Below are 57,671 nucleotides of genomic sequence, written 5' to 3' on the forward strand. Positions count from 1 at the left end.
TATCGAACTTTAAATACTTTTGAAGTAAAGTCGGTCGCCTTTAGGTTCAACGTATCTATATTTTCAATGGAACTACGATGTTGTTGTATATAGACTGTGTCCTCAACGATTTTATTCACTTTAAAATAGCTCATTTTCGTAGCTCCCGTATTATCGAACAAGTGCACCTCCACCTTTAATTTATCATTTACTTCTGCTTCGGCATATTCTTCTTGGATACCCAATAAATCATCAGGGTCTATATACTTAAAATACACATACACACCAGAAAAAAGTAGTAGCAAAGGTATCATAAGAATCGCCAAAATTCTGAATGCCTTTTTGTTCCATCTTCTACCTGTAGGTAGCAGTTTCTGCTTTGTTTTTTCTGTTTCAAAATAATCCACTATTCTATCGGACCATTGTACGGGAGGTATTTCGGTATCGGTGTGATGACAGTACAAAACGCCCGATACCTTCTTGGTCATATTGATAATATAGCCCGAATTGACTTCTTTTTGATAAAAAAACAATTCGAGCACTTCAGAGTTACCGCAAGATGGACATTTCGCAGGAATTCGCTTTTGCCCAATCTGTTCAAACTTTTCAACTCGTCCGTAATAAATCATAGTTGGTATTTATAATACGAAATTCGGCATATTCAATAGGAACTTATACCCTGTTTTCGGTGAAATTTAAAAACATGCTTTCGTAGTATGTGTATTTTGACATTGAATGCATATTGATGCTTACCTTCAAATCATTCAACTAAAACGCAAAATTTATTGCAATCGTATAGTATGGGATACTACGATTGTATATGGAAGAATTATATTTAATCAAAATATCTCCCGATGGCTCTGCCTGAGGGTTTCCGGATTCACCTCCCCTAAGGGGAGGTCGGAATTGGCTTTTGCAATTTCGGGCGGGGCAAAATATAAAATTTCGGTTTTTGGTCCTGAGATCAAAATGAAATTTGCGATACCTGCCGGCCGCAGGCAGATAGCCTTACGACTTGCCTCGGGGATAGTCGGTTTCAAGAAATTTTATATTTCTAAACAGGTTGGGTATTTTCCGGTCTAAGGTATTTTTCTTCCACATAAAATGTAGCGAAAGGAAGAAGGGAGGCTATCCCAAAAATGATAAATCTTTTAATACCCCATTTTTTTTGAAAGCAAACAATTAAGGCCAGTACAATAAAAGCAATGAAAAGCCCGCCATGTGCATAACCAACAGGTTTGTTAGGTTCTGGTATTTCTGCCCAATATTTTAAGGGCATCGTTATGCCGAACAGTGCTATATATGATATTCCTTCCAGTATGGCAACTATTCTAAAGAGTGCTAACATAAACTATTGCTTTATTGGAAGTATCAGAAGCATCGAATACAACTTCTTAAATTTCTGCTTAAAGGTGTATGACTTCATCATAGGCATCGGCAACCGCTTCCATCACGGCTTCGCTCATAGTTGGATGTGGATGCACTGCTTTAAGGACTTCATGTCCCGTAGTTTCCAGTTTTCTTCCTAATACGGCTTCCGCAATCATATCCGTAACACCGGCACCGATCATATGGCAACCCAACCATTCTCCGTACTTGGCATCGAAAATCACTTTTACAAATCCATCGGAAGCCCCGGAGGCTTTTGCCTTACCGCTTGCCGAGAACGGAAATTTACCCACTTTGATGTCCAATCCTTGTTCTTTGGCTTGCTTCTCGGTTAAACCAACAGAAGCGATTTCCGGTGAGCAATAGGTACAACCGGGAATATTTCCGTAATCCAAAGGTTCTACATGCATCCCGGCGATTTTCTCCACACAAAGGATACCTTCGGCAGAAGCTACATGGGCCAATGCAGGTCCTTGAGTAACATCACCAATAGCATAATATCCTGGAATATTGGTTTGGTAATAATCGTTTACCAAAATTTTATCCCTATCCGTAGCAATGCCAACATCCTCTAAGCCGATGTTTTCTATATTGGTTTTGATTCCAACCGCGGATAAGACCACGTCCGCTTCCAGAATTTGTTCGCCCTTAGCGGTTTTTACCGTTGCTTTAACGCCATCACCTGAAGTATCTACGGAAATGACTTCCGCTGAGGTCATTATCTTGATGCCTGATTTTTTGAAGCTTCGTTCCAGTTGTTTGGAAACATCTTCATCTTCTACCGGAACGATATTGGGCAAGTATTCCACTACGGTAACTTCCGTACCCATTGCATTATAGAAATAAGCAAATTCGATACCTATAGCGCCACTGCCCACTACTATTAACTTTTTAGGTTGTTCCTCTAAGGTCATCGCTTTGCGATAACCGATGATTTTTTTACCGTCTTGCGGTAAACTGGGCAATTCTCTACTTCGTGCTCCAGTAGCTATAATAATATGGTCACCGTTATATTCTGTTTCAGAACCATCTTCCGCTTTTACGGAAACCTTTTTTCCGGATTTTAAAGTCCCGTAACCGTTGATGACTTCAATCTTGTTCTTTTTCATCAAGAATTGAACTCCCTTGCTCATACCATCCGCAACCGTTCTACTTCTTTTTACGACTGCATTAAAATCCTTGTCTATCCCATCTGCTTTTAAACCATAGTCCCCTGCATGTTGTAAATATTCAAAAACCTGAGCTGATTTCAATAATGCTTTCGTTGGAATACAGCCCCAGTTCAGGCAAACGCCACCAAGACTTTCTTTTTCGATAATTGCCGTTTTCAAGCCCAATTGTGATGCTCTAATGGCGGTTACATATCCTCCAGGTCCACTACCTAAAACAATAACATCAAAATTGCCCATATTTTCAGTTTTTTGAATTTGATTAAGAGTTGTTCAAAAGCGGTGCAAAAGTACAAAACGGCTAAACAAATACCATATGCGAAGGGAGAATTTAAAGCACGAAAAGAAAACTGTTTGTTATTTTAAAGATTTTCCGAACATCTTATCGTTAAATGCTTTTGAACCTCCCTTGGGAACGGAAAGGGAAATCCATTTCTCTCCACGAATCATTTTCCCCAACAATACTATTTGTCCGGCGTGATTGGCGTAATGCGCTAATTGGCGATTTATAGCTTCGATTATAGTATGTGGCTCATTTCTGATGTGGATTTTCTTCTCGAAATTTGTATCGTCTATTTGTGATAAGGCATCAAAAAGGCAATCCCAATCTTTCTCCCAAAGCAATAACAAAGCTTCTTTTGCTTCAGGCGGATTTACAAATTCCTCCTCCCGGTTTCGCCATGATTTCTCACCATCCTCGTTTAAGAAATTTGTCCATCTACTGAGCATATTTCCGGCCATATGCTTTACAATGAGAGCAATACTATTATCGGCATCATTATACTGCCAGTATAAATCTTCTTCTTGTAGTTGTGCGAAAGTGTTGTTCCCAAGTGCCTTGTATCGCTTAAATTCAAAAATTGCGCTTTCCAAATAATTTTTACGGTCCATGCAGTAAAAGTATATCCCTAAAAATACAAAACCGGATACCTATTATGAAAAATAGATATCCGGTTATCAAATTCGTATTGAACTTCAATTCTTATTTGGACGCAGGTACAAAGTTTAGGGCCACTCCATTGATACAATGCCTTTTTCCGGTAGGAGCAGGGCCATCATTAAAAACATGTCCCAGATGCCCTCCGCAAGTAGCGCAATGTTCCTCGGTACGGGCGTAGCCTATTTTATAATCTACATCATAGCCTACGTTGCCTTCTATTTCTTCATAAAAGCTTGGCCAACCGGTTCCGGAATCAAATTTGGTTTCACTCTTGAAAAGAGGTGTAGCGCATGCTGCGCAAACATAAGTACCTTCTTTTTTGTTATCCAAAAGCTCACTTGTGAAAGCATTTTCCGTTGCCGCTTTCCGCAATACATAAAACTCGGCATCCGTTAATTGTTCTTTCCATTCCTGTTCCGTTTTTTGAACCGGAAATTCGGCCTTTGTTTTGGTTTCTTCTTTTACCGCCATGTCCTTTTGTTGGGAAGTGCCTTTGCAACTAGCGAACAAAACAAGTATTCCTATTAAAAATTTAAACTTCATGATTTTCTTCTTTTTCTTCTTTGACGCATTTTTTTTGAAATACTTTCAAAGGTAATATACATCTCTAAGTTCCCTTGTTAAGAATTATGTAATCCCACAATTAATAACCCCAAGGCCTGAAGCATTGGGGTTTCCAAAAATACGGGTTTATCATATATTATTCCAATCTCATTTTCAAGACATCAGCTTCTGAAATACCATATTTGCCCATAACGGCATTTATGTTAGATGTATCGAATTTTCCTGTAGTATCAAATTGTCCTGGAACGATAACAATTCTAAAAATTTGTTCTTGAGTGAAATCTGTATTCAAATCAATCAAATCAAAATTGCCATCTATGAACATATCCATATCTACAAAATTATGGGCAAAAGTGTATTGAATGGTTCCTTGATCGAGGAAAAAATTCTGAGGTAAAGGACTCCAATTATCAGCTGGACCATCCGTTAAATCTACAGTGCCATCAAATCTATAGACAAGAATTGCATCTGATTGTCTAATTTCTAAATTTGAGAGGTCTCCAAAAGTTATTCTTGTAGTGTACCAGTTATTTGCGTCTTCATAGGAGAAATTTACATTTTCAACCTCAATAACGGTCGCTTCACGACCATCTCTGCCGTCTTCTCCATCAAATCCATCAAACCCCGGAGGTCCTTCCGGTCCTTCACAAGAAATAAATAATACGGTCAAGAATGAGCCAAAAAGTATTTTTAATTTTTTCATAATGATAAGATTTATGCTATTTGTACATTGAATTTAATCTTTCTTTTCAAAAAGCGTTCCACTTTTACGGATTCCAAAATTTAAATTTAGAAATAGCTTCAATTTAAAAGTAAAATTTGCGATGTATAGGAGTTCATGGAAAGTTAGTTAGATTTGTGATTCAATAATTTCAAGATTTATGGCTCAAGTAACCGTTCATTCTTTATTTACCGATTTTGACATTAACTTATTCAAAGGTGGGAAACACTTTAGACTTTATGATAAATTAGGTTCCCACCCTATAACGCTAGATGGCAAAAAAGGAACCTACTTTGCTGTATGGGCCCCCTCCTCCAAATCCGTTTCCGTAGTGGGAGACTTTAATTTTTGGAACGAGCAGGAGCATCAATTAAATGTTCGTTGGGATTCCAGCGGTATTTGGGAAGGCTTTATCCCGAACATTGGCCATGGGGAAAAATACAAGTACAAAATTCAATCTAACAATAATGATATTTGGACGGAAAAGGCCGATCCGTTCGGTCGCCTTTGTGAGCATCCGCCCAAAACGGCCTCTATCGTTTGGTCTGAGGAATATGAATGGAAGGACAAGGATTGGATGGGTTACCGAAAAGATAAAAACGGACTGGACAGGCCTTATTCCGTATATGAAGTGCATTTGGGTTCGTGGAAGCGAGGCAAAGACAATAGTTTCCTAAGCTACAAACAACTTGCAAAGGATTTGGTGTCCTACGTGAAGGAAATGGGCTATACCCACGTGGAGTTTATGCCTATCATGGAATATCCGTATGATCCTTCTTGGGGCTATCAGTTAACGGGGTATTTTGCGCCCACTTCTAGGTTTGGAACACCGGAAGAGTTTAAAATGTTGGTGGATGCGTTTCACCAAAATGACATTGGCGTTATTCTGGATTGGGTGCCCTCCCATTTTCCGGAAGATGCCCATGGTCTTGGATTTTTTGATGGTTCACATCTGTATGAGCATCCGGATAGGAGAAAAGGCTATCATCCAGATTGGAAGAGTCTCATTTTTAATTATGGCAGAAACGAGGTGCGCGCGTTTTTGATCAGTAATGCCTTGTTTTGGTTGGACCAATTTCATGTTGATGGGCTTCGTGTAGATGCTGTAGCGTCTATGTTATACTTGGATTATTCACGTGAAGAAGGGGAGTGGGAACCTAATATGTACGGGAACAATGAAAACTTGGAGGCCATGTCGTTTATCCGAGAGTTAAATCAAGAGATATATGCCAGTTTTGACGGAGTACAGGTAATTGCCGAAGAATCTACTGCTTTTTCCGGTGTATCCAAACCGGTAAATTTTGGTGGACTCGGTTTTGGTATGAAATGGATGATGGGCTGGATGCACGACACGCTGGAATATTTTAAAAAAGAACCAATATATAGAAAGCACCATCAGAACGACCTCACTTTTAGCATGACCTATGCCTTTACGGAAAATTTCATGCTGCCTTTTTCACATGATGAAGTAGTTTACGGCAAACAATCCCTGGTGTATAGAATGCCAGGGGATGAGTGGCAGCGTTTTGCGAATCTGAGATTGCTTTTCGGCTATATGTTCACACATCCCGGGACCAATTTAATGTTTATGGGAGGCGAGTTTGGACAGACATCCGAGTGGAACTTCCAACAAAGCTTGGATTGGCATTTATTGGAGTATGATGTGCATTCCGGAGTACAGGAATTTGTGAAAGACTTGAACAAATTATACAAAGGTGCCCCGGCGCTTTATGAAAAGCAATTTAGTTCGGAAGGCTTCCAATGGATAGACTATGGTGACCATGAAAATTCGGTTTTGACCTATATTAGAAAAGGACATAACGAAAAAGATGACTTAATCGTTGCCTGTAATTTTACACCTATCCTTAGAGAGAATTATAGGGTTGGAATTCCTAAGAAAGATAAGATTACTGAGGTGCTGAACAGTGATGACAAAAAATATGGAGGTGGCGGAAACCTCAATACTACCGTAAAATCTTCTACAAAGGAATGGCACGGATATAAAAAATCAATAGAAATAACCATTCCTCCCTTGGGAATTGTCATTTTTAAGTAGCTTTTAGTGTTGAAATCGTTATAGTTGTTTATTGCATTGAATATATTTCTTTTATTCATGTTTATATATTTCTTTTGCTAGGTCCTTAAAAAAGAAAGAAGATGATTACCAACACGGAATTAGAATATAAAGGAAACCTTTACCCAAATCATATAGTAGAATTTAAACAGGATACGGATAAAATCTATTTTACTACAGAAAACGGCGTTGTGTTACAAATTACCATTCTTAGAGGTAGTTTGATTCGCTTTAAATATGCCACCGAATATAATTTTGAACCCGATTTTTCCTATGCCATAGATGATGAGGCCACTTTGGGATATAGCACTTTGGAGGTTGATGAGCGCGATACGGAATATGTTATCAAAACGGCCAAAGTCCATATTCTGGTAGATAAAAAAACCTTACGGATACAGATTTCTGATTTAGAGGGAAATATCATCAATGAAGATGAACTAGGTTTCCATTGGGAGGAAAACTATCAATATGGGGGCAACACCGTCAAAATGAGTAAAATCACACAAACCGGTGAGAGTTTTTATGGTATGGGCGATAAGGCCACACATAGTAACCTTAAGGGAAAAAGGGTACACAATTGGGTAACGGACCAATATGCCTATGGCAAGGACCAAGATCCTTTATACAAGGCGATTCCCTTTTTTATAGGTTTGACAAAAGGTGTTGCGTACGGTATTTTCTTTGATAATAGTTTCAAAACCCATTTTGACTTTGCCCATGAACGCAGAAATACGACCAGCTTTTGGGCGGATGGCGGCGAGATGAACTATTATTTTTTCTACGGTCCAGAAATGTCAAAAGTGGTATCTGCCTACTCCAATTTAACCGGAACACCGGAATTACCACCTTTATGGGCACTGGGATACCATCAATCCAAATGGAGTTATTATCCGGAAAAAAATGTAAAGGATATTGCCAAGCAGTTCAGGGATTTAAAAATTCCATGTGATGCCATTTATTTGGACATTGACTATATGGATGGGTTTCGCTGTTTTACTTGGGACAAAAATCATTTTCCCGACCCTAAACGAATGATCGGTGAGTTAGAGGAAGATGGTTTCAAGACGGTGGTCATGATAGACCCGGGAATTAAGATTGACCGTGATTATTGGATATATAAGGAAGCGGTTGAAAATGATTACTTCTGTAAACGTGGTGATGGACCGCTTATGCATGGAAAGGTTTGGCCCGGGGAATGTAATTTCCCGGATTTTACGAATCCGGAAGTACGTGAATGGTGGGCGGAATTGTATAAGGAATTCATGACGGATTTAGGAGTACATGCCGTTTGGAACGATATGAACGAACCGGCCGTAATGGAAGTTCCTACAAAGACAGCTCCATTGGATACCAGACACAATTATGACGGAAATCCTTGTACCCATAGAAAGGCCCATAATGTTTATGGAATGCAGATGGTGAGGGCTACCTACGAAGGTGTTAAAAAATATGTGTATCCTAAAAGACCTTTTGTGATTACTAGGGCGGCCTATTCCGGAACGCAGCGTTACGCGTCTACTTGGACAGGCGATAATGTGGCCACTTGGGAACATTTATGGATTGCAAATGTACAGATGCAGCGTATGTGTATGAGCGGATATTCCTTTGTTGGTTCCGATATTGGAGGGTTTGCAGAGCAACCCAATGGCGAGTTGTTCGCCAGATGGATTCAACTCGGAATATTCCATCCTTTTTGTAGGGTACATTCCAGCGGTGATCATGGCAGTCAAGAACCATGGTCTTTTGGCTCTGAGATTACGGATATCGTCCGAAAGTTTATAGAGATAAGGTACCAGTTGTTGCCCTACCTATACACGATGTTCTATAAGTATAGTAAAGAGCAGAGACCCATGCTACAATCCTTGGTTTATTTTGATCAAGAAGATGAGCAAACGCATTTTAGAACGGACGAATTTATATTCGGAGAGCAAATATTGGTATGTCCCGTCCAGGAACCAAATGCGCAGGGCAGAAGAATGTATATACCAAAAGGGAAGTGGTATGACTATTGGACGGAAGAACTTACCGAGGGTGGAAAAGAAAAATGGGTAGCAGCCGAGTTGGACAAGATTCCGCTTTTCGTAAAAGAAGGTGCTATCATACCCAAGTACCCCGTGCAACAGTATGTGGGCGAAGTGGAAATCCAAGAACTCATATTAGATGTATATTTTAAGGAAGGAACGGAATCTTCAGAAGTGTATGAAGATGCCCTAGACGGCTATGACTATAAAAAGGGAAGGTATTCACTGCGCAATTTTAAGCTTACCGGAAAAGAAAAGTCCCTGACCATTCAACAATTTAAGGATGGCAGCTTTATCACGGAATATGAAACCTTAAAGTTCAGTTTCCATGGATTGCCTTTTACTATAGATACCATTCAGGTAGATAATGAGGAAGTTAGCTTGGAATCTTTAAGACCAGTTGGTGAAAAGAGTTTGTTTATAGACAAAAACTTTACTGTTTTGCACATTATTGGAAAATAATATTTTCGTATTTTACTGGGCATTAAACACTACATAAAATGAAGAAATTAGCAACAATAATGGTACTGTTTTTAGCGGTATCAGCATGTAAAGTAAATCCGTTTACAGGTCAAAAGACCTTGAATTTTTATCCCAATAGCCAAATATTCCCGATGGCTTTTGCGCAATACGACCAGTTTTTGGAAGAGAATAAAGTCATTACCGGTACTTCGGAAGCCAATATGATCAGGAAAGTTGGTCAACGTATTTCGGCAGCAGCGGAAAGATGGTTGTCCGCAAACGGTCACCCGGGCTATTTAAAGGATTATAAGTGGGAGTACAACTTGGTCAACGATGAAACGGTAAATGCTTGGTGTATGCCCGGAGGTAAAATTGTTTTTTATACGGGTATCCTCCCCATCACGCAAACGGAAACAGGAGTCGCCGTGGTAATGGGACATGAGGTGGCCCATGCCTTGGCTGATCATGGTGCGCAGCGCATGAGTGCCGGTACGTTACAACAAATAGGTGCAGTAGCGGGAAATGTGGCTATCAAAGATCCTCAAAAAAGAAATATGTTCAACCAGGCATATGGTATCGGCTCTCAATTGGGTGCCATGCTTCCTTTTAGCAGAAGTCATGAAACCGAGGCGGATCGTATAGGTCTACAGATTATGGCCATTGCAGGTTATAATCCTGATGAGGCCGCGAATCTATGGAGGCGTATGAAAGCGAATAGCGGAGGCCAGGCACCACCCGAATTCATGAGTACGCACCCGTCCAATGATACTAGAATCAATAATCTTACGGCTTGGGCGCCTTTGGCAAAAGAAGAGGCCGCTAAATTTGGAGTGACCAGTTATAAATAAACGTAAATCTTTTTATTGTATATTGAAAGTCGTTCTACATAGAGCGACTTTTTTTTGACCAACATTCAAACGACAACATGACCAGAACCATTGCTTCAAAAGGCAGTAAGAAATTATTGAATGCCTGGGCATTTTATGATTGGGCAAACTCGGTTTACACCTTGACCATTGCATCTTCTATTTTCCCCATTTTTTATGCGAGTCTATTCGTTTCCAGTGATGAACCGGTTTCGGCTTTCGGGTTCGAAATGAAACAAACGGTTTTGATAACGGCAGTAACGGCATTTACCTTCATGGTAGTCGCTGTTATGTCTCCCATTTTATCGGGTATTGCAGATTATGTAGGGAACAAGAAAACCTTCATGAAATTCTTTTGTTATGTAGGCAGTTTGGGCTGCGTGGGGCTCTATTGGTTCAGTTTGGATAACATTCATTTAAGTCTTCTATTTTATTTTATGGGTCTTATAGGCTACTGGGGCAGTTTGGTATTTTACAATTCTTATTTACCGGATATTGCCTTTGAAGAACAACAGGACCGTATCAGTGCCAAAGGCTTTTCCTTGGGATACATTGGTAGTGTCTTGTTATTGGTTTTCAATTTGGTAATGGTGATGTTTCCTGAATTTTTTGGTTTTGATATTGGTGTAACGGAAGAACAAAAAAATAGGGCCGCCGTTGAAGCAATGAAAGTTTCCTTCGTTACTGTCGGTATTTGGTGGGCGCTTTTCAGTCAATATACATTTGCCATCCTGCCGGCAGGAATCTCAACCGGACATAAGGTAACAAAGGATATTGTTTTTAATGGTTTTAAGGAATTGAAAGGAGTGTGGGTAGAACTCAATAAAAGCATAAAGTTGAGAAGATATTTATGGGCCTTTTTTGTTTTTAGTATGGCAGTGCAGACTATTATGTTGGTCGCCGTTTATTTTGGAGAAAAAGAAATAGCATGGGTAGATAAAGACGAGAAAACCCTGGGGCTGATCGTAAGTATTTTGATTATACAATTAGTGGCCGTGGTGGGTGCGGTACTTACTTCAAGGGCTTCTGAAAAGTTTGGTAATATAAAAACGCTCATCGTTATTAATGCTATTTGGATGTGTCTTTGCTTTTACGCATTTTTTATGGTTTCCCCCATGCAGTTTTACATCGCTGCCGGCTTGGTGGGATTGGTGATGGGAGGCGTTCAATCATTGGCCAGGTCTACGTATTCCAAACTTTTACCGGAAACGGAGGATACAACGTCCTATTTTAGTTTCTATGACGTTTCCGAAAAAATAGGCATTGTCATCGGTATGGCGCTATTCGCCATTATTGATCAAGTGAGTACGATGCGTAATGCCATTCTTTTTCTATTTATCTTCTTTTTGGTCGGAATCATATTATTATTCAGGGTTGAAAAGGTAAAAACGGCCCAATAGTCAAAGTATAGTTATGATTTAGGTATTTCTATTATCGCGTAGCTAATCCATTATTTCGTTCATCTTAACGAAATTCGCTTTATATGGCCCAGGCGATTGCAATTTTAGCAAAATACCCTCGTTTTTATTATGATATTTATAGCCCCAAACCATGAAAGAAACCTACAAATGGTATAAAACCGGTAAAGCACGCTATGGCTTCTATGGCTTTCTATTTGGATGTTGTTTTCCCATATTGGCAATAAGCATAGATTTGTTCAGGATGAACCTTGATTTTTCGTTGTATAACATCAAACATATCCATCAAATTTTCCCAATACATTACATTATAGAAACCGCTCCTTTGGTTTTGTCCTTTATGGCTTTCAATTGTGGGAGGTCCTTTGATAAAATTCAAGAAAAAAACCGTCAAATAATTGAGGCTTCAAAGTTCAAGGATAATTTTTTGGCCAGTATGAGCCATGAAATCAGAACACCTATGGCCGGAATTATCGGGGTTTTGGATTTGTTGAACCAAAGCAAAAATATTAGGGAAAATGAAAGAGAGTATGTAGATATCATCAGAATGTCTTCTAATGATTTAATGGACATTATAAACGATATTTTGGACCTATCCAAGTTAGAAGCGGGTAAACTAGCTATATACCCTGCCAAAACAAATGTTAGGGAAATCTGTTCAAATATCAATAACCTATTCATGGCAGTAAGTAGATCAAGGAACATTGACCTTGTTCTTGAGGTTGCCAGTGATATCCCTGAATACCTTATGCTAGACGGGATAAGAATTAAGCAAGTACTTTCTAACCTGATAGGAAATGCGATAAAGTTTTCAGAAGAAGGTACCGTTAAATTAAAGGTAAGTGTTGATAGCTTTAGGTCACAAACGCCTCAAATAAAATTTGAAGTCATAGATCATGGCGTTGGAATTAAGGAAGAAAAATTACAGGTATTGTTCTCGGCATATGAACAAGTCAAGGATTATAGCAAGGAGCATATAAATGGCACCGGTTTAGGTCTACTGATCTCAAAGCAATTAGTAGAATTAATGAACGGCAGTCTAAAAGTACGCAGTGAATATAAAAAAGGCAGTAATTTTTGGTTCAATTTGGATTTAATCGAAGTATCAAATAATGAAACCTCTAAAGAAGGTAAAGGAAAGACGCAAATCAGGGCTTCTAAAAATTTAGACTTGCACATTCTTATTGCAGAAGACAACAAAACGTTATGCAAGGTTTATGAAAGAATGTTACGAACCTTTGGATGTCAAACGGTGATTGTTGAAAATGGATTGGAGGTCACCGAAGTTTTTAAAGAGGATGTATACAATCTTATTTTAATGGATATAAATATGCCCAATATGGGCGGTGTACAGTGTATGGAATATTTACGGGAAAACTATAAAACTGTGCCGCCAATCATTGCGGCCAGTGCCAGTGCTTTAAAAGGTGATATTGAAAAATATATGGCACTTGGTTTTGATGATTACATTACCAAACCTTTTACCATGAAAAAGTTAAGGTCAAAAATCATGGATTGGAATCATATGCTTCAAAATAAAAAAACATCCAAGATTTCGGCAAACCTTTTTGAAAGTATAGAGCCGGAGATATTGGATGCAGAAACAAAATAAGGTTCTACATAAAAAAGCCTCTTTTAAAAGAGGCTTTTACAGTTGTTGATTGTTCGTGATTTGATTATTTATCCTTTAGAAATATCTCCGGAACCAGATGTTTTGGTATCTACTTTTTCAGGATTTCCTTTGTAGGTGATATCTCCTGAGCCAGATACTCTAGCTTTTAGCATTTTGTTGGCGGTAACCTTTATATCGGCAGATCCAGATACGGTAGCATCTACATTATCGGCATCTAGATCAAAAGCTTTGATATCACCACTGCCGGAGATGGTAGCTTCAAAATGAGTAGTATTTCCACTTAAAGTTATATCGCCAGATCCGGACATAGAAGCATCTACCTTCTCGGCATCCAGCTTAAGGGTAATATCCCCAGAGCCGGACATGACTGTTTTAAGCGAATTGGTTTTGATAATAGTTTTGCCTACAATATCTCCGGAACCGGATAGTGAAATAGCATCTACACTTTCAACAGGCACTGTGATACGAATACCGCTGTTCCAATTGGAAGGCTTCAGATTAATTCCTTTTTCGGTTTTAATGATCAGTTTTCCGTCTTTGACCTCGGTTTTGATATATTCCAATAAATTGGATTCTCCTTCCAAGGTCAATTCCCCTTCGTTGCCATCGACTAAATCTACATCAAACCAACCAGAAACCGCTATGGCATCATAGTCCGGAGTTGAGCGTTCAATAGTGGTTTCATTGCCGTTTCCTTTAATCTTTTTGCCCCATTGGGCCGTACATGAAACGGTGAATAATAGTACAAGTGTTAGTGCTGCTAAATTTTTCATTGTCGTTTGTTTTTTGATGTTGATTGAAATTATTTTTTTGTGAAGCTAATACCTCCGTATTCGCTATTCAAGGTAATCATATTTCCACTTCCTTTGCTGCCATAATATCCTTCATAATGTTTGGAGGTAGATTTTACATTGCTAATATTTATGGTAAAATCATCTTTTCCGCTCACTCCGGCATAATCCGTTGAAATATCAAAGTCAAAATGATAATTGCTATTGTAGCCTAGCTTGATACCGGTATAATCTGTTCTCATAGCAACATTCCCCGCATCTTCGGCAAGTTCGTCAATACGGATAGAGCCATAATCTGCGGTAATATTCACATTACCATGTATGGTTCCCATTTTTACGGCGATGTAATCTCCGTTGCCATCAACATTGTTTGCTTCTAGTACTTCCATGTTGCCATAATCACTTCTGTACTTTAGGTTTTCCATTTTTTTTACCAAAACATTGGTATAATCGGCATTGATGTCCAAGTTGCCCGCTTTTTCAATGGTGAAACCGGAATAATCTGCCCTGATTTCTCCGCTATTTATGTAGTCTATGGTAGACTTTGAGGTATAATCAAAATTTAGTTGATTGTTTCTGCCCCTTAATTCGCCCAGTTCCAAACGACCGTAGTCACAGCTTATCTTGGCATGGCCATCCACTCTGTCCAAAATAATATTACCGTAATCGTTGTCCAGGTTTACACTGTTCTTTACGGGCATTTTTATCGTGTAATTAATTTGCATATTTACGTTGTTGCTTTTGCCCCAGTTCCAGCCCCAGCTGCTTTCTTTTTCGCCATAGGTGGTCTTAGCGTACACCATGCTATTGCTGGATTCAAAATTTACTGAAATATTATCCAGTTTACGTTGTACCTTTTCTTCATCGTTTCCATTTGTTTTAATGTTAACCTCAATGACCACTCTGTTTTCGTTCCATGAAGTAATATTGATGTTACCATAGTTATTGTTCACCTTGAGCAACGCATCTGTATTAACGTTGAATTCTTTTTTAATGGTTTTTTCCTTGGTATACTTACCGCCAAGTTTTCCATGGTTGGCCATAATAAGTCCAGGACTCATTACGATTAGTAAAACTGTATATTTAAATAGTAAAGTTCGCATCATTAGAATTTTTTAAATTTTTAATTGTTTCAATTTTGTTGAGCACATCGTTCAATAAATCTATTCTTGTCTGAAAATTAGTAATCATAGCACTCAAAATCATTTTAGAGTTACCTCCTTTTATAAGTTCCCGTTCAAGTCCTGAATAATCGGCCTCTAGATTTTTTAATTGTTTCAAGGTGTCCGAAATAATTTTTTCCGTTTCGGGAGTGCTTTCGGACTCCAATTGTTTTACCTGTTCCTCTATTAGGTTGGCAAAATAAAATTGTGAATTGCTTACTTCTGGAGAAATTTCCGCTACTTTTTCGTCAATACTTTGATTGTTTTCCAACTGGGTCAAAAATATCCCACATACTACAGCAACTGATGCCGCTATGGATAATGGTTTCCACCAGTTTGTCTTTTTCTTGGTCAAAGTTACCGCCCCGTGGGACGCATTAAGCTTTTCCATGAACCGCTGTTGATGTCCTTCTGCGGGATTTTCCGTATCCAAAGTGCCTCTTAGGCCCTCAAATAAATTATCTAAATTGTCCTTTTCCATTAATTCGCAATTACGAGTTGTTTTCTCAGGCTATCCTTTGCCCTGGAAATTGTTGTTCTACAATTGGCATAACTGATATTCATTATTTGGCTAATTTCCTCATAATCATATCCTTCTATTAAGTATAAGGTCAAAGAAAGTCTGTAATTATCTTTTAAGCGTTTCATGGTTTCCATTACTTTTTGAGCCTTTAGTTCTGTAAACACATGATCCGAAGTAATTCCGTCATTATCTTCGACCTTGTACATTATATCATCCAGCGCAACCTCATTGTTTTTTTGTTGCTTTCTGTAATGATAAATACTGTTGTTTACTACAATCCGCTTCAACCAGGCTCCAAAAGCAACTTCCCCTTTGAAAGAATGCAGTTTCGTAAACGCGTTTAAAAACGATTCTTGCATTACATCCTCGGCCTCTGCGCTATCTTTTACAATTCTAAAGGCCGTATTGTACATGGCCTTGTAATAGCGATTGTAAACTTCTAGCTGTGCACTTTGTTTTCCTTCCATGCACGATTGCAATAGCACATCAATATGTTCTTTCGTTTGGCTCAAAAAGTGATTGATTTGTAATAGAGATAAACCAATTTACAGATTGTTACAGTTGTGCTGAAATTTTTTTAAAATCGATGCGACGTTTAATTAACATCGTTGTTTTATGAAGTTGGCACAAGAATTGAATTAAAGGAGTAGAAAAAGAAAAGAAATTTGCGAGCACCCATTGAATAGGGTTATAGCGCAATATTGGTTAAGATTAAAAAACTTAGGCCGGTGTCAATTTAATGACATAATGACCGAAATATACATATGGGAGATTCCAAATTTTCAAATTTTGACAATATGTCCTTGCAAGGAATTGATGAGGATTCTGAATTAATACCCTTATTGACCGCTGAGGACGAGGAGCAGATGAACAGTGAGTTGTTGCCCGAAACATTGCCCATTTTGCCGTTGCGCAATACCGTTTTGTTTCCTGGTGTCGTCATACCCATTACGGCAGGTAGGGATAAATCCATCAAACTCATTAAAGATGCGAACAACGGTTCAAAAGTAATTGGGGTGGTATCCCAAAAAAACGAGGAAACCGAAAATCCGGATGTAAAGGATATCAATACTTTGGGAACCGTGGCTAGAATTTTACGAGTTCTTCAGATGCCCGATGGGAATACTACGGTTATCATCCAAGGAAAAAAACGCTTTGAGGTAGCCGAGATTCTTACGAAAAAGCCTTACATGACTGCAACAGTAAGGGAAACGGAAGAAATGCGACCTGGAAAGGACAGCAAAGAGTTTTTGGCAATTATTGAGTCGATCAAGGATTTGGCATTGAATATCATTAAGAATAATCCCAATATTCCGAGTGAGGCTTCTTTTGCTATTAAAAACATACAGAGCAACTCGTTTCTTATCAATTTTGTTTCCTCTAACTTGAATTTGGATGTCAAGGCGAAGCAGGAATTATTGGAAATAGGTGATTTACAGGAACGCGCATTGGCCACACTGAAATATATGAACGTGGAGATGCAAAAACTGGAGTTGAAAAACGATATCCAATCCAAAGTTAGGAGCGATTTGGACCAACAACAGCGAGAATATTTTCTGCATCAGCAGATGAAGACCATTCAAGAGGAACTGGGTGGTGTTTCCTATGACGATGAGTTGGAGGAAATGCGGGCCAAGGCCAAAAAGAAAAAGTGGGGAAAAAAGGTAAAGGAGCATTTTACCAAGGAACTTTCCAAAATGCAGCGTATGAACCCGCAAGTGGCGGAATATTCCATTCAGCGCAACTATTTGGATTTGTTCTTGGATTTACCATGGAATGAATTTTCTACGGATAAATTCGATTTAAAGCGGGCACAACGTATTCTAGATCGGGATCATTACGGTTTGGAAGATGTAAAACGAAGAATAATTGAATATTTGGCGGTCTTAAAACTGCGTAACGATATGAAATCCCCCATTCTTTGTCTGTACGGACCACCGGGAGTGGGTAAGACTTCTCTGGGAAAATCCGTCGCTGAGGCATTGGGTAGGGAATATGTTCGTATGTCGTTAGGTGGATTGCGAGACGAGGCAGAGATAAGGGGACATCGAAAAACCTATATCGGTGCCATGCCCGGCCGAATTATTCAAAGCCTTAAAAAAGCAGGAACTTCCAATCCGGTGTTTATTTTGGACGAAATAGATAAGCTTTCCAATAGCCATCAGGGAGACCCATCCTCTGCCATGCTAGAGGTATTAGATCCAGAGCAAAATGCCGAGTTCCATGATAATTTCCTGGAAATGGGTTATGACCTTTCCAAAGTCATGTTTATCGCAACGGCCAATAATTTGGGTACTATACAACCTGCGCTGCGAGATCGTATGGAAATCATAAATGTAACGGGTTACACCATTGAAGAAAAAGTGGAGATTGCCAAAAAGCATTTGTTGCCCAAACAGTTAACGGAACATGGTTTAAGTTCCGAACATTTAAAAATCGCAAAACCACAGTTGGAAAAAATCGTTGAGGGATATACGAGAGAATCTGGAGTGCGTTCTTTGGAAAAGCAGATTGCCAAGATGGTTCGTTATGCGGCAAAATCCATTGCCATAGAAGAGGAGTATAACGTGAAAGTGACAAACGAGGATGTTATTGAAGTTCTTGGAGCACCAAGAATGGAGCGCGACAAATATGAAAACAATCAAGTAGCTGGTGTTGTGACCGGTTTGGCATGGACCAGTGTTGGGGGTGATATTTTGTTTATAGAATCTATCTTGTCCAAAGGGAAAGGTACATTGAGTATCACTGGAAATTTGGGGAAAGTAATGAAGGAATCGGCCACAATAGCCATGGAATACATAAAATCGAATGCCGACCGCTTTGACTTGAATCCGGAAATATTCGATAAGTACAATGTGCATATTCATGTGCCGGAAGGTGCTACCCCCAAAGACGGACCCAGTGCAGGTATCACCATGTTAACCTCCTTAGTGTCTTTGTTTACCCAACGAAAGGTAAAGAAGAGTTTGGCCATGACCGGTGAGATTACCTTAAGAGGAAAAGTATTGCCCGTAGGCGGTATCAAAGAGAAGATATTGGCGGCTAAAAGGGCAAAAATCAAGGAGATTATTCTTTGTGCCGATAATGAAAGAGATATAAAGGAAATAAAGGAGTCTTATTTAAAGGGACTTACTTTTCATTACGTAAAGGATATGCATGAGGTTGTAGATTTGGCCCTGACCTCACAAAAGGTCAAAAACGCCAAGAAGCTATAATTTCAAATTGCTGTTAGTTAGAGTGCAGTTGAGCATTATTTCTTCCTATATTTAGTATTAATGAAAAAAATAACCATAGCTGTAGATGGTTTTTCCTCTACCGGAAAAAGCACGTTGGCCAAGCAATTGGCCAAGGCTTTGGGCTATGTTTATGTGGACACTGGAGCTATGTACAGGGCTATCACCCTTTTTGCCATGCAGGAGGGCTTTATAAGCGAAAAATCCGAGGATATTCGGTCACTTGTTGAAACATTGTCAACAATCGATTTAAAATTCAAATACAATGAGGCGCTTGGGTTTTCGGAGATGTATTTAAATGGAAAAAACGTTGAGAAAGAAATTAGGTCTTTGGAAGTTTCTAAGAATGTGAGTCGCATTGCTGAATTGGAAGAAGTTCGAAAAAAATTGGTCAATCTTCAAAAAGTTATGGGAAAGGAAAAAGGTATAGTCATGGACGGTCGTGATATCGGTACTGTTGTTTTTCCGGATGCGGAGCTTAAAATTTTTATGACGGCATCTCCTGAAAAAAGGGCCTATAGACGCTACAAAGAACTGTTGGACCGCGGGGACAAGGTGGTTTACGAGGATATTCTTGAAAATGTCCAAAAACGGGATTATATAGATTCTCACCGTGAGTTTTCGCCTCTAAAAAAAGCGGATGATGCTATCGAATTTGATAATAGCGATATGGGACTGAAAGAACAATTTGAACGTATACACAATTATGCGTTACGGGTGATTGAGAAGGAGTAGGGTAATTTACTATAGAGTATTAGATTAGGGCTTTTTATGGGAGGTATTGTTGTATACCATTTTTATTTTAGTCAAAGTTTATTCTTTTGCTAATATCATCTATATTTTTTTGGTGTTGTTCTCTCTCAATTCTCTCTCTTTCCGCTATTTGTTTTTTCTCAAATTTATTTCTGCTATTTGTTTATTAGCAACTTCAACTGTTAATTTTAAAGTATCCTTATGGTATTTTTCTACTTCTTCAATTGTAGTTCCATCAAGTATGACTTGATTTCCATATGCTGAAGCAATTCCGGGTCTATGCATTGACGAGAATCGTGGCGGACGATTCCAAGCATTTACAAACAAATCTCTCCATTCATAACTTGGTGTTCGGTTTAGTTCAAATGGTATTTTATATAACGCACTGCCAGCAGTTCCGTCATTTTTAGGTTGTGTAATTTCATCAATTACAATTCCTTTAATCTTTATTGGTTCATCCTCCGATACAGGTTTGAAAACTTCTTTGGAAACCGAAGAATTAGCTTTCCTAGTTTTTATCCCAAGTTTAGGTGCTGTTTCTCTTGCCTTGAACAATGTTGTTGTTAAATCAGCGTAGTTGTTGTCGTAGTGAGTTTGATTGGATAAGTCAACGTAATATTTTCCTTGAAGCCAAGATGGTATAGAAGTTTCTTTTGTTCCAGATTTAAGGATTGGAATAAATTTTCTGTGATTTGAAGTTTGAAGTACTTCTGCTGTCATTATATCTCCTTCGTATCCGACACCTCCAATTCTTTTCTCTGATTTTGATTTGTATTTAGGTGTACAGATAATTAATACATAATCATTTTCACGAACGGAATTTTCCATAAAATGCGGCATTTGATCTCCAGGAACTACTTCCCATTGGTCAAGTTTTGCGTCAATTCCGTCATTTCGTAATTCAGTCGCAAGTCTTTTAACCCATTCTTTTACTTCGTCACTTTCCCAAGCATAGGATATAAATGCTTTTGGTATTTCCATATCTTATATTATTTCATTTTGTTCTTCCAATAATTGATTGTGTATGCAATCAAAGTGATTACAAGTGATAGAGAGGTAATACAGCTTAAGATTAATCCAAACCAATATAGAGTGCACAATTCATAATATTCGGATGCACCAAGGGTCAAAAGGGCTAAAAATAAGCCCCATAAATTTTGATTTAGATTTATCTTAAAATTTTCAGCACCCATTTTTTATTTTTTTGAATTCCAAATGACATACAACGCCGCGCTATGTGCAGTCCGGCTAATTTTAAGGAAATATAGCGAAATCCTGTAAAACCATAACGAGAGAAAGGTTCCTCCGCTTAGTCTTTCGTTATGGTTCCCGGCCAGGCCTGCTTGGCAGGCCGTGAAGCCTTGGGATTTTGCGGTATTGGGATTAAAATTAGCCGAACCGGATTGCATATAGCGATTGATATGTCGAGTAATGGAGCCGTTGCGGCGATATTGGCAAAAGGGACCCTTGTCCTACGGATTTTGGCGATCCGGCATAGCGCGGCGATGATGTCGACCCGCTTTTGGTGCGGTAGCTGCGTTAGCAGTGCAACAAAAGTACGCCGCAGGCGTATTCGACATCATCGGTCTGGCTATGGCAAGTAGGGCGGGCAAGGAAACTTTTTGTTTCCGTCTGCGCTCGTAGCCAAAGCCTTTTGTTTTGTATTTATCTTTTTTGTTTTAAATGCCAAATCCAAAGGATTTGGCGGACTCAGTAAATAAACCCAAGCCATTAAATTTAGCACTTTATGCCCTATTTGCTATAGGTATTGTTGGCAATAGCTATTTAATCCAAATACTCATAGGTTTCCTCATATTTCAACTGCTCCGTACCATTATACTTATCTACTACTTTACGAGATTTTGGACGATTATTTTCGTCGTATTCGAATGAAATATATTGGTCTTCAGATTTATAATCAAATCTCATTCTTGTATAATTGTTTACTGAATACTTTAAATTCAATATTAATCGATAGATGTATTCCTGAGAATTAATTACCCCTATATCATCAGTATAGATAACAACACTTGGTTTATCGTCATAGTCAAAATACTCTAATCCATCATTAAAAGAAAAATCATTACTTATGCCTTTGATATTTTCATTTTCATAAAGAATATCAGTGTTTTCTTTTCTAATAATTAAGTTATTTGGATTTACTAAATATGTTGTTCCAGTTATCCAACCAATAAATTTTCCATTGTTATCAAGCTCATTCTGACTAATTGTCAATTGCTCAGTTCCATTATTATTTTTATTACGCTCAAAAACAACTTCAACATAATTTTCAGGTAATATTCCAAAATTCCAACCACAATCGCTTTCCGAACAATCTAAAACACATCTGGAAATTTCGTTATTATCATCTAATTCTATTGTGTATTTGGCATATGAAGTTCCAGAGATGGCGTCCTCTTGATTGACTTCTAGGGTTTTCAATTTTAAATTTCTATCGTATTCCATAGAATAAATAGTGACTCTATTGTCTAGATTTTCTCCTTGCCGAATAATTACTTTTTTTAGCAGACTACTTTTAGTAGTGTTATCAACATCGATGGAATTTTCTTTTGAACATGAATAAAAATTTGTTAGTAGTAATAATAGAATAGATATTTTTTTCATAGATTAAATTAAAGATGTTTATTTTTCTTGTGCGGTCATAATTATTGCCAACAATTCGATAAGCGCACTCTTACGCTTATAAATTTATAACGTTAATATAAAAATATTAAAACAAAAAAATACCGTTCCAAAAAGCAACGGTATTTTTAATTTTATCTAACGTCTAACGTCTAACGTCTAACGTCTAACGTCTAACGTCTAACGTCTAACGTCTAACGTCTAACGTCTAACGTCTTAAGGATTCGGAATCACCAAAACTTGGTCTGGATGAATTACATCCGGATTGCTTAGGATATTGGTATTTGCGGAGAAAATTTGCTTGTATTTCATAGCGTCTCCGTAGTAATGCTTTGCAATCTTGCTCAAAGATTCTCCACTGGCAACGGTATGCCTGTGATACACAGAATCATCGGCGACGGTAATATTTGCTTTTATATCAGAAGCGTTTTCACCACCTAGAGCCTTGATTTTATCCCATATTAAGTCCTTTTCATAAGGCGTATTTGCTTGACCTTTTATTTTAAGTACGCCACCTTCCTCGGTTACGTTTCCATCTTTGATTCCTAATTGCTCGCCAAGGTCCAAAACCCCTTGATACTTCGCTTTTACACTCATTGTTTAATTTTTAACGGTTAATATTCGTAATGGGAAGATAAGAATATTTTAAGGTTTTACGGATAAAAAAAGTATCGAATCCCTTTGTATTTTAACTACTTCGTTGCAATACTTTGTTATTGATGAAATTAATAGTATTTTTGCACACCTTTTTTACGGCAGTATCAAGAGCAAAAAAGGAGAAAACAAATTAAAATAACAACTTCTGTGTTAGTCGTTTAACTCTTGTAAAAACACGGGATACAAATTTATGATCAGCAAATGGCTGAAGAAAAAAAAGAAGCTGAAGCAGTAGAAACTGTTGAGGCCACTCCAGAAACTGCGGAAGCAGTGCAAGAAACCAAAGAACAGGCTCCTGTTCAAGATCCAAAAGAATTTTTAGAAAACTTTAATTGGGAAAAATACGAACAAGGTATCGAACGTGTTGAAGATTCCAAATTAGAGGAGTTTGAAAAATTAGTAGCTGAAAACTTTGTTGACACGGCCGATGAGGAAGTAGTAACAGGTACAGTGGTTTATCTTACGGATAGGGAAGCTATCATTGACATCAACGCAAAGTCTGAAGGGGTTATCTCCTTGAACGAATTTCGTTATAATCCTGATTTAAAGGTTGGTGATAAAGTAGAAGTATTGATTGACATCCGCGAGGATAAAAGTGGTCAGTTGGTATTGTCCCATAGAAAGGCAAGGACTATCATGGCATGGGACCGTGTAAATGCGGCTCACGATAAAGAAGAAATTGTCAGTGGTTTCGTAAAATGCAGAACTAAAGGAGGAATGATCGTTGACGTATTCGGTATCGAGGCATTCTTGCCAGGTTCTCAGATAGATGTGAAGCCCATCCGTGATTACGATCAGTACGTGAACAAAACGATGGAGTTCAAGGTGGTTAAGATCAATCACGAATTCAAGAACGTAGTGGTATCGCACAAAGCATTGATCGAAGCGGATATCGAAGAGCAGAAAAAAGAGATCATCAGCCAGTTGGAAAAAGGACAGGTATTGGAAGGTGTTGTCAAGAACATTACTTCTTACGGTGTCTTTATTGACCTTGGTGGTGTTGATGGTCTTGTACATATCACGGACCTTTCTTGGTCAAGAATCAACCACCCGAACGAGGTTGTTGAGTTAGACCAGAAATTAAATGTGGTAATCCTTGATTTTGATGAAAATAAATCAAGAATCCAACTAGGTCTTAAGCAATTGGAGAAGCATCCTTGGGAAGCACTTAGTGATGAAATCAAGGTAGGTGACAAAGTAAAAGGTAAAGTAGTCGTTATCGCAGATTACGGTGCTTTTATAGAAGTTGTTGAAGGTGTGGAAGGATTGATTCACGTTTCTGAAATGTCATGGTCTACGCACTTACGTTCCGCTCAGGATTTCGTAAAAGTAGGGGATGAGGTAGAAGCTGTAGTATTGACCCTAGATCGTGAAGATCGTAAAATGTCTCTAGGTATTAAGCAATTAACGCCAGACCCATGGACAGATATTACATCTAAGTACCCTGTTGGTTCCAAGCACAAAGGTATTGTACGTAATTTCACCAACTTTGGTGTATTCGTAGAGTTGGAAGAAGGTATAGACGGATTAATCTATATATCCGACCTTTCTTGGACTAAGAAAATCAAGCACCCATCTGAGTTCACCAATGTTGGTGATACGTTGGAGGTCGAGGTATTGGAATTGGATGTTGAGGGCCGTAAATTAAGTTTGGGCCACAAACAGACTACAGAAAACCCTTGGGACAAGTACGAAGCTGAGTTCGCGCTGGGTACTACACACAAATCAGCAATTACGGAGATTGTTGATAAAGGTGCAACCATTGACTTCAATGAGGACATTACGGCATTTGTGCCACAGCGTCACTTGGAGAAAGAAGATGGTTCCAAGCTTAAAAAGGGTGAGGAAGCGGAATTCAAGATCATTGAGTTCAACAAGGACTTTAAACGTGTTGTAGCAAGTCATACCGCAATCTTTAGAGAGGAAGAACAACGCAACGTAAAAGCTGCCGTCAAAAGACAAGCGGCCGCTGCAGATGAGGCGAAACCAACTTTAGGGGATGCCAATGATGCTTTACAAGCGTTGAAGGATAAAATGGAAGCTGATTCTAAAAAGAAGAAGTAGACCACTTTTGATATTTTCCCCTTCGGGGTAAGGTGATAATCCTCGACGACTTTTTAAAGTTGTTGGGGATTTTTTTTGAATGCTCTTTTTTTAAATGAACAGTAGTTATTGCTCATCGTTAGTGTACACTATTTTTCAAGGGATTCAAAACTATTTTTATTTCACTATGGTCGATTAGAAATAACGTTGTTCTTTTTGTTTTAGTTTGCAAATCAAAATCTGCACTATGATTAAAAATTTCGGGTTAATACTCTTCTTACCCTTTTTATGTTCTACTAATGCTCAAATGGAAGCTACGATAATCGACTCCATTACTGGTGAATCAGTTTCTCAGGTAAATATCTGGTTAACAGACAAAGGCCAAGGAACCTTTTCAGATGAAAAGGGCTTTTTTAGTTTTAAAAAAACTTTTGGTGCAGAAAAAGTGATTTTTTCAGCTGTTGGGTATAAGACTAAAGAAGTACCCATAAATCAAATCCACGAAAAAATCTTGCTTTCCCCACAAACTACAGTCTTAAACGAAGCAGTGGTACAAGCCCGTAAATCGAAAAGACGCTTAACCAAAAGGGTCAATAGAATTAATAGACTAAGAATTAAAAGTATTTTACCAGGTTTTGAAAATCCGCAAATACTAGCCAAATACTTTCCCTATAAAAAAGAGTACCGTAAAACACGTTTTCTTAAGGAGATAAGATTATTTACTCAAAGTAGTTATGAACATGCATCATTCAATATTCGATTATTTTCGGTCGGAAAAGATAGCTTTCCAGATGGTTATATTTATTCCAAAAATATTAGAGTTTTAACTAGAAAAGGAAAGAAAATAACCAGAATAGATCTCAATGATGAAAATATCGTTTTTCCTGAAGATGGTTTTTTCTTGGGTGTTGAATGGGTGAGAGTAAAAGAAAATTTGAGTATTTGGAACAGTTTTGAACCTTATATCGGTTTTGAAATTCATGATAACAATGAAGGAAGCTGGTTTTACCGTAGAGGCGTATGGAAGCCTATGTGGGAGCTGTCTAACGAAGGTGTTCCTAGAGGTGAGTATCGGCACTTGGCCGCTGAACTCATATTGAGCGAATGAGAATTAGTTGATTTCAACAGCTTTTAAGCCTTGAGTTTTAAAGTCAAAGTAAATTGCCAATTTAGTTTTGATATATGTCATTTTACTTAAGATGATTTTAAATTATGAGTAATTTCTTTAATAGATTAAGTATCGAACCACCTATTCTCATCACTTTTCTATTATTATATGGTGTATGTAATGCGCAAACAAATGCAGTAGTAATTGATTCCCTTTCTAACAAACCAATACCACAAGTTAATATCTGGTTAACATGCAAGGGCCAAGGAACCTTTTCAGATGAAAAGGGCTTTTTTAGTTTTAAAAAAACTTTTGGTGCAGAAAAAGTGATATTATCGGCGGTAGGCTATGAAACTAAGCGTATAAGCTAAAAAAAATAAAGGATACAATCTACTTAGAGCAACAAATTATTGAATTAAATGAGGCTATTGTTCAAGCTAGAAAAACAAGACGCAGGCTACGCAGAAAAATAGGTCATTTAAGAAGAGCCGATACAGAAATCTTTATACCTGGATTCGGTAAACCTATAATTTACGCGAAATACTTTCCGTTTAAAAAAGAGTATAATACAACTCCTTTTTTGAAGGAAATAAGGCTGTTAATTAAAAACGATCGCACTGAGGCTCCTTTTAACGTTCGACTTTTCGCAGTAGGAGAAAACAGTGCTCCTGAAAATTATATTTATGCAAAGAACATTAAAGTGATACCGAAAAAAAGGGAAACATATCTGTAAAATTGATATTGATAAGGAGTCTATTTTTTTTCCAGAAGAAGGCTTTTTTGTAGCTGTAGAGTGGCAGAGAACCAAAAATAATGTAGCTGTTTGGAGCAGTTTTCAACCGTATATCGGCTTTGAACAACTCAAAACCAGCGATGGAAGTTGGCTTTATGAACAAGGCCATTGGAAAAAAACCGCGGGCTTTACAAGATTATGAAAAGTTTCGAGGAAAATTTAATCATTTAGCAGTTGAAATTATATTAAGCGAATAACGAATATATTCAGCTGACGCTTGAGTTATCTTCTCGTTAGTCTAGAGTCTCCCCCTTCACCCACTCCGTAATCACCTCCAAAGCCACAGGCGAAATCGTCTGCTCTATAATCGCGTATTCCGTTGGTGAGCCGTATTGACTTTCTTGAAAAAGGTGATTTAAATTGGCTTAGCTTTGCGTGGTAACGTCATTGTTACCGCCCGCATTAATACTCTTTTTAATAGCCGCCAAATTTTCTTGAGCGGGTACTTGCAAATCTTTATCTCCATTAATTGCTAAAACAGGGCAGTCAACTTGCATCAAAGTTTCAGTGGGGTCGTATTTTATAAAATATTGCATCCAAGGAGAGGTGAGTAATTCTACCTGCTGCGCAATAAAATTCTTATCTTTTGAAACGCCAACGGGTAATTCGTTATCGGGAATATCGGCAAGTAAGCCTTCAATTTGCGCTTGTAGTTTTGGTTTGAGTCCTGTTACATCCTCTGAATTCTTAATGGTTTGCATCACCGCAGTATTAATTTCTGCGGCTTTGATCAAATCTTCTTCACTCATACCATACACTTTACCAATAAGGCGTTGTTGTTTGATGAGCAATTCTTGTCCTGTGATACCTATACCTGCCATCAGAACAATAAACGCAACATCTTTATTTTCAGCCGCTACCATAAGCGCAATAATGCCGCCTTCACTGTGACCTATGAGTCCGATTTGCTTTGGACATCACGAGGCGTTTTTATTCAAAGAGTTTGAATTGACATCTACATTTAAAGCTGATTACCTTTTAATCGGAAAGGTATCTGGAGATTGCAACTTTGTTTTTGTTGAATTGGAAAATCCTAATGGTCAGAAACTTTCCAAAAGAATTTTTAACATTGGACAAGTCAAGGTTAATCTATGCCGTATTCGCGGTACGCAGAACAGATTTTAAGGAAAAAATATATGAGTTAAAGAGAAAGTATTTAAAAAGAAATAATATAATGATTCTGCATTATGACAATTTATTGGATTTGTTTGAATTATTAAAGTCAAGTAAAAACTATTAAATAAATCATAATTGGTAATGTGCGTCTTCATTTTTCTGAATAGAATGGAAGTTCCGACATGTATGTTGGGGCTTTTTTATGCCCTAGGACTGAGTTCAGCATCAATATTTGGAAGAATTACCTATTTTTGCCTTGCTATACCTGTGGATAGACCAATATGAGTCAAAAAGTACTACTCTCCTCAAAAGAAATAAACATCATTCTACATCGTTTGGCTTGTCAACTCCTTGAGAATCATCTTGATTTTAAGAATACCGTTCTGATAGGAATTCAACCTAGAGGAATTTTCGTGGCAGAAAGGCTTTGTAAAATTTTGAAAGAGGAGTACGGAGTAAAAGAAATTGACCTTGGCGTATTGGATATTACATTTTACCGGGACGATTTTAGAAGGGGCGACAAAACACTGGAAGCCACAAAGACAAAAATCAATTTTTTGATAGAGGATAAAAAAGTGGTCTTGATCGATGACGTTCTTTATACAGGACGAAGTATCAATGCGGCGCTTACGGCCTTACAGTCTTTTGGAAGACCTCTAGAGGTAGAGCTACTTACCCTTATTGATAGACGTTTTAGCAGACATCTACCCATACAGCCCAATTATAGGGGGAGACAGGTTGATGCTATTGATAATGAAAAAGTGCAGGTCATGTGGAAAGAGAACGATGGTGAAGATAAAATATACTTGATTAATAGATAAGGATGAGCGAACTGAGTGTAAATCACTTATTGGGCATAAAATATCTGAAAGAATCGGATATTCAACTCATTTTTGAAACCGCAGATCATTTCAAGGAAGTCATCAACAGATCTATTAAAAAAGTTCCTTCCTTACGTGATATTACCATTGCCAATATTTTTTTTGAAAACAGTACCAGAACTAAACTATCTTTTGAACTTGCGGAAAAGCGACTTTCTGCGGACGTGCTTAATTTTTCTGCGAGCCAATCTTCCGTTAAAAAAGGCGAAACTTTAATTGATACGGTCAATAACATTCTTTCCATGAAAGTGGACATGGTGGTCATGCGACATCCCAATCCGGGAGCGGCCATATTCTTGTCCAAACACGTAAAAGCATCGATCATAAACGCCGGTGACGGAGCACATGAACACCCTACCCAAGCACTTTTAGATTCCTATTCCATTCGGGAAAAACTTGGAGATGTAACGGGTAAAAATGTAGTCATTGTTGGGGATATTTTACATTCAAGGGTAGCCTTGTCCAATATATTCGCTTTAAAATTGCAAGGGGCTAACGTGAAAGTATGCGGACCTAAAACATTGCTTCCAAAGTATATAACGTCTTTAGGCGTTGATGTAGAGACGAATCTAAAAAAGGCACTGGAATGGTGCGATGTGGCCAATATGCTTCGCATTCAAAATGAAAGATTGGACATTAGCTATTTTCCGACCACTCGGGAATACACACAGCAATTCGGGGTGAATAGAAAACTATTGAATAGCTTGAACAAGGAAATTGTCATCATGCATCCTGGCCCCATCAATAGAGGGGTGGAAATTACAAGTGATGTGGCCGATTCCAAGCAATCCATCATCTTGAATCAGGTCGAAAATGGTGTGGCCATAAGAATGGCGGTCATTTATCTTTTAGCCTCTAAAATTAAACAGTAAAATTATGATTTTTGATAAGGAAGGTACCATAATTACAGTGTATCAGGAGAAAACATCGTTACCTGTTTTTTTGAAAAATTTAGATGAGGCATACCCAAAACTTAAAAATGACAATTTGATCTTAAACCTGTTTACGTTCAAAAAACTGACATCGGATGATGTGCTGGAATTCTTGGATATTTCAAACAAACATAGGGATGGAGGTAAATCTTTTGTCATCGTAACGGATAAAGTGACCTATGACGAAGTTCCTGAAGAAATTATAGTAACACCCACCCTTCAGGAAGCCAAAGACATTATTGAAATGGAGGAAATAGAGAGAGATTTAGGAATTTAATCGAAAATTTCAGATTGAAAAGGGAAAATGTTATAACAGACAAAGTTTTCAATTTACGTTAGAAGTTATCTTTTATATAAATCATAAAATTACTGGCTTCAATACTGAAATCTTCAAAAAATAATAATTGAAATAAAATATATGTCTTTCCTTCCATTTTCCATTCTCAATTTTTAATTAGCATGCGCCTCACGATTCTAGGTTGTTATGCCGCCACTCCCAGAACAATGACCAACCCTACTTCACAGGTTTTGGAGTTCAAAAATCACATGTTTTTGATAGATTGTGGGGAAGGAACACAGGTACAACTTCGTAAGCACAAAATTCGGTTTTCGAGAATCAATCATATTTTTATCTCCCATTTGCATGGTGATCATTTTTTTGGATTACCGGGGTTGATCTCTACATTTAGGTTGTTGGGCAGGGATAAAGAGATGCATATTTATGGTCCAAAAGGAATCAAAGAAGCTATAACGCTTTTATTAAAACTAGGCGATTCCTGGACCAATTATCATCTAATTTTTCACGAACTAACTTCAAAGAAACCGGAACTTATTTTTGAAGATGAAAAAGTGACGGTGGAAACCATCCCTTTGAATCATAGGGTGTACACGAACGGATTTCTTTTTAGGGAAAAACTGGGGGAGCGAAAGTTAAATGTAGAAGCTGTTGCAAAATATAAGATCGACCAAGCTTATTTTCGAAACATAAAGAAAGGAAAAGAGGTGGTTCAGGATGATGGTACCATTGTTTCCAATACGTTATTGACATTTGATCCGGAACCTCCTAAATCGTATGCTTTTTGTAGTGATACGGCTTTTAAACCGGATATTGTTCCTCAAATCAGCAAGGTAGATGTGCTATACCATGAGGCCACCTTTTTGGAGACCGAAGCTAAATTGGCTCCTAAAACGAAACATGCAACGGCAAAAGAAGCCGCAACCATTGCAGAAATGGCAAGTGCAGGCACACTGATTTTAGGGCATTATTCCACACGATACAAATCCATTGAACTTTTTAAAAAAGAAGCTGTTACTATTTTCTCAAATACACTTTTGGCGGATGATGGTAAATCTTTCGATTTTTAAGTTTTAAATGTCAAGATTTTAGAACGATTAAATTACCAATAAAGCACAATACTTCCTTTTAATTCTCCCTTCTTTTCAAGAACTTTGATTATCTTGTTTAGAAGGATAAAAACATGCAGAAAGACTTAGGGAATTACAGGAAATCGTACGAAAAAAGTGCACTGTTAGAGGACCAAATATCGGATAACCCCATACAACTATTTCAGACGTGGTTCTATGAGGTGGAGCAGTCTGATAGTGTTGACGAACCCAACGCAATGACCGTGTCTACCATAGGAAAAGATGGTTATCCTAAAAACAGGGTAGTGCTCCTAAAAAAATATACGCACGAGGGTTTTATTTTCTATACCAACTATAAAAGTGAGAAAAGCAAAGCTATTGCTGCCAATCCTAATGTTTGTATTTCTTTCTTTTGGCCCAACCTGGAACGTCAAGTAATTATTAAGGGAAAAGCAGAGAAAGTTTCCGAAAATATGTCCGATGGTTATTTTGAATCCAGACCGGAAGGAAGCAAGTTGGGCGCTATTGTATCTGACCAAAGTCAGGTAATTGCTTCCAGAGCAGTTTTGGAATCAAAACTTAAAGCTTTGGAAAAAGAATATGAAGGGAAGGAAATAGAACGACCCGATTATTGGGGCGGATTCATCGTAAAGCCTGTTTCAATGGAGTTTTGGCAAGGTAGACCCAACCGATTACACGATCGTATTCGGTATATCTTACAGAAGAACTTGGACTGGAAAATAGAACGTTTGGCTCCTTAAAATGGAATAAAATGAAAAATCTGATACTCATGCGTCACGGCAAATCCTCATGGGAACATAACGTGAGCGACCAAGATAGGTCTTTGTTACAAAGGGGGGTAAACGATGCCCATCTAATAGGCGCGGAACTTTCAAGAAAAAAAATAGTAATCGATTATGCCTTTTCGAGCCCGGCAAACAGAGCGTTACATACTGCTATGATTTGTTTGAGAAAGCTTGGACATTCTTTGGAAAAGTTTACCGTTGCCAATGAGCTATATGATTTTTCCGGTGATCAAGTACTTGATTTTTTAAAGGGCACTTCAAATACGCTAAACTCCATTATCATTTTTGGCCACAATCATGCCTTCACCCATCTCGTAAATGCTTTGGGAGATAATTATATTGATAATCTTCCTACAAGTGGTTTAGCACAAATACAGTTTAAAGTTGATCAATGGAGTAGCATAACAAAAGGAAAAACAATTTTAACCCTATTTCCGAAACACTTAAGATAATGATAAAGACCAAAAACCAATATATAAATAGGGAAATCAGTTGGCTAAGATTTAATGAACGCGTACTTCAGGAAAGTGCCGATAAAAATGTTCCCTTGATCGAGAGATTGCGTTTTACCGGAATCTTTTCCAATAATCTGGATGAGTTCTTCAAAGTGCGTTATGCAACGGTAAAGCGTATCGTAGAAGCCGGTAAAAAGGGGAAAAGCGTTCTTGGCGGTGAGGTCGCAAAAGATCTTTTGGAAGAAATCACCAAAATTGTTATCGAACAGCAGTCTCGCAGTATCGATATCATTTTAGAGATTGAAAAAGAGTTGGAAACACAGAATATATTTCTGATACGGGAAACGGAGCTTTCCGAAGGTCAGCAGAAATTCGTGAAGAAATATTTTCTTCAAAACGTGAGTCCTCAATTAATGACTATCATTCTGAGCGATTTGGCAGAATTTCCGACGCTTAAGGATACGGCCGCATATTTGGCCATTAAAATGATTCTCAAAAGCGAGGACCGCACTAAGGAAACTTCCGAAAGAATAGAAAAAAGATTCGCCCTCATAGAAATTCCCAAAGGTATAGAGCGTTTTGTAGTGCTCCCAAGAGAAGGAGAAAAGGATTATGTGATCATGTTGGATGATGTTATCCGGTTTTGTATGGATAGTATCTTCCCCATGTTCGATTATAGTTCCATATCGGCCCATATGATAAAAATTACAAGGGATGCGGAATTGGATATTGATAATGACCTTAGTAAAAGTTTTATCGAAAAGATTTACTCCAGTGTCGAGCACCGTAAAATAAGTGATCCGGTTCGTTTTGTATATGATAAAAATATCGAAACGGATACGTTGGAATTTCTAAAGGAAAAAATGGATGTGGAGGATACGGATAGCGTTATTCCCGGTGGGCGTTATCACAACAAGCGTGACTACATGGCATTTCCCAGTTTGGGAAGAAAAGATCTTCAATATGAAAAAATCACTCCTTTACCGGTTAAAGGACTCAGTTTGGAGGGAAGTTTGTTGGAACGAATCGCGGAAAAGGATTATTTGCTTTATGCACCATATCACAATTATTCATACGTTTTAAAGTTTTTGCGAGAAGCGGCCTTGGACCCAAAGGTAAAAGCTATAAAAATTACCGTGTACCGTTTGGCCAATGACTCTCAAGTGGCGGCTTGTTTGGCCAATGCCGTAAAGAATGGGAAACAGGTTACCCTGCAAATTGAGCTTCGCGCCCGTTTTGACGAGCATGCCAATATTAGATATGCAGAGGAACTACAGGCAGAAGGGGTCAAGCTCATTTTTGGTGTTCCCGGACTTAAAGTACACAGTAAAATATGTTTGATAGAACGTGAAGAGGAAGGTCAAATGACACGTTACGGATTTATAAGCACAGGTAATTTTAATGAATCTACAGCAAAAATTTATACGGATTATACCCTCTTTACGGCACATGTGCCTATTCTGAAAGAATTGAACAAGGTATTCGATTTTTTTGAAACCACCTATAAAATAAATAAGTACAAACACTTGGTGGTATCTCCACATTATACCAAGACCGTATTTAAAAATTTAATAGATCAAGAGATTGAAAATGCCAAGGCAGGAAAAGAAGCTTTTATCAAAATAAAGATGAACAGTTTTACTTCATACAAAATGATAGACAAATTGTACGAGGCAAGTAGGGCAGGGGTTAAAATAAAATTGATTATAAGAGGTATTTGTTGTTTGATTCCAGGAGTGCCCGGCATGAGTGAAAATATTGAAGCCATAAGCGTAGTGGATAAATTTTTAGAACATCCCAGATTATTCATTTTTTGTAATGATGGAGATACCAAAGTTTATATTTCCTCGGCTGACTTTATGACGCGTAACTTGGAAAACAGGGTAGAGGTTGGTTGTCCTATCTATGATGCGGATATCAAACAAGAATTGCTGGACACTTTTGAAATTTCTTGGAACGATAATGTTAAAGCCCGTGTTTTTAACGAAGCACAGGATAACGCATACCGAAGGAACGATAAGAAAAAAGTACGTTCCCAATTTGCCCTATATGATTATTATCTTAATAAATTGAAGGAATAGTAAACAAGTATTAGGGCGAGTAATTTAGAATGAATAGCTCTTCTACATAAAAAATAACTAACCGTGAATGGTTTCCGAAGTGCCTAAGTTTTCCATGATTTCGGCCTCGTAGTCGAGCAATGATTGCCATTTCTCGTCAACTTCCTTTCGGTCCCCGTATTGCCTTGCGAATTTTAAAAACATCGTATAATGACTCGCTTCGCTGATCATTAATTTATGATAGAACTCTGCCAGTTTTTTGTCTTCCAGTTCCTCTGAAAGTAAGCGGAAACGTTCACAACTCCGTGCCTCGATCAATGCGGCGTATAACAATCTATGAACAAGTTGCGTAGTACGGCTTCCACCTTTTGGAAAGAATTTTACAAGTTGTAGAACATATTCGTCTTTACGGTCTCTACCTAAAGTTTTACCTCGCTCTAGGATAAGATCATGCACCATTTTAAAATGGCCCATTTCCTCACGGGAAAGTGCTATCATTTCTTGAATGAGTTTCGGGTATTCAGGAAATGAAACAATCAATGAAATTGCCGTGCTTGCAGCTTTCTGCTCGCAATAGGCATGATCGGTAAGAATTTCGTCAATGTTCTTTTCCACGATATTTACCCAACGCGGATCTGTGGGGAGTTTAAGGCCTAACATAGCTTCTATTTTTGGTAAAATTAGAAATAATAGTTCAAATAGAAAGCAAGGATGTTCTGGCTCTAATGATACATTTTCGGGAAAAAAGAGATATTTTGGCACCCTATTTAAACTTCAAAAAATGAATATCTTTTTTAAGTTCCTTGGATTCTTATTTGCAGTTCTGTTTATTTTGGGGGCCATTGTACAGTATAATGACCCGGATTCGTTACAATGGATTTTAATTTATGCCGTAGCGGCAGTGATTTCCTTATTGTTCGCTTTGGATAAAATAGGGTTTTTAATACCCTTCGTGTTTGGAATTCTAGGGATTATTGGATTTATATATTTATACCCCACCAATTTTCAAGGCTTTGATTTAAACGATGGCGATATTAAGACCGTTGAACTCGGAAGAGAGGCTTTCGGATTGTTGATTATTGCCGTAGTACTCTTACTTTTTGCTTTCCGGATAAAGAAAACATCAAAGGTCCAAATCAAAAGTTGATCGTAATAGATCTATAGTCGGATTCTTTTCTCGCAGTTTTTGATATTTTTCTTCAGGGGTAAAAGCAAACTTTTTTGCACTTTCTTCGTTCACTTTTATTACCAGTTGAATAAAATGATTGTTCAGTTTTTCCCTTAAATAGTTCATAAGCTCAAACTGTCCGCGCTCAATTTCCTTTTTCATACTGCTGTTGGGCAGTTCAATATGAACGGTGAAATTTTCTCCCAATCTTGGTTTGTCCACATTTAGATTTGAAGCGAGTATTTTTTGTCCTTTACCATCAATTCGGGTGACAAAATCTTCCCAGTGTTTTTGCAGATCTTCCTCTTTAAAATCTTCTTTCGGTAGACTATCTTCGTCTATAACGACCTCAATTCGTTTGAGTTCATGTTCTTTTTTAGCTTTAAGGCTAGAAATGGAAAGTCCAGAAACTCTTTTAGCGGGGGCAGCTATGTTTATCTTTTTGGCGATAGGTTCCTGAACTATTAGGGTTCCTTCGGAAGTTGAAGCTGCAGTAATGGGCCCTTCATCGGTTTCGGTTACTTCGGTAATTTTCTCAATCTGTTTTTCTTCTTCCGAACCGTTGTTGGATACCGATGGTGTTTCGGGTTCCTTTCCTTGAGGAGCTATCTTATCTTCAACTTTAGGAACGTCACTTGTTTTGGAAAATGTGGTTCCTTGAAAAAATGCAGCTGGCGCTATGAAATCAATTTTGGTATTCTCAAGTGCTACAGACTCAGGATTTTTTTTTTCTCCATCAAAGTCGATAGAGGCCAGTTTCATCAATGTTAACTCTACCAATAGCCGTTGATTTTTACTGGTCTTGTATTTTAAATCGCAATCATTGGCCATATCCAAAGCTTTCAAAAGAAAGTTTCCAGCTGTTTTTTCTGCTTGCTCCTTGTAGCTTTTTTGAGCGGTTTCGCCCACTTCCAACAAAGCAATGGTATCTTGATGTTGACAAACCATCAAATCCCTAAAATGGGATGCTAGTCCAGTTATAAAATGATGCCCATCAAAGCCTAATGATAATGTCTTATTGAACAAAATAAGGAGCTGGGGAATATTATGTTGCAGGATAAGGTCCGTAGCTTCAAAATAAGTATCGTAATCCAATACATTTAAGTTTTCGGTAACCGCTTTACGGGTCAATTCCGAACCTGAAAAACTTACAACACGGTCAAATATAGAGAGCGCATCCCGCATGGCACCATCCGCCTTTTGGGCGATAATATGTAATGCGTTTTCATCTGCATTTACCCCTTGGCTTTCAGCAATATATTTTAAATATTCCGCAGCATCTTTTACGGTAATGCGTTTAAAATCAAATATTTGACACCGGGAAAGTATAGTGGGTATAATTTTATGTTTTTCCGTAGTCGCTAAAATAAAAATAGCGTGTTTGGGCGGTTCTTCCAATGTCTTTAAAAAGGCATTAAAGGCCGATTGTGAGAGCATATGCACCTCGTCAATGATATAGACCTTATATTTCCCTACCTGAGGTGGAATCCTTACTTGATCTATTAAACTACGAATATCATCTACAGAGTTGTTGGAAGCGGCATCCAACTCAAAAATATTAAAGGCAAAATCCTCCTCCGCACTTTCCGTACCATCGGAGTTTATCTGTTTGGCCAAAATACGCGCACAAGTAGTTTTTCCGACACCACGGGGCCCACAAAACAAAAGCGCCTGTGCCAAGTGGTTATGGTCTATGGCATTTTGGAGCGTATTGGTAATCGCCTGTTGTCCCACAACATCTTTAAATGTTTGGGGTCTATACTTTCTTGCCGATACGATAAAGGGTTCCAAAATATACTGATTCAGTGCTTGTACAAATATAAAAATCGCAAGGTATTTAGCCTGTTATTTAAAATAGATATCATCCTTAGTTATCAACAATTGAAGTACATTTGCGAGGAGCAGGCCACCTTATCGCTCCTGATAACTATTGGGAGAGGAAAGTCCGGACACCATAGTGCAGCATAGCGGGTAACGCCCGTCCGCCGAAAGGCGAGGACCAGTGCAACAGAAAGCAAGTACAGTCAGGCTGTAGTGAAATCAGGTAAACTCTATGCGGTGAAACGTCATGTAAACCGGTACCCCGATGTATATCGGGAGAGGGCGGCGCGTCCGAGCCGAAGGGTAGGCGGTTGGAGCCTTTGGGCAACTAAAGGCCTAGATAAATGATAAGGATATACAGAATCCGGCTTACGGCCTGCTTTTTTTAATGAGATAACAAATCTTTGATTTGTGTAATCGAATTAACCCCGAGCGCAGCCGAGGGGTCTCCATCGTTTTGCTGCTCCTCACGACAGCAAATCTTTGATTTGTGTAATCGAATTAACCCCGAGCGCAGCCGAGGGGTCTTTTTTAGAGCTCCTTCCCGTTTAATTTTATATTGATTCCGAACATTTACAGTATATTTTTCCAACTTCAGTATCGATTCCTGCTTATAAATCCGATTAAACATAAATATTATTTATATATATTATGAAAAACATAAATAAAAATATATGAATTAAAAAGATGAAATTTACCTTTAAATATTAACTCATGCATTTATGAAAACTAGTACAGTAAGTCAAAAAGTTTCAAAGAATAGTACCCATAAAATGGTCAAGGTAGCCGTAGCCAAAGGCGATGGGATAGGTCCGGAAATTATGGAAGCTACCCTGAAAATTCTCAACGCCGCTGGGGCAAGGATAGAACCTGAATTTATAGAATTAGGGGAACAGGTTTACCTTTCGGGAAATTCTGCCGGTATTAGTAAAGAATCATGGGAAGTTATCAATAGAAATAAAATAATATTAAAAGCGCCCATAACCACTCCCCAAGGAAAAGGTTATAAAAGTTTGAACGTAACCTTGCGTAAATCGCTTGGTCTGTTTGCCAATGTTAGACCGGTAAGTGCCTTGTACCCTCATGTAGAGACCAATTTTCCACAAATGGATGTGGTCGTTATCAGGGAAAATGAAGAAGATTTATATGCAGGGATAGAGCATCAGCAGACGCAAGACGTAGTGCAGTGTTTAAAGTTGATTACGAGACCAGGTTGTGAACGTATCGTGAGATACGCTTTTGAATATGCCAGAGTGTATGGCAGGAAGAAAGTGACTTGCATGGTCAAGGATAATATCATGAAACTTACGGACGGACTCTTTCATCAAGTGTTCAATGAAATTTCTGCAGAATATCCCGAGATTGAAAGTGATGCCCAAATTATAGATATAGGGGCAGCGCGATTAGCGGCCAACCCTGAAAATTATGATGTTGTGGTAACATCCAACCTATACGGAGATATTATTTCCGATATCGTTGCAGAAATAGCGGGCTCAGTGGGGATGGCAGGTTCTGCCAATATTGGAACCAATGTAGCTATGTTTGAAGCGATTCATGGTTCTGCACCGGATATTTCCGGTAAGGGTATTGCAAACCCGTCCGGATTAATAAACGCTTCGGTTTCCATGTTGGCACATATAGGACAGACTGAAATTGCGGATAAAATTAAAAACGCCTGGTTGACAACCATTGAAGAGGGTTATCATACAGCCGATATTTATAACGAAGATGCTAGTAAACAAAAAGTATCTACATCGGAATTTGCGTTGGAGGTGATAGCTAGACTAGACCAGCAACCCAATGAATTACCGGTAAGCAATATCGCTAATGGAAAAGGGGTCATCACGATTCCGCCATATAAAAGAAAAGAAGAGAAAAAGCAATTGTTAGGTTTAGACGCTTTTATAGATTGGAAGGGTTCCGACCCAGAGATTATAGGCAAAGCCCTGTCCAAAATAAATTCCTTCAAATTAAAATTAAAAATGATTACCAATCGGGGCGTAAAAGTATTCCCCGGTGGGATGAAGGAAACATATTGTACTGATCATTGGAGGTGCAGATTTGTCGCGATCGATGCCCAGATCAATGGGAGTACACCAGTGTATGAACCGGTAGAATACGAGCAAGTAGTGGCATTGTTGTCCAGACTCCATAACGAAGGATTCGATGTTATAAAAACGGAAAACCTCTATGAGTTCAATGGAAAAAGGGCTTTCTCATTAGGTCAAGGGGAATAAGGATTAGTTTGAGTTGATTATTGGTTAGATTAGTTTAAAAAGTCCATGCGGAAGCATGGACTTTTATTTTGATAGAAATTGAACGTTTTGCCGAAATTACTTCTCTAATAAACTGCGTTAGCGAAAAATACAACGACTAAATACCCCCAAAGACTTATAGCCAGAATATGAACGGTGGTCTCAAAAGCTTTTCCTTTCCATAATTTTGCAGAGTATCCAAAAAACTGAACAAAAAACCTAATTCCCCAAAAGATTCCAAAACCAAGGGAAATAGTTTTTCCAAGTTTGGTTTCGATCAAATCACTCGTTGAAGTAAAGCACAACAGTCCCATCAAGAATACCGTGAGGGCTATGAAAATCGTGTGTACGGTCATCATTTGTCGGTTGATTAAACTCAATGCTTGGAGTTCTTTTTTCCAATTAAAATACCTGGGGAAAATGACATGTATCAAGGCCAAGGCCATAAGCAATATTCCAATAATTTTGAAATGAATTTGCATTGTTAAAGGTTAAGGACAGCAAGTGAAGATAGACATAAACGGAGTGAATTTTTTTTCCCCAAAGGAAGAAAAACCTGCTTCCTTAAATGCTTTTTTCCAAGCATTACGGGAAAAGAAATGTGTAAAACCAACGGAGAATGCAAAAAAGTTGGGAACATCCCTTAAATGTTCAACGGTAATAATCTTACCATCGGCTTTGCAGATTCTATGGCATTCTTTTAGAAATAGTACTTTCTCTTTATGGGAACGAATCTCATGTAATGCAGAGAGTAGAAAAACGGCATCGACCGACTTATCCTCCAAAGGAATTTTATCCGATGCTATTTGGCGAGTGTTCGGATAGACCAGACTTACTTTTCTGGCCCTTACAATGGCAGGTTCGGTATGTTGCTCGGCATTATAAAAATCGAACACCTTTAAATCGGATTCGGGAAAATTATTTTTTAGTATGAAGCTCGTTTCATCAAAACCAGCATTGATATTGACGAGCTGTTTTGGTTTTTTTTCAATCAAATGAAGATTTTTCAACCATTTAAAATCATAATATCCTGAAAAATCATATACATAGGCAGAAACTATTAAAGGCATTACAAGACCATATAGAAACGCTCCAATGATAATCCAGGTCCAGATTGCAGGAACCTTAAATACTACCAGACCAGTAATGATTGCTCCCAACATCAATAGGCCTATGATATAAAAGTGTCTGTTGAAGCTTAGAATATTGAGTACTCCTTGAAATTTTCTCCGTTTTACTTCCATGACTCTATCCTTCCTTTTTTCCAGTGATATGGAATATTACTAACGATAAAAGCATTTGCAAGTTGTATATTTTTAAAGCCTTTGGTCTTTATAAACCCTACTTCCGCCTTTTCGATATGAAGTGGTCGTGGTTTCCAGTTTTGCCGAACCCCTTCAATAATCAAGACCTCTTTTTTTTCTTTGTTGTAAGTGAAGGTGAAGGGTAATGGACCTGCAAAACGTCTGGCTTCTTTCCATTCTTTAAATGGTGAATCTTTCGGCAATAGTACCTCTAGTTGCTTTATATTGAGAACAACATCCAAGCCCGATTTCTTTGAACTGATTTTTAGGTTTTGACCTTTGGCTTTGTATTCTATATCCGTGGTGGTGTAATTATAGTGGGTAAACATATTCCCGAAGAAAGACATCTTACTTTTATTGGTCTCGGATTTTAAAATATATAGGCCTCGTAATCGCTTTCCTCTTTCATCCGTATAGCGAACAAATACCCGATATCCGATCAAGAAAAAGTTGTTCCCCATAAATCTGGGAAAACCTTTAGGGCGCAGGCCTTTTGTATTCACCATGGCCAAAGCTACGAATGCCCATTTTTCCTCAAAAGTATCCAACTCCAAGCATTCGGGGATGAACCCCTGTAATTCTTCTTTCGCAATGGCGTAGGTAAGTACAATTGAATTTTCAAAATAAGTCTCTACCGCAAAAGGATGATTTTTTAAGAATTCCATTTAGCTTTTCCTGTTCAATTTTTCCTTTAATATAAACTCATTATAATACACTATACCGATGAACAATAAAGCGAAAAGAGAATTAAATTTTCCCCAAAGCAACAAATCTGGAACCAGTAAGAACTCCAAAATATTCATAACGGCCACAATACCCATTTGAGCCATGGTATTTAAACGTGATTTATATCTTGATAGCACCCAAACGGCCATTATGATTTCTGAAACTCCGATTGCTAAAGTTAAGGGTCTAGAGAACTCATCACCCAAAATTTGCCCTACGATTTGTCCATGTCTGGGAACAAGGTTCAAAACTTTACAAACAAGTCCATTGATCAGCCAGACAGCTGCAATAAGGAAAGTGAGTATGGAGTGAAATTCCTTTATGACGATATTTTATGAATCATATTTAAAAAAACTAAAAACACTCCCTCCATATTTTCGGGAACGCTCAAAATGTGGCAAGTGTTCCAAGCTGCTTTGTTTGGCATGTTCTATAATCAGTATGCCCTCTTCTAACAGTAATTCGTTTTTGAAAACTAATTCCGGGATTTTTTCAAAATCCGTCAGTTCCATATCATAGAAGGGATCCGCAAAAATGATGTCAAATTTTTCAGTGTTTTGGGCTAAAAAAGAAAAGACATCGCTCTTTAGGGTTCGGATGCCCATTTCCAAATCGTTCGCAATTTTATCGATATACTGTATGCATCCCGCGTGCACATCGATCGCAAGAATATCGTTACAACCGCGAGAAGCAAATTCAAAACTGATATTTCCCGTGCCAGAGAATAAATCCAACACCTTGATATCCCCAAAATAATATGTGTTGTTCAGAATATTGAAAAGTGCCTCTTTGGCCATATCAGTGGTAGGTCGCACTGGTAATTTCTTTGGAGCCGTAAGTTGTCTGCCCCTATGTTTTCCTGAGATAATTCGCATTAAATAGTGTTAAGTACAGTAAAGTCAATAGACGCTGTTTCTGGTTCGCCCAGTTGAAGATGGTGTGGTGTTGAGGGCACAAAAATGGAAATGTGCTGAACGTATTTATAGCAGAGTTGAAAAACGGCATCGTCCTCCTCGATAGTACCGAACAACTTCACCGGAACGGTTTCCGTATCCAAATCCAATTGCTCCAATACAAATAAGAGGTAATAAACAAAATCCTCTTTAGTTTCATATAAAAAGCTATTGTAGAGCTTTAGTTGTTTCTGTTGTAAGACAACAATATCCATTTGCTTTTTCCCCACATAAACATAACATATTGCATCTTTTTGATGTCCGTAGTTGTTCAGCAACGATTGTATCAAGACCGTACCGTTGTGCATATAGGTAAATTCTCCAAAAAGATCGTACACATAATTGTTGATGTTCATGTACGGCACATAGACGTTTATCATTTCCTGATTTTCCACTTCGTCAAAGGCCAAAATATCGGTAGTAAGGACTTTGATGTTGAATTTTAGATATTCCGAGAGATTTTCAGGATTGAACAATGGTTTGGGAACCAAACCGAAAAGGGTGTTCCGGTGTACCACTACCACGTCATCAAATCGTTTTTTGGGAAGTTGGTACCTTTCAAGTAGACCTTGCAATTTTTTTTTAAGTGCAATAGGATTTTGTTCCTTTGAAAATTGAATACTATCGGAATTGATGATTTTCTGCGAAACGGTATCGGCCACACAAAAAGAAAGTCCATTCAAGCTAACCTGAATGGACAATTTCTTAAAATTCTTATCCGCTATGTCTATCGGATTAGTTGTCTTCTTTTTTATCATAAACAGGAGGCCAATTACCGCTAGTGCTGACTTCTTCTAATGAACCTACTATAATTTCCGAGCCATTCACCTCTTCAACACTTATTTGTGCATTTTCACGAGCTACCAAATCTTTTGGCTGATCTGCCAATAATATGCTTTTAGGGACTTTAGCCTCAAAAACGGGAGCCCGATAGCCACTTTTTTCAATAATATCGGCTTTCATGATGATTTTTTCTCCGGGAACTCCGGGAACATCCATCAAGTTCTTGTAGCGTGTATCTTTTTTGAACAAAGAATCTTTTACAGAAACAAAACCTAAAGTGTCTATTATCACCGTATCTTTTTGTAAATCAATTTGATACGTCTTATCATATCGCATAAAAGAAGAATCCTTTTGTGTGGTAATGACATATTTTCCGGTATCAACGAATTTGATTAAGCTATTAAAATCTTTGGCATACCTTCCATTGACCGTTTTGTAAGCTTCCTGAGAGTTTCTAATATCCTTTAATTTGGCAACTACTTTTCCAAAACGTTCTTGCTTAACTTTTTTGAATTCTATAGGTCCTGTAATAGAATTATAGATAAGGTATCCCAAAAAGATACATCCAATCCAAAGTACAATCTGTATTATGGTCTTCATTTCTTAAGTGTTAATTTAATTTAGTGGTTCTCACAAATCTACAATTTTTTTTTAATGGGAAAAGTTTTTGGCCTAAAAATCATCTTTATCTTTGAACCCTTATGAAAGCCCTTACATCTGTTAGTTTTTTTAAAATATTGGAATCCAAGTTTCCGCACGAACCTACCCTAAAACAGGAGGTGGTGTTACAGAAATTGGCGGCGTTTATTTTAGGGGACAAAAAGGACGAAGTATTTCTTCTAAAAGGGTTTGCGGGAACGGGAAAAACCACTTTGATCGGGACTGTAGTAAACAGTCTCTGGAAAGCCAGGATGAAATCGGTCTTAATGGCGCCCACTGGCCGTGCTGCCAAGGTGATGAGCAACTATTCCAATACGCAGGCTTTTACCATACACAGAAAAATATACTTTCCCAAAAAACAAAGTGGGGGAGGCGTACAGTTTGTTTTGGCTCCGAATAAGCATAGGGATACTGTTTTTATAATTGATGAGGCTTCCATGATTCCCGATACACCGGCAGATTCAAAACTTTTTGAAAATGGGTCTTTGTTGGATGATTTAATGATGTTCGTGTACTCCGGGCATAACTGTAAAATGATTCTGATTGGGGATACGGCCCAGTTACCACCGGTACATCTTCAATTAAGTCCTGCTTTGGACGAGGATAAATTGTCCCTTAATTATAATAAAGAAGTGGTCCGGTTAGAGCTGGATGAAGTAGTACGGCAAGCCCAGGATTCGGGTATTTTAGTCAATGCTACAATGCTACGGGAACAATTGCAGAGTGATTTTTTCGATGGATTTCAATTTAATCTAAATACTTTCAAAGATATAGTTAGACTCATAGATGGGCACGAAATCCAGGAAGCTATAGACGGTTCCTATTCTGAAAATGGAAAAGAGGAGACCGCTATCATCGTAAGGTCCAACAAAAGGGCTAATCTATATAACCTGAATATCAGGGAGCGGATTCTCTTTTTGGAGAACGAACTTGCCGTTGGGGATTACATGATGGTGGTCAAGAACAATTACTTTTGGTTAAAACCCAATTCTGAAGCTGGTTTTATTGCCAATGGTGATATTATAGAAGTCTTGGAGATATTCAATTTCAAGGAACTATATGGTTTTCGGTTTGCAGAGGTGAAAGTGAAAATGGTGGATTATCCCAATATGAAACCCTTTGAAACTGTTTTGTTGTTGGATACCATAAAAGCGGAATCACCTTCTCTTTCCTATGAGGATGGCAATAAGCTGTATCAAGAAGTAATGAAAGATTTTGCCCATGAAAAATCCAAGTACAAGAAGTTCTTAGGAGTTAAGAACAATAAATATTTTAATGGCCTACAGGTTAAATTCTCTTATGCCATTACCTGTCATAAATCTCAGGGAGGGCAATGGAATACCGTTTTTGTGGAACAACCGTATTTGCCAAATGGTCCGGACCGTGAATATCTAAGATGGTTATACACTGCGGTGACCCGAGCAAAACAAAAGCTATATTTGATAGGTTTCAAGGACGATTTTTTTGTTGAATAGGAAAAAAGTAATTTAGTAAACCATACAACGTGGTGGCGTTGCATAAAGCTATTTACGTTGGATTTGAATTATAACCATGACCTCGGAAACCGTTATCAGTATTTTTTTAGGTGTAGGACTTGCAGCTTCAGTAGGTTTTAGGGTATTCTTGCCCCTTTTTGCATTGAGCCTTGCCTCATATTTCGGACTTTGGGATTTAAACGAGAATTGGGAATGGATAGGGAGTCTTACGGCAACGCTCACATTGGGAGTCGCTATGGTCATAGAAATATTCGCTTATTTTATTCCTTGGGTAGATAATTTATTGGACAGTATTGCAGTCCCGTTAGCTGCGATTGCCGGAACTGCGGTCATGGTATCTACGGTGGCTAACTTGGACCCTGTGGTCACTTGGTCATTGGCCATCATTGCCGGTGGGGGCACCGCTACGGCTATCAAGGGCGCAAGCGCAACAGGTCGTCTTACTTCTTCCGCGACTACAGGTGGTTTGGCCAATCCCGTAGTTTCAACGGTTGAAACGGGAACTGCGGTAGTGGTTACGGCAGCATCTATTTTTGCCCCTATTTTGGCAGCGGTATTGGTCATCATTATTTTGACGATAATTTTCAGGATCTATAGAAGTTTAAGGCCGAAAAAAAATAATACCCAATCATGAGCGAAATGAAAATCACGACAACGAAAACGGTCGAATTCAAAATAAAACTAAAAATATTTTAAATCGGATTTAAAAATCTAAAACGAGTGAAGATAATTGCTATGATACCTGCCCGTTATGCGGCTTCTAGATTTCCTGCTAAGTTAATGCAGGATCTGCATGGGAAAACGGTCATTGTACGGACCTATGAAGCGGCCGTAAAAACCGGACTTTTTGATGCGGTTTATGTAGTCACGGATAGCGAAGTAATCTACGATACCATCGTTCAAGCGGGTGGTGAGGCGATTATGAGCATAAAAGAGCATGATTGCGGAAGCGACCGTATTGCGGAAGCTGTAGCGGATATGGATGTAGATATTATTGTAAATGTACAGGGCGATGAACCGTTTACGGACCGTGAAAGTTTGGAAGGTGTAATGGAAGTCTTTAAGGATGATGTAAAAAAGGAGATAGACCTTGCTTCTTTAATGGTCAGGATAACGGACGAAAATGAAATCAATAATCCCAATACGGTAAAGGTTATTGTGGACAATCGCAATTTCGCATTGTATTTTTCAAGGTCGCCTATACCACATCCAAGGGCTAAATCCAGCCAAACGGTATACTATAAGCACAAAGGAATCTATGCTTTTCGGAAAAGGGCCTTATTGGATTTTCAGCGTCTGCCCATGTTGCCATTGGAGGCCACGGAAAAAATAGAGGCGATCCGATACTTGGAGTACGGAAAAAAAATAAAAATGGTAGAGACTTCTGTGCAAGGCATAGAAATTGATACCCCAGAAGATTTGAAAAGGGCACAGGCTGCATGGAAGTAGATTACAGCGATATAAGGGTTATTGGTTTTGATGCGGATGATACGCTCTGGGTCAACGAAACCTATTTTAGGGAGGCTGAAGAAAAATTTGCGGAACTCTTGGAAGGTTATGAGACCAAGAATAAAATAGACCAGGAACTTTTTAAGATGGAAATAAAAAACTTGGCGCTATATGGTTATGGAATCAAAGGTTTTATGCTTTCTATGATAGAATCCGCATTGGAATTATCAAATAATGAAGTTTCCCAAGCAACGCTTTCGGAAATTTTGAATCTTGGTAAAGAGATGATTTCCCATCCGGTAGAATTATTGGATGGTGTAGAAGTCGTTTTAAAACAATTGAAAGGAAAATATAGATTGATTGTCTTGACCAAAGGTGACCTGTTAGATCAAGAGCGAAAATTGGAGCGTTCCGGTCTTTCTGCCTATTTTCATCATGTGGAAGTATTGAGCGATAAAAAAGAAAAGAATTATCAAGATTTACTATCACATTTGAATATAGATGTAAAAGAGTTTCTAATGATCGGTAATTCTTTAAGATCGGATGTCCTACCTTTGGTAAATATAGGAGCAAGGGCGGTGCATGTACCTTTCCATACCACATGGCAGCATGAGGAAATAGAAGAACCAAAACAAAAAACAGGGTATATTACTACAAATTCTTTAGCGAATATATTGGAGTACCTTTAAACGTTTGAATGGAGATTAAAAAAGAAATAAAATTGAAGAAGATACCTACTAAAGCTTCAGAACAATATAGGAATTTTCCCATGGTGCCAAGGGTGGTCTTTGGTAACGGAAGTTTTGACCAATTGGGAGATATTCTTATGCCCAAGCGAAAACATTCTGAAGCACCAATGATTTTTTTAGTGGACGATGTCTTTGAAGGAACCGATTTGGTGAAGCGCATTCCCCGGATATTTTGTGATCAGATTATTTTTGTGTCCGCGGAAGAAGAGCCTAAAACCCAACAGGTAGACGCCTTGGTTTCCATGATTCAAAAAACGTTTCAAGAAGAACCTTCCGGGATTGTGGGCATTGGCGGTGGGACACTTTTGGATTTAGCGAAGGCCGTTGCGATACTGATGACAAATAAAGGGGGCGCGGCCAATTATCAAGGTTGGGATCTGGTCAACAAAAAATCTATTTATCACGTGGGCATACCTACCATAAGTGGTACCGGTGCAGAGGTGTCCAGAACAACCGTTTTATTGGGACCGGATAAAAAGTTGGGAATCAATTCGGACTATACCACGTTTGATCAAGTTTTATTAGATCCTGAATTGACCAAGGGAGTATGTAAAGAACAATGGTTTTATACGGGAATGGATTGCTATATCCATTGCGTGGAATCCTTGAACGGGACCTACTTAAATGCCTTTAGTCAGAGCTATGGTGAAAAAGCCTTGGATTTATGTAAAGAGGTGTTTTTAAACGATTTGCCACAGGCGGAATCTAGGGATAAACTGATGATGGCATCATGGCATGGCGGTATGAGTATTGCCTATTCACAAGTAGGCGTGGCACATGCACTTAGTTATGGTTTAGGATATCTTTTGGGAATCAAGCATGGTATAGGTAATTGTTTGGTATTTCAACATTTAGAAGAGTTTTATCCAAAAGGGGTGGAATTATTCCATAAAATGAAATATAAGCACAACATTGAATTGCCAAAAGGAATTTGTAAAAATCTTTCCGAAGCTGAACTGGATTCAATGGTTACCGTTGCTTTGGGTATGGAACCGCTTTGGGAAAATGCACTTGGTGAAAATTGGAGAAGTAGTATTACTCCGGATAAAATAAAGGCGATTTACCGTAAAATTTAGGTCAAACTACAGAACGTTATCAAGTTATAACTGATGCGCGTTCGGATAAATTTAGTATATGCAACGTTTGGCCAAATTCATTTATTTTAACGTATTGGGCTGGTCCCTTAAAGGAACGTTTCCTTCACACTTGGACAAGTGTGTACTCGCGGTAGTACCACATACCAGTTGGTGGGATTTTCTCTTGGGACTGCTGATTCGGAAAGTTTGGAAAGAGGAAATCAACTATGTGGGTAAAAAAAGTCTTTTTGATTCTCCATTGGGTTGGTTTTTTAAATGGACAGGTGGTGCTCCCATAGACCGGAGTAAAACTAATGATACGGTGAGTGCAACCGCTCAAATTTTCAAAGAGCGGAAAAAGTTCCGCTTAGCACTTTCCCCTGAAGGAACACGTAAAAAAGTAACTCAATGGAAGACAGGATTCTATTTCATTGCCAAAGCTGCAGAAATTCCTATAGTTCTAGTAGCTTTTGATTATGGGAAGAAAGAAATAAAGATTTCCGAGCCCTATTATGTGTCAGAGGATAAACAAGCCGATTTCAAAAAATACGAAGCTTTTTTCAAAGGGGTAAAGGGAAAAGTTGCAGCATTTAGTTTTTAGAACGCTCTATCAGTTTTTTGGTATGCTCGTCCTCTTTCTTTTTAGTGTTTCCGGGAAACACTAATGTAGTACTGGAGTAACTCGTCCCAAAAGTAGCCGCGGCCAAAAAAACCTGGTCAATCGCGTCCAAAACCTGACCATCCGATAATTCAGCTAAGGGATGGGTGAAAACTGACCAAATAACTTCATCACTTAAAGCATATTTTACGTCCAAAGCCGAATGAAAATTGGCAACCATGGCATTCAATAATTGTTCTTCTTCTAATTCTTCCCTTTTTACAATAGGCGAAATAATCCGCATACGATTGGCATTTTCGTCATAAATACAGAATATGGGTCGCTCCTTATACAGAATTTGGAATGAGTTGCCATTGGGTACAACAGTATCCGCTACCTCCTCAAAAAGCTCACCCAATCTTCCAGAAGTCATTTCCTGTCCTTTTGTAGTGAAAGACATTAGCATACATAAAAACATAAAATATCTCATGGGAAGTATTTTGTAATGAGTCGCTCTTAATATATAATAATTACAGGAGAAATTTTTAAGGATTACATGTATATGTCCGAAGAATTGAAAAACTTATCTATTTCTGTGTCGTATGGTGAACGTTTACACTGTAGTTGCCATAAATGGTTCTTTGGATTGGATGGTTCTTTCAAATGGTGTCAATTGGAAAGTTAGCTTTTATCGGAAATTTTAGGCAATCGTTACGATAGAAATTCAGACGGGATTAAAGTTGAAATAACTTTAAAACGTTTCCTAAAAACTTAAATGATTATTCCTTTCATTAGAGATTCATTTGGTGAAACCATGAAAAAAATAATTTCTGTATCGCTTATGGACTCTTATACAAAGGTTCAAGTATTATTTACCGATTCCCGCAATACTTATGATTAACTATCGAGGCTTTCTCTTCAAACCACCTGTAGTTTTTTGATTCGTTGAATCTAAAGTTTTGGTTAACTTTAAATCATGAGAATTACATTGGTCTTCCTGCTATCATTGACAGCTATTTCAGGTTGCTGTCAAAGTCTAAAAAAAGAAAAAATAGATAAGCTGGCCGATGAATATTTCGTGGATGGAATAACTACTTTAAAAGATTTTTTATCGCTTCCTAACAATGGGCAAGCACCTGATAATATCGATAAGAATTTAGCATGGTGCGAAAGAAACTTCCAAGCTTTGAATTTTAATACCGAAGTGTTGATTTCCAATGGGGTAAAACATTTGTTTGCCGAGCGAAAATACAAAAGAGCAAAACGTACCATTCTCTTCTATTTACAAATAGATGGTCAGCCCGTAGATTCTTCCCAATGGATGCAAGAAAACCCTTATGTTCCTGTTCTAAAGGAATGTAAAGAAAATGAATGTCAAATAATTCCTTGGGACAAACTGACCAAGAATTTTAATCCCGATTGGAAAATATTTGCTCGTTCCGCATCCGATTCAAAAGGGCCTGCAATTGCTTTTTTACAGGTGTTACGGGTTCTTGATGAAAGAAAAATAAATCCTAGTTTCAATATTAAAGTCATTATGGATTTTCAAGAAGAACTGGGTTCACCGACTTTACCGAAACTAGTGGAAACAAACCGAGATAAATTTTTAGCTGATGCCATGCTTATCATGGATGGTACCCGTCCACCGGGAAATCTTCCGACATTAATGTTCGGTGCCAGGGGAATAGCCACCATGAAACTAACGGTTTATGGTGCCTACAAAGATTTACATTCGGGTCAGTATGGAAATTATGCCCCAAACCCAGTTTTTGCTCTCTCAAGGTTGTTGGGCTCTATGAAAGACGAGAAAGGTCTTGTTCAAATTCCTGGTTTTTATGATGGGATAGAAATGAATGAAAATCGAAAAAAAGCAATCAACACTGTCCCCGAGGACCGTGAACAATTATTGGAAACTTTAGGTATTGCCCAACCGGAATCCGTGGGAAACACCTATCAAGAAGCGCTACAGTATCCTTCTTTAAATGTACGTGGGTTACGAGCAGCATGGGTAGAGGACGGGGTTCGCACCATTATCCCATCTGAAGCGCTGGCAGAAATCGATATGCGATTGGTACCGGAAACCCCAGCAGAAAGGCAAATAGAACTGATAAAGAAATTCATAACATCCAAGGACTTTCACATTTTGGACAGGGAACCCACACATGAAGAAAGGCGAACTTACCCAAAAATCATTAGAATAGATTCCCGTATTGGTTCTAGACCCTTTCGAACGGATTTGAACTCGCCGCTTGGAGAATGGTTGGGCGCATCAATGGAGTACGTCTTCGGTAAGGGAAACTATGTGCAAATGCAATCCACCGGCGGATCACAGCCTATTGCTCCCTTTATTTCTGTATTGGATATTCCAGCTATCTCGGTACGTATCCCCAATCCGGATAATAGCATTCACGCACCTAACGAAAATCTACGATTGGGGAATTTCCATGAGGGTCTAAAGATGTGCTTGGGAATCTTGACCCGTGAATAAGGATGACCCGGAATTATTTTTAGTTACAACGTTCGTAGTAGTATCATTTCAATGGAAAAAGGCAAAATTGCAAAACAATACCTTAACTAAGAGTCCATATTATGAAACACGTTCTGCACATCATCATCTTCTTCTATCTTTTCCAGAAGTTTCTCCACATCTGCCGTTTGTTCTTCGTCCAATGTTTTTGTTACCTGCGGAATTCTTTCAAAACCGGAAGAAAGAATTTCGATTTCCCTGTTTTCCAACTCTTTTTGAATCGCTCCGAAACTTTCAAATGGCGCATAGATTAAAATACCATCGTCATCCACAAAAACTTCTTCGGCACCAAAATCAATCATTTCCAATTCTAGTTCTTCAGGATCTATCCCTTCGGAAGGAATCCGAAAGTTGCAGGTATGATCAAACATAAATTCCACCGAACCGGAGGTTCCCAAGCTACCGTTACACTTGTTAAAATAACTTCGCACATTCGCCACGGTACGTGTATTATTATCGGTAGCGGTTTCCACTAAAATAGCGATGCCATGGGGTCCGTATCCTTCAAAAAGTACTTCTTTGAAATCGCCGAGACTCTTGTCACTCGCCCTTTTGATAGCGCGTTCCACATTGTCCTTGGGCATGTTCACCGACTTGGCATTTTGAATAACGGCTCTTAAACGTGCATTGGAATCCGGGTCCGGACCACCTTCTTTTACAGCCATGACAATGTCCTTCCCAATTCTGGTAAATGCTTTGGACATTGCGGCCCAACGTTTCATTTTTCTTGCTTTCCTAAATTCAAAAGCTCTTCCCATAGATCGTTAAAATTTTATGATGGTAAATTTAGAAAAAAGTTCTTTTAAGAACTTTCAATAATATCCTCGATACTTCTGGCGAGGACAAAGTCTTTTTCCGTTACTCCGTTGGCATCATGTGTATTTAGGCGAATGTTCAACGTCTTATAAACATTGCTCCAATCCGGATGATGTCCTTGCGCTTCGCACTCAAAGGCAATACGTGTCATAACCGAAAAAGCTTCTTTAAAATCCTTAAATTCAAAAGTGGTCTCGATAGCACCGTCTATATATTCCCAACCTTCTAATTGGCCTAGATAGTCTTTTATTTGTTCGTCCGTAAATTTTTCCATTTTCGTTATAATTAGTTCAACACATGATGGTCAATGACATCCTGATAGGTGAATTGTAAATTCTTGGGTAATTTATTCGATTTTGGTAGAACAGCAAGGTATCTATCGGCATTGGTAGTATAGACTCTTTTTATAATCGGGTTGAAATTACCTACCCGATCCAAAACTTCTTTTATAAAATCTTCGTGGTGTACCAAATCTGAACTGCCCAAATGAAATATTCCCATTTTATTTCTATTGATAAGATAATGAATTTGCTGCGTTAATTTATCATCATTGGTAACATTCAATATCAAATTTGGAAAAACCTCTACAGGTTCGTTTTCCAAAATAAGGTTTTTCATTTCCCTGACTCTTGGAGAGCTATTTCCAAAAACCATAGGTATCCTTAAGATGCCCATTTTGTTTTTTGGCAGGCGCAAGAGCATGTTTTCAATCTTAATTTTTAATCTGCCATAAATACTTTCGGACAAAGTTTTGTCATTTTCATAGGATGGGTATTTGCTGTAGGCATCAAAAACATTGGCGGAAGATAAGAAATACAGACGCGCCTCTGTCTTGTTCAAATATTCCAAAATGTGCTGATGTGCTATTATTTGTGCCGCAAAATTTCCGCGTAAAGCAGAAATAATGATATGCGGTTTAACGGTATCCAAAATTTGAAAGATGTCGTCTTCCTCTAAATCGTACTTAAAAAACTGCTTGTTGGATTCAAAACTTTTTTTGGAGTTGTAGTACGTTCCATACGTATCAAAATAATTGCAAAGCTCTTTATAGATTGAATTTCCTAAAAAACCGCTTCCTCCTAAAATCAATATTTTTTTTCGCTCCCCTTCCACCTGCAACTACAACTTAGGTTTATCCTTTGTAAAACGGTAATTTAACTATGGTGGCCGGAACCGCTTTTTTCCTGATCTGAATGTTTATCTTACTGCCTATTTCGGAGAAAATGACAGGTACGTACCCCAATCCTATTCCTTTTCCTAGCGATGGAGACATGGTGCCGGAGGTAACAATTCCTATCTTTTTTCCTTGCCCGTCCACAATATCATAGTCATGACGGGGAATACCGCGCTCGTCCAACTCAAAAGCGACCAATTTTCTTTCTGGACCTCTTGCTTTTTCATCAGCGAGGGCTTCGCTATTTACAAAGTCCTTGGTGAATTTGGTGATCCATCCCAGACATGCTTCAAATGGTGAAGTAGTATCGTTTATATCGTTTCCATAGAGACAATACCCCATCTCTAATCTCAAAGTATCACGTGCGGCAAGCCCAACCGGTTTTATGCCAAAATCCGCCCCAGCTTCCAATACCTTGTCCCATACCTGTTTTACCTCTTCATTTTTACAATAGATTTCAAAACCTCCGGACCCGGTATATCCTGTTGCCGAGATGATGGCATGATCCAAGCCCGCAAAATCCGCTACTTCAAAATGATAAAATTTAATGGCAGATAAATCAACCGATGTGAGCGACTGCATTGCCTCAACTGCTTTGGGGCCTTGAATGGCCAAAAGGGAGTAGTTTTCCGATATATCTCTCATTTCGGCATTGAACGCTGTATTGTAGTTAGAAATATGCTCCCAATCCTTTGCGATGTTCGAGGCATTGACCACTAATAAATACTGTTCCTCTTTCAATTTATAAACAATCAAGTCATCAACAATACCGCCCGTTTCATTGGGTAGACAACTATATTGTGCTTTTCCAATAGTTAGTTTTGAAGCATCGTTTGAGGTAACTTTTTGGATAAGCGCCAATGCATTAGGACCGCTAATCAGAAATTCTCCCATGTGGGATACATCAAAAACACCAACACCATTACGAACCGTTTCATGTTCAATTGTAACACCTTCATAGGAAACGGGCATATTGTAGCCCGCAAACGGGACCATTTTTGCACCAAGTTGCTCGTGCGTTTGTGTTAGTGCGGTATTTTTCATTTTAGCTTTTTTAGATGTGCAAAGCTATTGAAAATATATAGATTTCAAGACGAGGATTTGTATTGGATTTTAGCGCAGAAGGAATGATTTTAAATCGTTATATGTGCTGATATTGAACGATTTTTTTTCTTTGTTCATCACTTTTTGAATTTGTGGCGGAATTTCCAATTGATGTGAAATAGTTTCTTCCACTACATCTAGAAATTTTACCGGATGTGCCGTTTCTAGGAATATGCCATAGGTATTCGGATGATTTTCCAAATATTTTTTAAGACCGAGGTAGCCTACAGCTCCGTGTGGGTCTGCTATGTAGTTTGAGGTCTCATAAATTTCCAACATCGCTTCTTTTGTGTCTTCGTCTGTAAACGAGTAGGAGGATAGATTTTTGTTCAGTTCCTCGAAATTATCCTGATATAAATGTCTAATGCGAATAAAATTGCTCGGGTCTCCCACATCCATCGCGTTTGAAATAGTAGCTGTGGATGGTTTTGGGTTATAATGTTGCGTCTTCATATACTTTGGAACGGTATCATTTACATTGGTCGCCGCTATAAAATGTTTAACGGGCATCCCCAAGCGTTGTGCCACCATACCGGCACAAATATTTCCAAAGTTTCCCGAGGGGATGGAAAATACGATTTCCCGGCCCGCTTTTTTCGCCTGCTTGTATGCGAATAAAAAGTAGAACAGCTGTGGCAACCATCTCGCCACATTGATGGAATTGGCAGAGGTAAGTTTCATTTTTTCCAATAACTCGTTATCTAAAAACGCACTTTTGACCATGGCTTGGCAATCATCAAAAGTACCGTCTACTTTTAATGCCGTAATGTTTTGACCCAAGGTAGTCAATTGTCGTTCCTGTATATCGCTTACTTTACCATTGGGATAAAGGATAATCACTTTAACGCCATTAACCCCTAAAAAACCATTGGCAACGGCACCTCCCGTATCTCCGGAAGTGGCCGCTAAAACGGTAACTTCCTCGTCCGATTTTTTAGAGAAATATCCCAAACATTGCGCCATGAATCTGGCTCCTACATCTTTAAAAGCCATTGTAGGGCCATGAAATAGTTCCAGAGTCCCAATATTTTTACTAATCGGGACAACCGGGAATTCAAAGTCCAAGACCTTTGCTAAAATGTCTTTTAAAATAGCTGTAGGAATTTCGTCCCCAACAAATTGTAAAATAGCGTTTAAGGCAATTTCCTGATTTGATACATCGGAAATATTATTAAAAAATGAATCTGGTAGCGGGGTTATGCTTTCCGGGAAATATAGCCCTTTATCCGGTGCTATACCATTGATAACGGCTTCCTTAAAGGTTACTGCTGGCGCATTTTTATTTAGGCTGTAGAATTTCATTGGGAGTTAAATTGACGGTTGACGGAAGACCAATATTTTTTTTTATTATTTTATATTTTTTCTAAAGGCACTCATCATATTCATCAAATGGAATGCCTCATCATACAATTCTATAAAGGTAGATTGATTGATATAGTTTCTTCGGTTGGCTTTGAATAAGCAGGTGACGACCTCGGCCAATGAACGTATGGAATAACCCACAAATCTTTTCTGCTCAGGGTTTGATTGTCCAATAGAACCCTCGGAAATGTTTAAAGCAATTGAGTCGGATGCCCTACGGATTTGTGAAGCTAAATTGAATTTTTCTCTTTCAGGAAAGTTTAATGCCAATTTATCGATGATTTCTCCGAAATCCATCGCTTTTTGCCAGATAATGAGTTTTTCAAACTTAAATTTATCCATTTTCTAGTTTTACATTTTGCTTCAGTCTTCGGTCATTTAACCTTTCTACACTATTTTTATCCCTTGGCTATTGATTTTTGAAACGTGAATATCAAAATCTACCCCAACTTTTTCATACACTCTCCTCATCGCATCCCCAACTTTATTGGCTGTATCCAAACCTTTGCTAAACGTGAAGATTGACGGTCCAGAACCCGAAATACCGCATCCTAAGGCACCTGCCGCCAGGGATTCCTTTTTTATGTCGTCAAAACTTGGAATCAGAATAGAACGAATGGGTTCCACGATATGATCTACCAAAGACCTTCCAATAAGGTCGTAATCACTTTTAAAAAGCCCGGCAATCAGTCCACCAACGTTTCCCCACTGTTTTATGCCGGTTTCCAAGGATATATTGGTCTTTAGGATTTTTCGGGATTCAGAAGTTTTTATCTCTATCTGAGGATGAATAACGGTGGCAAATAATTCATTTGGAACTGGAATATCGATAATATCCAGAGGTTCATAACTTCTTACCAGCGTAAAACCTCCAAATAGGGCGGGAGCTACATTATCGGCATGTGCTACACCACTGGCCAAACGTTCCCCTTCCATGGCGAACTTCACTAATTCAGTTGTACTGAAGGGGTTGTCCAGTAAATGGTTCATGGCCCAAACGGCCCCTGTGGAGCTTGCAGCACTACTCCCGATACCACTGCCCGGTTTTATGTTTTTATAAATTTCGATTTCAAAACCGCCTTCATAATCAGA

General features: G+C 38.4%; 57 protein-coding genes and 1 other RNA gene (2 of these 58 running past the window's edge). 27 read left to right on the forward strand and 31 right to left on the reverse strand.

Features of this window, described 5'->3' with window-relative positions; all coding sequences use genetic code 11:
• The 6 genes from ACKWBX_RS07765 to ACKWBX_RS07790 form a co-directional block, all read right to left on the reverse strand.
• Window positions 1–608 carry the 5' portion of a hypothetical protein gene (locus ACKWBX_RS07765; RefSeq protein ID WP_413968106.1) on the reverse strand. 97 nt of this gene lie to the left of the window's left edge, so only the first 608 of its 705 coding nucleotides appear in the window; the start codon lies at window positions 606–608; its stop codon lies off the left edge, out of view.
• A gap of 425 nt (window positions 609–1,033) precedes the next feature.
• The gene (locus tag ACKWBX_RS07770) at window positions 1,034–1,327 is read right to left on the reverse strand and encodes a DUF3817 domain-containing protein (RefSeq protein ID WP_413968107.1); all 294 of its coding nucleotides are present in this window, start codon (window positions 1,325–1,327) and stop codon (window positions 1,034–1,036) included.
• A gap of 58 nt (window positions 1,328–1,385) precedes the next feature.
• The gene (gene lpdA, locus ACKWBX_RS07775) at window positions 1,386–2,777 is read right to left on the reverse strand and encodes a dihydrolipoyl dehydrogenase (RefSeq protein WP_413968108.1); all 1,392 of its coding nucleotides are present in this window, start codon (window positions 2,775–2,777) and stop codon (window positions 1,386–1,388) included.
• 117 nt (window positions 2,778–2,894) lie between these two features.
• Complete coding sequence (locus ACKWBX_RS07780) at window positions 2,895–3,428, reverse strand: DUF1572 family protein (protein ID WP_413968109.1); 534 nt, start codon at window positions 3,426–3,428, stop codon at window positions 2,895–2,897.
• A 91-nt stretch (window positions 3,429–3,519) separates the two neighbouring features.
• Window positions 3,520–4,020, reverse strand: a complete 501-nt coding sequence (msrB, locus tag ACKWBX_RS07785) for a peptide-methionine (R)-S-oxide reductase MsrB (RefSeq protein WP_413968110.1) — start codon at window positions 4,018–4,020, stop codon at window positions 3,520–3,522.
• Between the two features lie 157 nt (window positions 4,021–4,177).
• Complete coding sequence (locus ACKWBX_RS07790; RefSeq protein ID WP_413968111.1) at window positions 4,178–4,744, reverse strand: collagen-like protein; 567 nt, start codon at window positions 4,742–4,744, stop codon at window positions 4,178–4,180.
• 178 nt (window positions 4,745–4,922) lie between these two features.
• Between ACKWBX_RS07790 and glgB the strand changes: the two genes are divergently transcribed.
• From glgB to ACKWBX_RS07815, 5 genes are all read left to right on the forward strand, one after another.
• On the forward strand, window positions 4,923–6,818 hold the full coding sequence (glgB, locus tag ACKWBX_RS07795; protein WP_413968112.1) for a 1,4-alpha-glucan branching protein GlgB: 1,896 nt from the start codon (window positions 4,923–4,925) through the stop codon (window positions 6,816–6,818).
• A 101-nt stretch (window positions 6,819–6,919) separates the two neighbouring features.
• The gene (locus tag ACKWBX_RS07800; protein ID WP_413968113.1) at window positions 6,920–9,319 is read left to right on the forward strand and encodes a glycoside hydrolase family 31 protein; all 2,400 of its coding nucleotides are present in this window, start codon (window positions 6,920–6,922) and stop codon (window positions 9,317–9,319) included.
• Between the two features lie 38 nt (window positions 9,320–9,357).
• The gene (locus ACKWBX_RS07805; RefSeq protein WP_413968114.1) at window positions 9,358–10,167 is read left to right on the forward strand and encodes a M48 family metallopeptidase; all 810 of its coding nucleotides are present in this window, start codon (window positions 9,358–9,360) and stop codon (window positions 10,165–10,167) included.
• 77 nt (window positions 10,168–10,244) lie between these two features.
• Window positions 10,245–11,585 (forward strand): MFS transporter, encoded by a 1,341-nt coding sequence (locus ACKWBX_RS07810; protein ID WP_413968115.1) that lies wholly within the window; start codon window positions 10,245–10,247, stop codon window positions 11,583–11,585.
• 151 nt (window positions 11,586–11,736) lie between these two features.
• Complete coding sequence (locus tag ACKWBX_RS07815; protein WP_413968116.1) at window positions 11,737–13,215, forward strand: ATP-binding protein; 1,479 nt, start codon at window positions 11,737–11,739, stop codon at window positions 13,213–13,215.
• A 68-nt stretch (window positions 13,216–13,283) separates the two neighbouring features.
• On the opposite strand, the gene ACKWBX_RS07820 is transcribed toward ACKWBX_RS07815, so the two are convergent.
• From ACKWBX_RS07820 to ACKWBX_RS07835, 4 genes are read right to left on the reverse strand one after another with little or no spacing between them, the layout of a single operon-like run.
• On the reverse strand, window positions 13,284–14,009 hold the full coding sequence (locus ACKWBX_RS07820) for a head GIN domain-containing protein (RefSeq protein WP_413968117.1): 726 nt from the start codon (window positions 14,007–14,009) through the stop codon (window positions 13,284–13,286).
• A gap of 29 nt (window positions 14,010–14,038) precedes the next feature.
• The gene (locus ACKWBX_RS07825; protein ID WP_413968118.1) at window positions 14,039–15,130 is read right to left on the reverse strand and encodes a DUF4097 family beta strand repeat-containing protein; all 1,092 of its coding nucleotides are present in this window, start codon (window positions 15,128–15,130) and stop codon (window positions 14,039–14,041) included.
• Complete coding sequence (locus tag ACKWBX_RS07830; protein ID WP_413968119.1) at window positions 15,111–15,671, reverse strand: hypothetical protein; 561 nt, start codon at window positions 15,669–15,671, stop codon at window positions 15,111–15,113. The genes ACKWBX_RS07825 and ACKWBX_RS07830 overlap by 20 nt, the downstream gene beginning before the upstream one ends.
• On the reverse strand, window positions 15,671–16,225 hold the full coding sequence (locus ACKWBX_RS07835) for an RNA polymerase sigma factor (RefSeq protein ID WP_413968120.1): 555 nt from the start codon (window positions 16,223–16,225) through the stop codon (window positions 15,671–15,673). Before ACKWBX_RS07835 ends, ACKWBX_RS07830 begins: the two co-directional genes overlap by 1 nt.
• A gap of 252 nt (window positions 16,226–16,477) precedes the next feature.
• Between ACKWBX_RS07835 and lon the strand changes: the two genes are divergently transcribed.
• Window positions 16,478–18,928 carry an endopeptidase La gene (lon, locus tag ACKWBX_RS07840; protein ID WP_413968121.1) on the forward strand — a complete coding sequence of 817 codons (2,451 nt, stop codon included), beginning with the start codon at window positions 16,478–16,480 and terminating at the stop codon, window positions 18,926–18,928.
• Window positions 18,929–18,988: 60 nt separating this feature from the next.
• Window positions 18,989–19,681 (forward strand): (d)CMP kinase, encoded by a 693-nt coding sequence (cmk, locus tag ACKWBX_RS07845; protein WP_413968122.1) that lies wholly within the window; start codon window positions 18,989–18,991, stop codon window positions 19,679–19,681.
• Window positions 19,682–19,825: 144 nt separating this feature from the next.
• On the opposite strand, the gene ACKWBX_RS07850 is transcribed toward cmk, so the two are convergent.
• The 3 genes from ACKWBX_RS07850 to ACKWBX_RS07860 all read right to left on the reverse strand — a co-directional run bounded on the left by ACKWBX_RS07850 (window position 19,826) and on the right by ACKWBX_RS07860 (window position 22,939).
• On the reverse strand, window positions 19,826–20,680 hold the full coding sequence (locus ACKWBX_RS07850; protein ID WP_413968123.1) for a toll/interleukin-1 receptor domain-containing protein: 855 nt from the start codon (window positions 20,678–20,680) through the stop codon (window positions 19,826–19,828).
• Between the two features lie 804 nt (window positions 20,681–21,484).
• Entirely contained in the window at window positions 21,485–22,324 is an 840-nt protein-coding gene (locus ACKWBX_RS07855; RefSeq protein ID WP_413968124.1) for a hypothetical protein, read from the reverse strand.
• A gap of 234 nt (window positions 22,325–22,558) precedes the next feature.
• A complete protein-coding gene (locus ACKWBX_RS07860) occupies window positions 22,559–22,939 on the reverse strand; it encodes a LysM peptidoglycan-binding domain-containing protein (RefSeq protein WP_413968125.1) in 381 nt (126 codons plus the stop codon).
• Window positions 22,940–23,200: 261 nt separating this feature from the next.
• Here ACKWBX_RS07860 and rpsA point away from each other — a divergent pair, with 261 nt between their 5' ends.
• From rpsA to ACKWBX_RS07875, 3 genes are all read left to right on the forward strand, one after another.
• Window positions 23,201–25,063, forward strand: a complete 1,863-nt coding sequence (rpsA, locus tag ACKWBX_RS07865) for a 30S ribosomal protein S1 (RefSeq protein WP_413968126.1) — start codon at window positions 23,201–23,203, stop codon at window positions 25,061–25,063.
• Between the two features lie 226 nt (window positions 25,064–25,289).
• Entirely contained in the window at window positions 25,290–26,150 is an 861-nt protein-coding gene (locus ACKWBX_RS07870; protein WP_413968127.1) for a carboxypeptidase-like regulatory domain-containing protein, read from the forward strand.
• A gap of 104 nt (window positions 26,151–26,254) precedes the next feature.
• Window positions 26,255–26,521 carry a carboxypeptidase-like regulatory domain-containing protein gene (locus ACKWBX_RS07875; protein WP_413968128.1) on the forward strand — a complete coding sequence of 89 codons (267 nt, stop codon included), beginning with the start codon at window positions 26,255–26,257 and terminating at the stop codon, window positions 26,519–26,521.
• 787 nt (window positions 26,522–27,308) lie between these two features.
• Here ACKWBX_RS07875 and ACKWBX_RS07880 read toward each other — a convergent pair.
• Window positions 27,309–27,848 (reverse strand): alpha/beta fold hydrolase, encoded by a 540-nt coding sequence (locus ACKWBX_RS07880; RefSeq protein ID WP_413968864.1) that lies wholly within the window; start codon window positions 27,846–27,848, stop codon window positions 27,309–27,311.
• A 492-nt stretch (window positions 27,849–28,340) separates the two neighbouring features.
• On the opposite strand from ACKWBX_RS07880, the gene pyrR reads away from it, so the two are divergent.
• The 7 genes from pyrR to ppk1 all read left to right on the forward strand — a co-directional run bounded on the left by pyrR (window position 28,341) and on the right by ppk1 (window position 34,579).
• A complete protein-coding gene (gene pyrR / locus ACKWBX_RS07885) occupies window positions 28,341–28,880 on the forward strand; it encodes a bifunctional pyr operon transcriptional regulator/uracil phosphoribosyltransferase PyrR (protein ID WP_413968129.1) in 540 nt (179 codons plus the stop codon).
• A 2-nt stretch (window positions 28,881–28,882) separates the two neighbouring features.
• Window positions 28,883–29,812: an aspartate carbamoyltransferase catalytic subunit gene (locus ACKWBX_RS07890; protein ID WP_413968130.1), complete on the forward strand. Its 930-nt coding sequence runs from the start codon at window positions 28,883–28,885 to the stop codon at window positions 29,810–29,812.
• A gap of 4 nt (window positions 29,813–29,816) precedes the next feature.
• Window positions 29,817–30,149 carry a ribonuclease Z gene (locus tag ACKWBX_RS07895; protein ID WP_413968131.1) on the forward strand — a complete coding sequence of 111 codons (333 nt, stop codon included), beginning with the start codon at window positions 29,817–29,819 and terminating at the stop codon, window positions 30,147–30,149.
• 182 nt (window positions 30,150–30,331) lie between these two features.
• The gene (locus ACKWBX_RS07900) at window positions 30,332–31,237 is read left to right on the forward strand and encodes a ribonuclease Z (RefSeq protein ID WP_413968132.1); all 906 of its coding nucleotides are present in this window, start codon (window positions 30,332–30,334) and stop codon (window positions 31,235–31,237) included.
• A 113-nt stretch (window positions 31,238–31,350) separates the two neighbouring features.
• Window positions 31,351–31,998 carry a pyridoxamine 5'-phosphate oxidase gene (pdxH, locus tag ACKWBX_RS07905; RefSeq protein ID WP_413968133.1) on the forward strand — a complete coding sequence of 216 codons (648 nt, stop codon included), beginning with the start codon at window positions 31,351–31,353 and terminating at the stop codon, window positions 31,996–31,998.
• Window positions 31,999–32,009: 11 nt separating this feature from the next.
• Complete coding sequence (locus ACKWBX_RS07910) at window positions 32,010–32,495, forward strand: SixA phosphatase family protein (protein ID WP_413968134.1); 486 nt, start codon at window positions 32,010–32,012, stop codon at window positions 32,493–32,495.
• Complete coding sequence (gene ppk1, locus ACKWBX_RS07915; RefSeq protein WP_413968135.1) at window positions 32,495–34,579, forward strand: polyphosphate kinase 1; 2,085 nt, start codon at window positions 32,495–32,497, stop codon at window positions 34,577–34,579. Before ACKWBX_RS07910 ends, ppk1 begins: the two co-directional genes overlap by 1 nt.
• Window positions 34,580–34,636: 57 nt before the next feature.
• Here ppk1 and ACKWBX_RS07920 read toward each other — a convergent pair whose 3' ends face one another.
• Window positions 34,637–35,218 carry a MiaE family protein gene (locus tag ACKWBX_RS07920; protein WP_413968136.1) on the reverse strand — a complete coding sequence of 194 codons (582 nt, stop codon included), beginning with the start codon at window positions 35,216–35,218 and terminating at the stop codon, window positions 34,637–34,639.
• Window positions 35,219–35,339: 121 nt separating this feature from the next.
• On the opposite strand from ACKWBX_RS07920, the gene ACKWBX_RS07925 reads away from it, so the two are divergent.
• The gene (locus ACKWBX_RS07925) at window positions 35,340–35,705 is read left to right on the forward strand and encodes a transmembrane 220 family protein (protein ID WP_413968137.1); all 366 of its coding nucleotides are present in this window, start codon (window positions 35,340–35,342) and stop codon (window positions 35,703–35,705) included.
• On the opposite strand, the gene ACKWBX_RS07930 is transcribed toward ACKWBX_RS07925, so the two are convergent.
• On the reverse strand, window positions 35,682–37,517 hold the full coding sequence (locus ACKWBX_RS07930) for a DNA polymerase III subunit gamma/tau (protein WP_413968138.1): 1,836 nt from the start codon (window positions 37,515–37,517) through the stop codon (window positions 35,682–35,684). The two genes, ACKWBX_RS07925 and ACKWBX_RS07930, sit on opposite strands and share 24 nt — an antisense overlap.
• A gap of 107 nt (window positions 37,518–37,624) precedes the next feature.
• On the opposite strand from ACKWBX_RS07930, the gene rnpB reads away from it, so the two are divergent.
• Window positions 37,625–37,934: RNase P RNA component class A (rnpB, locus tag ACKWBX_RS07935), an RNA gene on the forward strand.
• Between the two features lie 335 nt (window positions 37,935–38,269).
• A complete protein-coding gene (locus ACKWBX_RS07940) occupies window positions 38,270–39,784 on the forward strand; it encodes an NADP-dependent isocitrate dehydrogenase (RefSeq protein WP_413968139.1) in 1,515 nt (504 codons plus the stop codon).
• Window positions 39,785–39,888: 104 nt separating this feature from the next.
• Here ACKWBX_RS07940 and ACKWBX_RS07945 read toward each other — a convergent pair whose 3' ends face one another.
• The 7 genes from ACKWBX_RS07945 to ACKWBX_RS07975 are packed head-to-tail and all read right to left on the reverse strand — an operon-like array spanning window position 39,889 to window position 44,168.
• On the reverse strand, window positions 39,889–40,284 hold the full coding sequence (locus tag ACKWBX_RS07945) for a hypothetical protein (RefSeq protein ID WP_413968140.1): 396 nt from the start codon (window positions 40,282–40,284) through the stop codon (window positions 39,889–39,891).
• Between the two features lie 9 nt (window positions 40,285–40,293).
• Window positions 40,294–41,046 carry a class I SAM-dependent methyltransferase gene (locus tag ACKWBX_RS07950; RefSeq protein WP_413968141.1) on the reverse strand — a complete coding sequence of 251 codons (753 nt, stop codon included), beginning with the start codon at window positions 41,044–41,046 and terminating at the stop codon, window positions 40,294–40,296.
• A complete protein-coding gene (locus tag ACKWBX_RS07955; protein ID WP_413968142.1) occupies window positions 41,037–41,771 on the reverse strand; it encodes a DUF2071 domain-containing protein in 735 nt (244 codons plus the stop codon). The genes ACKWBX_RS07950 and ACKWBX_RS07955 overlap by 10 nt, the downstream gene beginning before the upstream one ends.
• Window positions 41,772–42,161 (reverse strand): DoxX-like family protein, encoded by a 390-nt coding sequence (locus ACKWBX_RS07960; RefSeq protein ID WP_413968865.1) that lies wholly within the window; start codon window positions 42,159–42,161, stop codon window positions 41,772–41,774.
• 3 nt (window positions 42,162–42,164) lie between these two features.
• Window positions 42,165–42,707, reverse strand: coding sequence for an RsmD family RNA methyltransferase (locus tag ACKWBX_RS07965; RefSeq protein WP_413968143.1), 543 nt, complete (start codon window positions 42,705–42,707; stop codon window positions 42,165–42,167).
• Window positions 42,707–43,543, reverse strand: coding sequence for a DUF3822 family protein (locus ACKWBX_RS07970; RefSeq protein WP_413968144.1), 837 nt, complete (start codon window positions 43,541–43,543; stop codon window positions 42,707–42,709). The genes ACKWBX_RS07965 and ACKWBX_RS07970 overlap by 1 nt, the downstream gene beginning before the upstream one ends.
• Window positions 43,521–44,168 carry a hypothetical protein gene (locus ACKWBX_RS07975; RefSeq protein ID WP_413968145.1) on the reverse strand — a complete coding sequence of 216 codons (648 nt, stop codon included), beginning with the start codon at window positions 44,166–44,168 and terminating at the stop codon, window positions 43,521–43,523. Before ACKWBX_RS07975 ends, ACKWBX_RS07970 begins: the two co-directional genes overlap by 23 nt.
• Window positions 44,169–44,269: 101 nt before the next feature.
• On the opposite strand from ACKWBX_RS07975, the gene ACKWBX_RS07980 reads away from it, so the two are divergent.
• The 6 genes from ACKWBX_RS07980 to ACKWBX_RS08005 all read left to right on the forward strand — a co-directional run bounded on the left by ACKWBX_RS07980 (window position 44,270) and on the right by ACKWBX_RS08005 (window position 49,599).
• A complete protein-coding gene (locus ACKWBX_RS07980) occupies window positions 44,270–45,703 on the forward strand; it encodes an ATP-dependent DNA helicase (RefSeq protein WP_413968146.1) in 1,434 nt (477 codons plus the stop codon).
• Window positions 45,704–45,779: 76 nt separating this feature from the next.
• Window positions 45,780–46,358, forward strand: a complete 579-nt coding sequence (locus ACKWBX_RS07985; protein WP_413968147.1) for a DUF4126 domain-containing protein — start codon at window positions 45,780–45,782, stop codon at window positions 46,356–46,358.
• Between the two features lie 101 nt (window positions 46,359–46,459).
• Window positions 46,460–47,173 carry a 3-deoxy-manno-octulosonate cytidylyltransferase gene (kdsB, locus tag ACKWBX_RS07990; RefSeq protein ID WP_413968866.1) on the forward strand — a complete coding sequence of 238 codons (714 nt, stop codon included), beginning with the start codon at window positions 46,460–46,462 and terminating at the stop codon, window positions 47,171–47,173.
• On the forward strand, window positions 47,164–47,862 hold the full coding sequence (locus tag ACKWBX_RS07995; RefSeq protein WP_413968148.1) for an HAD family hydrolase: 699 nt from the start codon (window positions 47,164–47,166) through the stop codon (window positions 47,860–47,862). Before kdsB ends, ACKWBX_RS07995 begins: the two co-directional genes overlap by 10 nt.
• 8 nt (window positions 47,863–47,870) lie before the next feature.
• Window positions 47,871–48,998, forward strand: coding sequence for an iron-containing alcohol dehydrogenase family protein (locus tag ACKWBX_RS08000; RefSeq protein WP_413968149.1), 1,128 nt, complete (start codon window positions 47,871–47,873; stop codon window positions 48,996–48,998).
• 58 nt (window positions 48,999–49,056) lie between these two features.
• Entirely contained in the window at window positions 49,057–49,599 is a 543-nt protein-coding gene (locus ACKWBX_RS08005; RefSeq protein WP_413968150.1) for a 1-acyl-sn-glycerol-3-phosphate acyltransferase, read from the forward strand.
• Here ACKWBX_RS08005 and ACKWBX_RS08010 read toward each other — a convergent pair.
• Window positions 49,589–50,086 carry a hypothetical protein gene (locus tag ACKWBX_RS08010; protein ID WP_413968151.1) on the reverse strand — a complete coding sequence of 166 codons (498 nt, stop codon included), beginning with the start codon at window positions 50,084–50,086 and terminating at the stop codon, window positions 49,589–49,591. The two genes, ACKWBX_RS08005 and ACKWBX_RS08010, sit on opposite strands and share 11 nt — an antisense overlap.
• 486 nt (window positions 50,087–50,572) lie before the next feature.
• Here ACKWBX_RS08010 and ACKWBX_RS08015 point away from each other — a divergent pair, with 486 nt between their 5' ends.
• Window positions 50,573–52,084 (forward strand): M20/M25/M40 family metallo-hydrolase, encoded by a 1,512-nt coding sequence (locus ACKWBX_RS08015; RefSeq protein WP_413968152.1) that lies wholly within the window; start codon window positions 50,573–50,575, stop codon window positions 52,082–52,084.
• 86 nt (window positions 52,085–52,170) lie between these two features.
• Here ACKWBX_RS08015 and ACKWBX_RS08020 read toward each other — a convergent pair whose 3' ends face one another.
• From ACKWBX_RS08020 to ACKWBX_RS08050, 7 genes are all read right to left on the reverse strand, one after another.
• Window positions 52,171–52,881: a YebC/PmpR family DNA-binding transcriptional regulator gene (locus ACKWBX_RS08020; RefSeq protein ID WP_413968153.1), complete on the reverse strand. Its 711-nt coding sequence runs from the start codon at window positions 52,879–52,881 to the stop codon at window positions 52,171–52,173.
• 44 nt (window positions 52,882–52,925) lie between these two features.
• Complete coding sequence (locus tag ACKWBX_RS08025) at window positions 52,926–53,213, reverse strand: 4a-hydroxytetrahydrobiopterin dehydratase (protein WP_413968154.1); 288 nt, start codon at window positions 53,211–53,213, stop codon at window positions 52,926–52,928.
• Between the two features lie 11 nt (window positions 53,214–53,224).
• Window positions 53,225–54,052: a sugar nucleotide-binding protein gene (locus ACKWBX_RS08030; RefSeq protein ID WP_413968867.1), complete on the reverse strand. Its 828-nt coding sequence runs from the start codon at window positions 54,050–54,052 to the stop codon at window positions 53,225–53,227.
• 19 nt (window positions 54,053–54,071) lie between these two features.
• A complete protein-coding gene (gcvT, locus tag ACKWBX_RS08035; protein ID WP_413968155.1) occupies window positions 54,072–55,157 on the reverse strand; it encodes a glycine cleavage system aminomethyltransferase GcvT in 1,086 nt (361 codons plus the stop codon).
• Between the two features lie 69 nt (window positions 55,158–55,226).
• Complete coding sequence (gene thrC, locus ACKWBX_RS08040; RefSeq protein ID WP_413968156.1) at window positions 55,227–56,519, reverse strand: threonine synthase; 1,293 nt, start codon at window positions 56,517–56,519, stop codon at window positions 55,227–55,229.
• Between the two features lie 45 nt (window positions 56,520–56,564).
• The gene (locus ACKWBX_RS08045) at window positions 56,565–56,921 is read right to left on the reverse strand and encodes a four helix bundle protein (protein ID WP_413968157.1); all 357 of its coding nucleotides are present in this window, start codon (window positions 56,919–56,921) and stop codon (window positions 56,565–56,567) included.
• Between the two features lie 45 nt (window positions 56,922–56,966).
• Window positions 56,967–57,671, reverse strand: partial view of a homoserine kinase gene (locus tag ACKWBX_RS08050; protein WP_413968158.1) — the 3' portion only. The gene runs 219 nt beyond the window's last position; only the last 705 of its 924 coding nucleotides appear in the window; its start codon lies off the right edge, out of view — the gene reads right to left on this strand; its stop codon occupies window positions 56,967–56,969.

The organism is Maribacter algae (assembly GCF_047345745.1).
In the GTDB taxonomy this organism is placed as follows: Bacteria; Bacteroidota; Bacteroidia; order Flavobacteriales; family Flavobacteriaceae; genus Maribacter.

Coding starts and splice junctions, on each gene's coding strand:
- ACKWBX_RS08020 (WP_413968153.1), bottom strand. CDS start 52,881: ATGGGAAGAGCTTTTGAATTTAGGAAAGCAAGAAAAATGAAACGTTGG.
- pdxH (WP_413968133.1), top strand. CDS start 31,351: ATGCAGAAAGACTTAGGGAATTACAGGAAATCGTACGAAAAAAGTGCA.
- cmk (WP_413968122.1), top strand. CDS start 18,989: ATGAAAAAAATAACCATAGCTGTAGATGGTTTTTCCTCTACCGGAAAA.
- ACKWBX_RS07855 (WP_413968124.1), bottom strand. CDS start 22,324: ATGAAAAAAATATCTATTCTATTATTACTACTAACAAATTTTTATTCA.
- rpsA (WP_413968126.1), top strand. CDS start 23,201: ATGGCTGAAGAAAAAAAAGAAGCTGAAGCAGTAGAAACTGTTGAGGCC.
- ACKWBX_RS07790 (WP_413968111.1), bottom strand. CDS start 4,744: ATGAAAAAATTAAAAATACTTTTTGGCTCATTCTTGACCGTATTATTT.
- glgB (WP_413968112.1), top strand. CDS start 4,923: ATGGCTCAAGTAACCGTTCATTCTTTATTTACCGATTTTGACATTAAC.
- ACKWBX_RS08025 (WP_413968154.1), bottom strand. CDS start 53,213: ATGGAAAAATTTACGGACGAACAAATAAAAGACTATCTAGGCCAATTA.
- ACKWBX_RS07870 (WP_413968127.1), top strand. CDS start 25,290: ATGATTAAAAATTTCGGGTTAATACTCTTCTTACCCTTTTTATGTTCT.
- ACKWBX_RS07940 (WP_413968139.1), top strand. CDS start 38,270: ATGAAAACTAGTACAGTAAGTCAAAAAGTTTCAAAGAATAGTACCCAT.
- thrC (WP_413968156.1), bottom strand. CDS start 56,519: ATGAAATTCTACAGCCTAAATAAAAATGCGCCAGCAGTAACCTTTAAG.
- ACKWBX_RS07975 (WP_413968145.1), bottom strand. CDS start 44,168: ATGAAGACCATAATACAGATTGTACTTTGGATTGGATGTATCTTTTTG.
- ppk1 (WP_413968135.1), top strand. CDS start 32,495: ATGATAAAGACCAAAAACCAATATATAAATAGGGAAATCAGTTGGCTA.
- ACKWBX_RS07950 (WP_413968141.1), bottom strand. CDS start 41,046: ATGGAAGTAAAACGGAGAAAATTTCAAGGAGTACTCAATATTCTAAGC.
- lon (WP_413968121.1), top strand. CDS start 16,478: ATGGGAGATTCCAAATTTTCAAATTTTGACAATATGTCCTTGCAAGGA.
- ACKWBX_RS07815 (WP_413968116.1), top strand. CDS start 11,737: ATGAAAGAAACCTACAAATGGTATAAAACCGGTAAAGCACGCTATGGC.
- ACKWBX_RS07965 (WP_413968143.1), bottom strand. CDS start 42,707: ATGCGAATTATCTCAGGAAAACATAGGGGCAGACAACTTACGGCTCCA.
- ACKWBX_RS07955 (WP_413968142.1), bottom strand. CDS start 41,771: ATGGAATTCTTAAAAAATCATCCTTTTGCGGTAGAGACTTATTTTGAA.
- gcvT (WP_413968155.1), bottom strand. CDS start 55,157: ATGAAAAATACCGCACTAACACAAACGCACGAGCAACTTGGTGCAAAA.
- ACKWBX_RS07825 (WP_413968118.1), bottom strand. CDS start 15,130: ATGCGAACTTTACTATTTAAATATACAGTTTTACTAATCGTAATGAGT.
- ACKWBX_RS07995 (WP_413968148.1), top strand. CDS start 47,164: ATGGAAGTAGATTACAGCGATATAAGGGTTATTGGTTTTGATGCGGAT.
- ACKWBX_RS07920 (WP_413968136.1), bottom strand. CDS start 35,218: ATGTTAGGCCTTAAACTCCCCACAGATCCGCGTTGGGTAAATATCGTG.
- ACKWBX_RS08015 (WP_413968152.1), top strand. CDS start 50,573: ATGAGAATTACATTGGTCTTCCTGCTATCATTGACAGCTATTTCAGGT.
- pyrR (WP_413968129.1), top strand. CDS start 28,341: ATGAGTCAAAAAGTACTACTCTCCTCAAAAGAAATAAACATCATTCTA.
- ACKWBX_RS08045 (WP_413968157.1), bottom strand. CDS start 56,921: ATGGATAAATTTAAGTTTGAAAAACTCATTATCTGGCAAAAAGCGATG.
- ACKWBX_RS07875 (WP_413968128.1), top strand. CDS start 26,255: ATGAGTAATTTCTTTAATAGATTAAGTATCGAACCACCTATTCTCATC.
- ACKWBX_RS07970 (WP_413968144.1), bottom strand. CDS start 43,543: ATGATAAAAAAGAAGACAACTAATCCGATAGACATAGCGGATAAGAAT.
- ACKWBX_RS07860 (WP_413968125.1), bottom strand. CDS start 22,939: ATGAGTGTAAAAGCGAAGTATCAAGGGGTTTTGGACCTTGGCGAGCAA.
- ACKWBX_RS08000 (WP_413968149.1), top strand. CDS start 47,871: ATGGAGATTAAAAAAGAAATAAAATTGAAGAAGATACCTACTAAAGCT.
- ACKWBX_RS07780 (WP_413968109.1), bottom strand. CDS start 3,428: ATGGACCGTAAAAATTATTTGGAAAGCGCAATTTTTGAATTTAAGCGA.
- lpdA (WP_413968108.1), bottom strand. CDS start 2,777: ATGGGCAATTTTGATGTTATTGTTTTAGGTAGTGGACCTGGAGGATAT.
- ACKWBX_RS08010 (WP_413968151.1), bottom strand. CDS start 50,086: ATGAGATATTTTATGTTTTTATGTATGCTAATGTCTTTCACTACAAAA.
- ACKWBX_RS07800 (WP_413968113.1), top strand. CDS start 6,920: ATGATTACCAACACGGAATTAGAATATAAAGGAAACCTTTACCCAAAT.
- ACKWBX_RS07805 (WP_413968114.1), top strand. CDS start 9,358: ATGAAGAAATTAGCAACAATAATGGTACTGTTTTTAGCGGTATCAGCA.
- ACKWBX_RS07830 (WP_413968119.1), bottom strand. CDS start 15,671: ATGGAAAAGGACAATTTAGATAATTTATTTGAGGGCCTAAGAGGCACT.
- ACKWBX_RS07900 (WP_413968132.1), top strand. CDS start 30,332: ATGCGCCTCACGATTCTAGGTTGTTATGCCGCCACTCCCAGAACAATG.
- ACKWBX_RS07985 (WP_413968147.1), top strand. CDS start 45,780: ATGACCTCGGAAACCGTTATCAGTATTTTTTTAGGTGTAGGACTTGCA.
- ACKWBX_RS07850 (WP_413968123.1), bottom strand. CDS start 20,680: ATGGAAATACCAAAAGCATTTATATCCTATGCTTGGGAAAGTGACGAA.
- ACKWBX_RS08005 (WP_413968150.1), top strand. CDS start 49,057: ATGCAACGTTTGGCCAAATTCATTTATTTTAACGTATTGGGCTGGTCC.
- ACKWBX_RS07810 (WP_413968115.1), top strand. CDS start 10,245: ATGACCAGAACCATTGCTTCAAAAGGCAGTAAGAAATTATTGAATGCC.
- ACKWBX_RS07925 (WP_413968137.1), top strand. CDS start 35,340: ATGAATATCTTTTTTAAGTTCCTTGGATTCTTATTTGCAGTTCTGTTT.
- ACKWBX_RS07820 (WP_413968117.1), bottom strand. CDS start 14,009: ATGAAAAATTTAGCAGCACTAACACTTGTACTATTATTCACCGTTTCA.
- ACKWBX_RS07980 (WP_413968146.1), top strand. CDS start 44,270: ATGAAAGCCCTTACATCTGTTAGTTTTTTTAAAATATTGGAATCCAAG.
- ACKWBX_RS07945 (WP_413968140.1), bottom strand. CDS start 40,284: ATGCAAATTCATTTCAAAATTATTGGAATATTGCTTATGGCCTTGGCC.
- ACKWBX_RS07770 (WP_413968107.1), bottom strand. CDS start 1,327: ATGTTAGCACTCTTTAGAATAGTTGCCATACTGGAAGGAATATCATAT.
- ACKWBX_RS07890 (WP_413968130.1), top strand. CDS start 28,883: ATGAGCGAACTGAGTGTAAATCACTTATTGGGCATAAAATATCTGAAA.
- ACKWBX_RS07910 (WP_413968134.1), top strand. CDS start 32,010: ATGAAAAATCTGATACTCATGCGTCACGGCAAATCCTCATGGGAACAT.
- ACKWBX_RS07895 (WP_413968131.1), top strand. CDS start 29,817: ATGATTTTTGATAAGGAAGGTACCATAATTACAGTGTATCAGGAGAAA.
- msrB (WP_413968110.1), bottom strand. CDS start 4,020: ATGAAGTTTAAATTTTTAATAGGAATACTTGTTTTGTTCGCTAGTTGC.
- kdsB (WP_413968866.1), top strand. CDS start 46,460: ATGATACCTGCCCGTTATGCGGCTTCTAGATTTCCTGCTAAGTTAATG.